The organism is Paenibacillus auburnensis, assembly GCF_927798115.1.
Lineage (GTDB): Bacteria > Bacillota > Bacilli > Paenibacillales > Paenibacillaceae > Paenibacillus_AQ > Paenibacillus_AQ auburnensis.
The window spans coordinates 461,372-518,833 of record NZ_CAKMMG010000002.1 but is presented as its reverse complement, the minus strand read 5'-3'; the positions used below and the strand labels follow the sequence as shown (position 1 = coordinate 518,833).

46 protein-coding genes (1 of these 46 running past the window's edge) are annotated in these 57,462 nt (G+C 50.4%); 39 read left to right on the top strand and 7 right to left on the bottom strand.

Annotated features, from left to right (window positions below):
- Positions 1-193 precede the first annotated feature (193 nt).
- The 12 genes from L6H70_RS14065 (at position 194) to L6H70_RS14010 (ending at position 15,746) form a co-directional block, all read left to right on the top strand.
- Complete coding sequence (locus L6H70_RS14065) at positions 194-1,438, top strand: extracellular solute-binding protein (protein ID WP_236334027.1); 1,245 nt, start codon at positions 194-196, stop codon at positions 1,436-1,438.
- Between the two features lie 79 nt (positions 1,439-1,517).
- A complete protein-coding gene (locus tag L6H70_RS14060; protein ID WP_236334025.1) occupies positions 1,518-2,396 on the top strand; it encodes a carbohydrate ABC transporter permease in 879 nt (292 codons plus the stop codon).
- Positions 2,397-2,450: 54 nt separating this feature from the next.
- Positions 2,451-3,365 (top strand): carbohydrate ABC transporter permease, encoded by a 915-nt coding sequence (locus tag L6H70_RS14055; protein ID WP_236334024.1) that lies wholly within the window; start codon positions 2,451-2,453, stop codon positions 3,363-3,365.
- A 502-nt stretch (positions 3,366-3,867) separates the two neighbouring features.
- Positions 3,868-5,385, top strand: coding sequence for an arabinosylfuranosidase ArfA (gene arfA / locus L6H70_RS14050; protein WP_423802822.1), 1,518 nt, complete (start codon positions 3,868-3,870; stop codon positions 5,383-5,385).
- A gap of 94 nt (positions 5,386-5,479) precedes the next feature.
- Positions 5,480-6,886 carry an ABC transporter substrate-binding protein gene (locus tag L6H70_RS14045; RefSeq protein WP_236334022.1) on the top strand — a complete coding sequence of 469 codons (1,407 nt, stop codon included), beginning with the start codon at positions 5,480-5,482 and terminating at the stop codon, positions 6,884-6,886.
- Between the two features lie 103 nt (positions 6,887-6,989).
- The gene (locus L6H70_RS14040) at positions 6,990-7,880 is read left to right on the top strand and encodes a carbohydrate ABC transporter permease (protein ID WP_236334021.1); all 891 of its coding nucleotides are present in this window, start codon (positions 6,990-6,992) and stop codon (positions 7,878-7,880) included.
- 24 nt (positions 7,881-7,904) lie between these two features.
- On the top strand, positions 7,905-8,741 hold the full coding sequence (locus tag L6H70_RS14035) for a carbohydrate ABC transporter permease (protein WP_423802821.1): 837 nt from the start codon (positions 7,905-7,907) through the stop codon (positions 8,739-8,741).
- Positions 8,741-10,117 (top strand): arabinan endo-1,5-alpha-L-arabinosidase, encoded by a 1,377-nt coding sequence (locus tag L6H70_RS14030; protein ID WP_236334019.1) that lies wholly within the window; start codon positions 8,741-8,743, stop codon positions 10,115-10,117. The genes L6H70_RS14035 and L6H70_RS14030 overlap by 1 nt, the downstream gene beginning before the upstream one ends.
- 43 nt (positions 10,118-10,160) lie before the next feature.
- Positions 10,161-11,636, top strand: a complete 1,476-nt coding sequence (locus L6H70_RS14025) for an alpha-N-arabinofuranosidase (protein WP_236334017.1) — start codon at positions 10,161-10,163, stop codon at positions 11,634-11,636.
- A 22-nt stretch (positions 11,637-11,658) separates the two neighbouring features.
- On the top strand, positions 11,659-12,621 hold the full coding sequence (locus L6H70_RS14020; RefSeq protein WP_236334015.1) for a glycoside hydrolase family 43 protein: 963 nt from the start codon (positions 11,659-11,661) through the stop codon (positions 12,619-12,621).
- 254 nt (positions 12,622-12,875) lie between these two features.
- Positions 12,876-14,978, top strand: a complete 2,103-nt coding sequence (locus tag L6H70_RS14015) for a phosphatidylinositol-specific phospholipase C domain-containing protein (protein ID WP_236334013.1) — start codon at positions 12,876-12,878, stop codon at positions 14,976-14,978.
- Positions 14,979-15,065: 87 nt separating this feature from the next.
- On the top strand, positions 15,066-15,746 hold the full coding sequence (locus L6H70_RS14010) for an SOS response-associated peptidase (RefSeq protein ID WP_236334011.1): 681 nt from the start codon (positions 15,066-15,068) through the stop codon (positions 15,744-15,746).
- A gap of 93 nt (positions 15,747-15,839) precedes the next feature.
- Here L6H70_RS14010 and L6H70_RS14005 read toward each other — a convergent pair whose 3' ends face one another.
- The gene (locus tag L6H70_RS14005) at positions 15,840-16,694 is read right to left on the bottom strand and encodes an AraC family transcriptional regulator (protein WP_236334009.1); all 855 of its coding nucleotides are present in this window, start codon (positions 16,692-16,694) and stop codon (positions 15,840-15,842) included.
- Between the two features lie 454 nt (positions 16,695-17,148).
- On the opposite strand from L6H70_RS14005, the gene L6H70_RS14000 reads away from it, so the two are divergent.
- The 3 genes from L6H70_RS14000 to L6H70_RS13990 all read left to right on the top strand — a co-directional run bounded on the left by L6H70_RS14000 (position 17,149) and on the right by L6H70_RS13990 (position 20,776).
- Positions 17,149-18,780, top strand: coding sequence for a type 2 periplasmic-binding domain-containing protein (locus L6H70_RS14000; RefSeq protein WP_236334007.1), 1,632 nt, complete (start codon positions 17,149-17,151; stop codon positions 18,778-18,780).
- Positions 18,781-18,985: 205 nt separating this feature from the next.
- Entirely contained in the window at positions 18,986-19,843 is an 858-nt protein-coding gene (locus L6H70_RS13995) for an ABC transporter permease (protein WP_236334064.1), read from the top strand.
- 30 nt (positions 19,844-19,873) lie between these two features.
- Positions 19,874-20,776, top strand: coding sequence for a carbohydrate ABC transporter permease (locus tag L6H70_RS13990; RefSeq protein ID WP_236334005.1), 903 nt, complete (start codon positions 19,874-19,876; stop codon positions 20,774-20,776).
- Positions 20,777-20,896: 120 nt separating this feature from the next.
- On the opposite strand, the gene L6H70_RS13985 is transcribed toward L6H70_RS13990, so the two are convergent.
- Positions 20,897-21,427, bottom strand: coding sequence for a hypothetical protein (locus L6H70_RS13985; protein WP_236334003.1), 531 nt, complete (start codon positions 21,425-21,427; stop codon positions 20,897-20,899).
- Positions 21,428-21,638: 211 nt separating this feature from the next.
- On the opposite strand from L6H70_RS13985, the gene L6H70_RS13980 reads away from it, so the two are divergent.
- On the top strand, positions 21,639-24,416 hold the full coding sequence (locus L6H70_RS13980; protein WP_236334001.1) for a YhgE/Pip domain-containing protein: 2,778 nt from the start codon (positions 21,639-21,641) through the stop codon (positions 24,414-24,416).
- A gap of 40 nt (positions 24,417-24,456) precedes the next feature.
- Entirely contained in the window at positions 24,457-24,714 is a 258-nt protein-coding gene (locus L6H70_RS13975; protein WP_236333999.1) for a hypothetical protein, read from the top strand.
- A 232-nt stretch (positions 24,715-24,946) separates the two neighbouring features.
- On the opposite strand, the gene L6H70_RS13970 is transcribed toward L6H70_RS13975, so the two are convergent.
- Entirely contained in the window at positions 24,947-25,921 is a 975-nt protein-coding gene (locus L6H70_RS13970; protein WP_236333997.1) for an aldo/keto reductase family protein, read from the bottom strand.
- A 180-nt stretch (positions 25,922-26,101) separates the two neighbouring features.
- Between L6H70_RS13970 and L6H70_RS13965 the strand changes: the two genes are divergently transcribed.
- The 8 genes from L6H70_RS13965 to L6H70_RS13930 all read left to right on the top strand — a co-directional run bounded on the left by L6H70_RS13965 (position 26,102) and on the right by L6H70_RS13930 (position 38,031).
- A complete protein-coding gene (locus L6H70_RS13965) occupies positions 26,102-26,770 on the top strand; it encodes an SGNH/GDSL hydrolase family protein (RefSeq protein WP_423802820.1) in 669 nt (222 codons plus the stop codon).
- A 208-nt stretch (positions 26,771-26,978) separates the two neighbouring features.
- Entirely contained in the window at positions 26,979-28,814 is a 1,836-nt protein-coding gene (locus L6H70_RS13960) for a cache domain-containing sensor histidine kinase (protein WP_236333993.1), read from the top strand.
- Complete coding sequence (locus L6H70_RS13955) at positions 28,795-30,423, top strand: response regulator (protein ID WP_236333991.1); 1,629 nt, start codon at positions 28,795-28,797, stop codon at positions 30,421-30,423. The genes L6H70_RS13960 and L6H70_RS13955 overlap by 20 nt, the downstream gene beginning before the upstream one ends.
- Positions 30,424-30,614: 191 nt before the next feature.
- Positions 30,615-31,994 carry an ABC transporter substrate-binding protein gene (locus L6H70_RS13950; RefSeq protein ID WP_236333990.1) on the top strand — a complete coding sequence of 460 codons (1,380 nt, stop codon included), beginning with the start codon at positions 30,615-30,617 and terminating at the stop codon, positions 31,992-31,994.
- Between the two features lie 97 nt (positions 31,995-32,091).
- Entirely contained in the window at positions 32,092-32,994 is a 903-nt protein-coding gene (locus L6H70_RS13945) for a carbohydrate ABC transporter permease (protein WP_236333989.1), read from the top strand.
- A gap of 13 nt (positions 32,995-33,007) precedes the next feature.
- Positions 33,008-33,844, top strand: a complete 837-nt coding sequence (locus tag L6H70_RS13940; protein WP_236333988.1) for a carbohydrate ABC transporter permease — start codon at positions 33,008-33,010, stop codon at positions 33,842-33,844.
- Between the two features lie 95 nt (positions 33,845-33,939).
- Positions 33,940-34,944, top strand: coding sequence for a glycoside hydrolase family 130 protein (locus tag L6H70_RS13935; protein WP_236333987.1), 1,005 nt, complete (start codon positions 33,940-33,942; stop codon positions 34,942-34,944).
- 6 nt (positions 34,945-34,950) lie between these two features.
- On the top strand, positions 34,951-38,031 hold the full coding sequence (locus tag L6H70_RS13930) for a glycosyl hydrolase (protein WP_236333985.1): 3,081 nt from the start codon (positions 34,951-34,953) through the stop codon (positions 38,029-38,031).
- Positions 38,032-38,063: 32 nt separating this feature from the next.
- Here L6H70_RS13930 and L6H70_RS13925 read toward each other — a convergent pair whose 3' ends face one another.
- Positions 38,064-38,894 carry a helix-turn-helix domain-containing protein gene (locus L6H70_RS13925; protein ID WP_341482744.1) on the bottom strand — a complete coding sequence of 277 codons (831 nt, stop codon included), beginning with the start codon at positions 38,892-38,894 and terminating at the stop codon, positions 38,064-38,066.
- Positions 38,895-39,035: 141 nt separating this feature from the next.
- Here L6H70_RS13925 and L6H70_RS13920 point away from each other — a divergent pair, with 141 nt between their 5' ends.
- Entirely contained in the window at positions 39,036-40,322 is a 1,287-nt protein-coding gene (locus L6H70_RS13920) for a Gfo/Idh/MocA family protein (protein ID WP_236333983.1), read from the top strand.
- Between the two features lie 261 nt (positions 40,323-40,583).
- A complete protein-coding gene (locus L6H70_RS13915; protein WP_236333980.1) occupies positions 40,584-44,750 on the top strand; it encodes an S-layer homology domain-containing protein in 4,167 nt (1,388 codons plus the stop codon).
- Between the two features lie 81 nt (positions 44,751-44,831).
- On the opposite strand, the gene L6H70_RS13910 is transcribed toward L6H70_RS13915, so the two are convergent.
- On the bottom strand, positions 44,832-45,644 hold the full coding sequence (locus L6H70_RS13910; protein ID WP_236333978.1) for an ABC transporter permease subunit: 813 nt from the start codon (positions 45,642-45,644) through the stop codon (positions 44,832-44,834).
- Complete coding sequence (locus tag L6H70_RS13905; protein WP_236333976.1) at positions 45,641-46,528, bottom strand: ABC transporter ATP-binding protein; 888 nt, start codon at positions 46,526-46,528, stop codon at positions 45,641-45,643. Before L6H70_RS13905 ends, L6H70_RS13910 begins: the two co-directional genes overlap by 4 nt.
- 189 nt (positions 46,529-46,717) lie before the next feature.
- Between L6H70_RS13905 and L6H70_RS13900 the strand changes: the two genes are divergently transcribed.
- Both L6H70_RS13900 and L6H70_RS13895 read left to right on the top strand, forming a co-directional pair.
- A complete protein-coding gene (locus L6H70_RS13900) occupies positions 46,718-47,296 on the top strand; it encodes a TetR/AcrR family transcriptional regulator (protein WP_236333974.1) in 579 nt (192 codons plus the stop codon).
- 3 nt (positions 47,297-47,299) lie between these two features.
- Positions 47,300-47,467, top strand: a complete 168-nt coding sequence (locus tag L6H70_RS13895; RefSeq protein ID WP_236333972.1) for a hypothetical protein — start codon at positions 47,300-47,302, stop codon at positions 47,465-47,467.
- Positions 47,468-47,517: 50 nt separating this feature from the next.
- Here the strand turns inward: L6H70_RS13895 and L6H70_RS13890 are convergent, their stop codons facing one another.
- On the bottom strand, positions 47,518-47,973 hold the full coding sequence (locus tag L6H70_RS13890; protein WP_236333969.1) for a CBS domain-containing protein: 456 nt from the start codon (positions 47,971-47,973) through the stop codon (positions 47,518-47,520).
- Positions 47,974-48,145: 172 nt separating this feature from the next.
- Here L6H70_RS13890 and L6H70_RS13885 point away from each other — a divergent pair, with 172 nt between their 5' ends.
- The 10 genes from L6H70_RS13885 to atzF all read left to right on the top strand — a co-directional run.
- Positions 48,146-48,577 carry a MarR family winged helix-turn-helix transcriptional regulator gene (locus L6H70_RS13885; RefSeq protein ID WP_236333967.1) on the top strand — a complete coding sequence of 144 codons (432 nt, stop codon included), beginning with the start codon at positions 48,146-48,148 and terminating at the stop codon, positions 48,575-48,577.
- A gap of 36 nt (positions 48,578-48,613) precedes the next feature.
- Entirely contained in the window at positions 48,614-49,135 is a 522-nt protein-coding gene (locus tag L6H70_RS13880) for a MarR family winged helix-turn-helix transcriptional regulator (protein ID WP_236333965.1), read from the top strand.
- 392 nt (positions 49,136-49,527) lie between these two features.
- A complete protein-coding gene (gene biuH / locus L6H70_RS13875) occupies positions 49,528-50,211 on the top strand; it encodes a biuret amidohydrolase (RefSeq protein ID WP_236333963.1) in 684 nt (227 codons plus the stop codon).
- A gap of 35 nt (positions 50,212-50,246) precedes the next feature.
- Complete coding sequence (locus L6H70_RS13870; protein WP_236333962.1) at positions 50,247-51,251, top strand: ABC transporter substrate-binding protein; 1,005 nt, start codon at positions 50,247-50,249, stop codon at positions 51,249-51,251.
- 11 nt (positions 51,252-51,262) lie between these two features.
- Positions 51,263-52,084 (top strand): ABC transporter ATP-binding protein, encoded by an 822-nt coding sequence (locus L6H70_RS13865; RefSeq protein ID WP_236333960.1) that lies wholly within the window; start codon positions 51,263-51,265, stop codon positions 52,082-52,084.
- Positions 52,081-52,833: an ABC transporter permease gene (locus L6H70_RS13860; RefSeq protein ID WP_236333958.1), complete on the top strand. Its 753-nt coding sequence runs from the start codon at positions 52,081-52,083 to the stop codon at positions 52,831-52,833. Before L6H70_RS13865 ends, L6H70_RS13860 begins: the two co-directional genes overlap by 4 nt.
- Positions 52,830-53,903: a cyanuric acid amidohydrolase gene (gene atzD / locus L6H70_RS13855; protein ID WP_236333956.1), complete on the top strand. Its 1,074-nt coding sequence runs from the start codon at positions 52,830-52,832 to the stop codon at positions 53,901-53,903. The genes L6H70_RS13860 and atzD overlap by 4 nt, the downstream gene beginning before the upstream one ends.
- 24 nt (positions 53,904-53,927) lie before the next feature.
- Complete coding sequence (locus L6H70_RS13850; protein ID WP_236333953.1) at positions 53,928-54,359, top strand: cupin domain-containing protein; 432 nt, start codon at positions 53,928-53,930, stop codon at positions 54,357-54,359.
- 15 nt (positions 54,360-54,374) lie between these two features.
- Complete coding sequence (locus L6H70_RS13845; protein ID WP_236333951.1) at positions 54,375-56,009, top strand: PucR family transcriptional regulator; 1,635 nt, start codon at positions 54,375-54,377, stop codon at positions 56,007-56,009.
- A 4-nt stretch (positions 56,010-56,013) separates the two neighbouring features.
- Positions 56,014-57,462: the 5' portion of an allophanate hydrolase gene (gene atzF / locus L6H70_RS13840; RefSeq protein ID WP_236333948.1), read on the top strand. It continues 351 nt past the right edge of the window; 1,449 of the gene's 1,800 nt are visible here — the first part of the coding sequence; the start codon lies at positions 56,014-56,016; its stop codon lies beyond the right edge, outside the window.

The following is a 57,462-nucleotide window of genomic DNA, read 5'->3' as shown; positions in this document are numbered from 1 at the left end:
GTTATAAATAGATTCATATTTATGTGTTTACAACTAAATTTATTTATGTTATTTTATGTATGAAAGCGAATACATGTAATGTTTTCTTGAATAGTAAGAAATTACATGCTTCGCACATGAAAGTGAGTTTATTGTTTGCAAAAGAAATTTTGTAGACGATATACTAATTTAAATTTTTTAGGAGGAGAAAGTATTGAATAAAAAGTGGGGTTTATCAGCATTAGCACTTGTTCTATCCTTATCTACAGTATTGGCGGGCTGCGGGAACGATGACAAAAAGACAATTACGTTCTGGACGCCGCTGACAGGTGATGACGGTGCTTATATGGATCAGTTGGTCAAAGACTACAATGCAACCAATCCGGAAATTAAAGTGAAGCATGTCATTACAGCAGATATGTATACAAAGGTTTCCACCGTACTCAACTCCGGTAAAGGCGTGCCTGACCTGGCAATTATCCACGCTGACCGTGTACCGGGCTTTGTAAAGCAGGGTCAATTGGAGCCTATGACTGCCGTAACTACAGCACAGCCTGAAATCAAGGAAGAAAACTACCTGCCGCAGGCATGGAATACAGGTAATATTGACGGAACCCAGTATACTGTACCGCTCGATATCCACAGTAACGTAATGTACTACAATAAAGATTTGCTCAAGAAGTATGGAGTAGAATCCTTCCTTGACGATAACGTGGTAACTATTGATGAAATGCTCTCCCTGCAGGGAAAATTGGATGAAGGCGATTATGTTGTCAATGATGCCTTGCTTGGCTGGGTTATTCTGGGACAAATTCAGAACCTTGGCGGAGATATCCAGGAAAACGGCAAACCTGCTGTAAATACACCGGTTATGAAGGAAGCCTTTGAAGATGTTAAAAAAATCAACGATGCCGGCCTGATGACACCGTTTGGTGAAGATGGCTACCTGATGTTCCAATCCGGGAACGTATTGTTCTCCACTGACGGTACTTGGAGCTCCACTGCACATGCCAAAGTAGAAGGCCTGAACTTCGGAGTTACCAACGTCTATTCCGCAACACCTGACAAGTTCACTAACCGGTCTTCTTCCCACTTGTTCGCTATGCTGAAGAACAAAAACAGATCTGAAGAAAAAGTAGCCGGAATCGGCGCCTTCCTTGAGTTCATCCGTGAGAATTCCATGGAATGGGCTAAAGCAGGACAGACTGTAGCAAGTAAACAGGTTATCGAGAACCCTGAATATAAGAACTACATGCAATCTTTCTTTACCTCCAATGAAAAAGAAATCCAATCCCTGTACATTTACACTTATGAATACTACCCGTACATTGCAGAAGCGGTTGATACCTACTGCGGAGACATCGTCCGCGGCAACGTTGATATCGATGAAACGCTTGCTACCATGCAGAAATTCGTAGAGGACAAAATCGCCGAAGGAACAAGCGGCGCAGCGAAGTAAAACGCAAGGGGAAATGATTGTATAAAGCAATGTGCCATTCATGGCACATTGCTTTATGCCAAAGGAGAAAAGATTGCCTATGAAAAAGAAACTAAATTTGGCGCCTGTTTTCTTTGTAGGTCCACATGTCATCTTATTCGTTGTATTTATTTTACTGCCGACAATATACGGGATTTATGCGTCGTTCACCAAATGGAATCTGATGAATGATCCAGTTTGGGTTGGCTTCGACAATTACAAAACCATCCTTTTTGATACGAAATCAACCTTTCATACACAATTTAATAACGGCCTGAAGAATACGCTGATATTCGTTGCGCTCAGTGTACCGCTTTTAATTGTGCTTCCGCTGCTGATTGCAGTTGCACTGGAACATAAGAAAGTGAAGGGGAAAAGCCTGATTCAGGCTATTCTGTATGTTCCGGGCCTGATTTCTATCTCGGCGGGAGCTTTGATTTGGCTGCTGCTTTTCAACAAGCAACTAGGGATGGTCGGCAATGTATTCGGTTCCGACATTTCCTGGCCGACCCACCAGCCTTATGCGTGGATCCTGATTATTATAATTACGATCTGGGGCGGAGTCGGGGGCAACCTGATTATTTACCGTGCTTCGATCAGCGGTGTAGCACAGGATCTTTATGAATCGGCAGAAATGGACGGAGCTGGGCCGATCCGCAGATTTGCGAGCATCACTTTGCCTTCCATTCGTTTCCCGCTCATCTATACCTTTGTTATGACTACTGCAGGGGCCTTTAACGTCTTCGGCCAACCGCTTATGATGACAGATGGCGGTCCGCGCCAAAGTACGCATGTACTGATGATGTATATCCGCCAGCTCGCATTTGGTAACGGCGAGTCTATTGCGGGGATGGCTTCGGCGATGGCGGTACTCTTGGGACTGGTTATTTTGCTTATTTCAGCCCTGCAATACTATGTGATGAACCGGAATGCAGCTTAGTCTTGGATAAGACAATGGATCAGGCAGCGAAATTGAAAAGGCAGGTGTACCCGCATGGCAAACCAAATAGCTGGACAATTGGATAAAGGTCCGCTTGTAAACGGACAGCGTGTAGATAAAAGAAAAGGATCAGGTATTAGTATTTCGAAATATATCTCGTATCTGTTCCTGATTATACTGTGTGTAATTTGGATCGTTCCTGTCGTCTTCGGTATCACAACTTCCTTCCGGTCACAGACCGAGGTCGTCAGCTCAGGGTTCAGAATGTTTCCGAAAGAATGGATCCTTGAAAACTATGTAGCGATTCTGGAGAACACTTCAACGGCCCCTATCCTGCGTTGGCTCATGAACTCATTGTTTATAGCAACAATGCACACCCTGCTCGTAGTTATTGTGATTTCCATAACCGGTTATGGCTATTCCCGCATGAAGTTCAAAGGAAGAGATACGCTCTTTTTCACCTTACTGGGTATTTCCTTTTTCCCGGGTGTTGTGAACCTGATTCCTTCCTACAAAATCATTGATGCTTTGGGTTGGGTTAATACCTCCTGGGCGATGGTTATCCCCGGACTGGCTGGTATGGGGAATCTTTTCCTGGTCCGGCAATTTATGAATGGTATTCCAAAGGAACTTGATGAATCGGCTCATGTGGATGGTGCAGGCCATTTCCGTATTTATGCCTCCATCATTGTGCCGCTAATGAAGCCGATTCTGATTGTATGCGGACTGTTCTCCTTCACCGGTTCATGGAATGACTTCCTCTGGCCGGTTATCGTATTTACAGATGTTGACAAAATGCCGGTGACAGCGGGACTCTTGCTGTTGCAGGATATTTATGGTAACTACCGGATGATCGGGCAATTGATGGGCTCGGCGATCCTGGCAATCATTCCTACACTGCTGCTGTTCTTGTTCGCGCAGAAATATTTTGTACAGTCCATAAACTTGAACTCAGGGATTAAGGGTTAACCGAGGATTTAAGGTTTAAATAGTATGCCTGACTAATTGGAACCGGTTGAAATTGTTGGGATCACTTTATAAGGATGAACTCATTACCCGTTCAGGGTAGAATGAAGATAGAGGATTTAATTTAAAAGTGTCCTGACTGCTCATAATTAGAGTAGTCAGGACACTTTTGTTTTATAATGCTTTAAGAAAGTTTGAATCTTTTAAGCAACTTAGCTGATTTTTTTTCTCTCTTTGTACTGAAAAATCGATATAAAACTATTATTTTTGTGGATAAACATTTTATTTTATATTTTTATAAACAAAAGAAAGGGACGTTTCGACAAAAAAAGTGCTATTATTTCATAAAATTTGCTTGAAAATAACTTTACTTCAAACATTCATAAATCATTTTATACTTTAATATTTACAACATGGTTTATATATGTTATTTTATATCTGTAAGCGAATACATTCAAATGTTTTTTAAATAATTAATAAATATGTGAAATGGATGGTGGTCCTATTGGCGTCAGACAAACTCAGAGCGACGCTTATCGCCGATAAATCATTTGTAATCGCCGAAGTGGACAAGCGTATCTACGGTTCATTCATTGAGCATTTGGGGCGTGCGGTGTACGGCGGTATTTACGAGCCTGGGCATGCTACCGCAGATTCACTCGGTTTCCGGGGCGATGTGAAAGCGCTGGTTAAGGAACTGGATGTACCAATTATACGTTATCCCGGCGGTAATTTTGTATCCGGATATAACTGGGAAGACGGAGTAGGACCCGTGGAACAGCGTCCGAGACGGCTGGAGCTGGCCTGGAGAACGATCGAACCGAATGAGGTAGGCACAAATGAATTCATGGAATGGGCCAAAGACGTTGGCTCAGAAGTGATGATGGCTGTGAACCTCGGAACACGGGGGGTGGATGCGGCCCGTAATCTGCTGGAATACTGTAATCATCCCGGTGGGACATACTGGAGTGATCTCCGGCGGCAGCACGGTGTAGCACAGCCGCATAAGATCAAGACCTGGTGTCTTGGCAACGAGATGGACGGGCCTTGGCAGATCGGACAGAAGACAGCTGCCGAATACGGACGGCTAGCTTACGAGACGGGCAAGGCGATGCGCCTGGTCGACCCGGATATCGAGCTTGTCTCCTGCGGAAGCTCCAGCTCGGCAATGCCGACTTTCCCGGAATGGGAAGCTGTAACCTTAGAGCACACCTATGACGTTGCCGATTATGTTTCCCTGCATCAATATTATGGAAACCGCGACAACGATTCCGCCAATTTCCTGGCACGCAGTATGGACCTGGAGCATTTCATCCGCACCGTAACGGCCACCTGCGATTATATCAAAGCAAAGAAACGCAGTAAGAAGACCATGTATCTCAGCTTTGACGAGTGGAATGTCTGGTACCACTCTAATGAATCCGATACCAAGATTGAGCCTTGGACCATAGGGCCGGCGCAGCTTGAGGATCATTACAATTTTGAGGACGCACTCCTGATTGGCAGCATGCTGATTACGTTTCTCCGGCATGCAGACCGAGTGAAGATGGCTTGTCTGGCCCAGCTGGTAAACGTCATCGCTCCGATTATGACGGAAGCAGGCGGAGCGGCATGGAAGCAGACGATCTTCTATCCTTATCTTCACGCTTCCACATACGGGAGAGGCCTTTCGCTTCAACCGATTGTCAATTCTCCTAAATATGATGCGCAGGATTATACGGATGTCCCTTACTTGGACAGCGCAATCGTATACAATCAGGAAAGTGACGAACTGACAATCTTCGCTATTAATCGACATCTGGAGGAAGCACTGGAACTGAAATGCGATGTGCGCGGATTTGAAGGGTACCGTCTGATTGAGCATATCGAACTCCATCACGACGACCTGAAAGCGGTTAATACTGCACAAGAGCAGCATGTGAAGCCAAGGCAAGCTTCCGGAACTGAATGCAAGGACGGGTTTGTGGAGACCTTGCTGTCCGAAGCTTCGTGGAATGTCATCCGGCTTGGCAAGAAAGCATAAACAAGGTAGCTTGAACTAACAAAACCGCAACAATCGGTTACTAGTTCTTCTATATAGCATGGCAATTGTTCACAACATTCTAGGAGGGGTTACATTGTTAAAGAAAAAGGGCTGGTTAACATCAATGTCTTTAGTCCTGGCAGCTTCAGTAGTACTTGCAGGATGCGGCGGTAACAACAATGCATCATCTAACGACACAGCAGCAACGAATGCTGGAAACACTGCAAAAAAAGAAGCAAGCAGTGATTCCAAAGAAACTAAAAATCTGACATTCATGTTCAGAGGCGGTACAGATGAGCAAAAGGCTTATGAAGGCGTAGTTAAACAATTCGAAGCTGATCATCCTAATGTGAAGGTAAAGATCATTGTTACCGCAGCTGACCAATATGCTACCAAACTCAAAGCATCGATCACAGGGAACAGTGTACCTGACGTATTCTATTTTGAATCCGGTGACCTTAAAGCTTATGTAAACAGTGGCGTGTTGTTGGATCTGACCAGCTACATTGAAGGTAACTCCAACATCAACCTCGACAATATTTGGAAATACGGCGTAGACTTGTACCGCTATGACGGTACAATGGCTGGTCAAGGCAACATTTATGGTATGCCTAAAGACGTTGGTCCTTTCGCGCTTGGTTATAACAAAACTATGTTTGAAGCAGCAGGCGTTCCGCTTCCTGACAAAGATAAACCATACACATGGGATGAATTCATTAAAGTTGCTAAGCAGCTGACCATTGACAAGGATGGGGACGGCAAGCTGGATCAATTCGGTGCCGGCTTCAACGTAAACTGGACTTTGCAATCGTTCGTATGGAGCAATGGAGCTGACTGGATCGACCCTACCAAAACTAAAGTAACTATTGATGATCCGAAATTTGCCGAAGCACTGCAATTCTTCGCGGATATGCAGAACAAATACGGAATCACGCCTTCCACTGAACAAGCTCAGACACTGGATACCTACCAACGTTGGATGAAAGGCGAAATGGCCTTCTTCCCTGTAGGTCCTTGGGATATGAGTACTTATGAAAAATTGCCTTTCGATTATGACCTGATTCCTTACCCAGCAGGTTCAACAGGTAAATCGGCTACATGGACCGGCTCTCTTGGTATCGGCGCATCGGCCAAAACTAAAAATCCGGAAGAAGCAGTTGAGCTGATCAACTACCTGACAGCCTCCAAGGAAGGTATGGACGCTCTTGTGAAAGCAAAGGTTCAGATTCCTAACCTTATAGACATGGCAACTGAATGGGCAGCTGACACAACTACTAAACCAGCCAATAAAGAAGAATTCCTGCAGATTGTTGAAGATTACGGCAGAGTGCTTCCAGGTCACTACACTTATAATGCTGAATGGTACAACCTGTTCTTCACCGATATTCAACCTGTTATCGACGGTAAGGTTACAGCAGCTGAATATGTGAAATCCGAACAGCCTAAAATGCAAAAATTGTTGGATAAAGCGAATGAGCAAGAAGCAAAATCCAAGAAATAATAACTATTAAACCTGCTTTATCCCAGAAAAAAGTGGTGTTGGCCCTTAAGAATTCCTTGGCTGGCATCACTTTTATCTGATATCCGAATTTGAGGTGATTGCTATGATAACCAAGTCGAACCTCTACCGGAAGGAGAAAATCTACGGATTTTTATTCATTCTTCCTCCGCTGCTGGGACTGCTGATCTTTACTTTGTATCCGATGATTTATTCCATCTATGGTTCGTTTACGGATTGGGATGGTCTCGGAGGAATGAGTTTCATCGGGTTGAGTAATTTTAAGGATTTGTGGACCGATGAACTGTTTCATAAAGCTCTGTTCAATACACTCTTCATGATGCTAGGAATTCCTATCGGGATCGTTCTTGCCCTTCTGCTGGCGCTTGGACTTAACCGTGGTGTACCTGGTACGACAGCATTCCGGGTTATTTATTACGTTCCTGTTATTTCATCTCTGGCTGCTGTATCTATCATGTGGAACTGGGCGTATAACGGAGATTACGGACTTGTCAATCAATTTCTTGACCTGTTTGGCATAACCGGGCCCAACTGGATGGCGAACAAATTCACCGTCAAGCCGGCACTAATTATTATGGCGGTCTGGAAGGGTGTCGGTTACACGATGCTGCTCTATTTGGCGGCATTGCAGAGCGTATCAAGATCCTATTATGAAGCCGCTGAGCTCGATGGCGCAAACGGCTTCAAGGCTTTCTGGCATATTACCTGGCCGATGGTGCGTCCGGTTACCTTCTTTATCATTGTTACCAATATCATCGGAGGATCGCAAATCTTTACCGAAATGAACATTATGACCCCTACCGGCGGACCGGAATATGCTTCGGCTTCTGTCGTGTTCTATATCTGGCAAAAGGCTTTCGGCAACTTCCAGATGGGTTATGCTTCCGCAATGGCGGTTGTTCTAGGCGTGTTTATATTTGTCGTGACTCTTATCCAATTCAGAATGAACGAGAAGCAATCGTTCGATGTTGATTGATATGAGAGGGAGGAGCGAATAAATATGAAGAGCAGAAGAAGAGTTACGAATACAATCATATTCATTTTGTTATTAATCGGTGCGGTATTCATGATCGGACCGCTGTTATGGATGCTGTCCACATCACTGAAGGACAAGCAGGACGTCTTCGCCCTGCCGCCAGTATGGATTCCGAATCCGTTTCAATTCGGTAAATACAAGGAGATCTGGGAAGCTGGACCGTTGCTTAGTGGTATCAAGAACAGTGTAATTATCGCTGTTTCTGTAACCGTAGTAGGGACGTTCACCTCATCTCTGGCTGCATTCGCTTTTGCCAAACTCAAGTTTCCGGCCAAAAATAAAATTTTCCTGTTGATGCTGTCTTCTTTGATGATTCCTTATCCGGCGGTTATGATTCCCCAATTCTTCATGTTCTCCAAGCTGGGCTGGGTAGATACCCTGCTTCCGCTGATTGTACCGGGATTGTTCGGAAACATCGTTATGATCTTTTTCCTGCGGCAATACCTCAGCAGTGTACCAAATGCTATTATCGAGGCCGCTAAAATCGACGGAAGTTCCTACTTCCGGCTGTATAGCTCTATCACCTTCCCGCTGATCAAACCGGCAGTAGCTGCACAGCTGATTCTGTGGTTCATGGGCATCTGGAATGACTATCTGTCACCGATAATCTATCTGAATTCACCGGAGAAGCAGACCCTGCAGCTGGTCATTGCCAACTTTAACGCGACCTATGCGATCCAGACGGATTATCCGCTGATCATGGCAGCCTCTATTATTGCCCTGTTGCCAATGCTGATTATCTTCCTGGTCTTCCAAAAGCAGATTATCGAATCTGTAGCCATTTCGGGGGTTAAAGGCTGATGAGTAAGGCACCGGTTCATTCTGAAGGAGAAGGAAATGTACTGATTTTCCCGCAAGCTCCAGGGGAATTGAAGCTATATGATACCTCTATTCTTGATGTGGAAGCGGAGTGGGGGGTTCATAATTCTCATGACCCGGGAATAGTGAAGACCCCTGAAGGATATTACGTTTTCTCTACGGATGTAAAAGTCGGAGGAGACCTGGTACCTGGAGTGATGGTCCGCAAATCTAAGGATCTGATTCACTGGAACTGGGTACATTATGCGCTTCCGGGAATCCCGCAGATTGCGCAGGACTGGGCAAATGCTATGAATCTTTGGGCACCTGATGTGGTTGAGTACCAGGGTAAATACCGGATGTATTATTCTGCTTCTTCATTCGGCAGCCGCCAGTCACTGATTGGGCTGCAGACTTCAGACTCTATTGAGGGCCCCTGGACAGATGAAGGGGTGGTCATCAAGACCCGTGAAGAGGATCCTCTGAATGCGATTGATGCGAACGTAGTTAATGATGCGGAAGGCCGGATGTGGATGGTTTACGGTTCTTTTTTCGGCGGAATACATATTATTCAGCTGGATAAGGAGTCGGGCAAACCGATTTCCGGGGGATTTGGCCAATTGCTGGCCGTCCGCGATAAGGCGACTGAAGACGGAGCGGTTGAAGGACCATACATTGTTTATAATGAGCAGTTTAAGAAGTATTATCTGTTCGTTTCCTATGACTCCCTCTTCGAGGATTACAATGTCCGCGTCGCCCGTTCCGACTCGATCACCGGTCCTTACGTGGATATTTATGGCCGTGACATGAAGGATAGTTCCTATACACCTCAATATGAGGTTGGGCTCAAAATCCTTGGCGGATACCATTTTGGCGAAGATCCGGGATGGATTGCTCCTGGCCACAACTCCGTCTTAAACGATGAGGGAACCTACTTTATGGTACACCATGCACGGGGCGGGGCTGATAAATACTGGCCTTATCTGCATGTACGCAAAATCCTGTGGACTGAGGACGGATGGCCTGTTGTTTCACCGGAGCGTTATGCCGGTGAGAAGGAACAGGATATCCCAGCACATCATATCGCCGGGTCCTGGGAACGGATTATCCATGACCCTGCCGTTGACGGACAGATTGGGTCTGAAGCCCTGACCCTTCTGGCAAACGGGGAACTGTTCAGCAAGCAGGGGGCAGGACAATGGTATTTTGACGGACAACGATCATTGACACTGCTCTGGAACGATATCGCTGAAGGTGAAGGGCGCACTGAGAAGGTGCTGCTTCTTCCGTCGTGGGATTGGGAACAGCATAAACCGACCCTTGTATTTACGGGGCTGAATGAAAAGGGCCTGGCAATCTGGGGAAAAAGAAACTCCTAAAGCTAAATATACAGGGAGTGAAGAAAGGATGGAGGAGAGAACGATGACTGAGGCTCAGTTGAATGTTGAAGTGAGCAAAAGCAAGATCAGCCGACATATATACGGGCATTTCGCCGAGCATTTGGGCAGATGCATCTATGAGGGCTTATGGGTAGGCGAAGATTCGCTGATCCCTAACACGGACGGCATTCGTAATGATGTTGTCGATGCGCTAAAAAAGCTGAACATACCGGTGCTGCGCTGGCCGGGCGGCTGTTTTGCCGATGAATATCACTGGAAAGACGGGATTGGTCCCAAGGAAAACCGCAAGCGGATGGTAAACACCCACTGGGGCGGTGTAGTCGAGAACAACCATTTCGGAACGCATGAATTTTTCCGCCTGTGCGAGCTGCTGGAATGCGAGCCTTATATTTGCGGCAACGTCGGCAGCGGCACGGTTCAGGAGATGTCGGAGTGGGTCGAGTATATGACCTTTGACGGCGAATCCCCGATGGCTGCCTGGCGGCAGGAGAACGGGCAGGAGAAGCCATGGACGCTGAAATATTTCGGAGTCGGTAATGAGAACTGGGGCTGCGGCGGCAATATGCGCCCGGAATATTATGCTGACCTGTACCGGCGTTATCAGACCTATGTCAGAAACTATGGCGACAACCGGCTCTATAAGATTGCCGGGGGAGCGAATGTGGATGATTACAACTGGACGGAAGTAGTGATGCGGGAAGCGGGCAAAATGATGGATGGCCTCAGTCTGCATTCCTATACGATTCCAGGCAGTTGGGAAGAGAAACGTCGGGCGCTCGGGTTCGATGAAGCCGAATGGATCGAAACGATGCAGAAATCACTTCATATGGACGAACTTATTACCCGCCACTCGGAGATTATGGATAAATATGACCCGGAGAAGCGGGTAGGATTGATTATAGATGAGTGGGGAACCTGGTTCCTGAGCGAGCCGGGGACAAATCCGGGCTTCCTCTACCAGCAGAACACACTTAGAGATGCGCTGGTTGCAGGTATTCATTTGAATATTTTCCACAATCACAGCGACCGCGTATACATGGCGAACATTGCCCAGATGGTCAATGTGCTGCAGGCGCTGATTTTGACGGAAGGCGACAAACTGCTACTAACACCCACCTATCATGTATTTGAGATGTACAAGGTACATCAGGATAATGAACTGCTGGAAGTAGCGTTCGAAAGCCCGCTCTACACTTACGGCGGGGTAACAATACCACAGCTTAGCATTTCTGCTTCCCGTGATAATCATGGAAAAGTTTATGTCTCGATTTGTAACCTTAGCCATGAAGCAGATGCCAGCCTCAGCTTTACTATCAACGGACTTCAAGCCGGCAGTGTATCTGGACAGATCCTGACCCACACAGACTTAGGTGCACATAATACGTTCGAATCGCCTGAGACTGTAGTTCCGTCAGCCTACGAGGATGCGGAGCTGGCAGATGGCGTACTGAGCTGTGCTCTTCCACCAGCGTCTGTTGTTGTACTTACACTAGAATAGTTAGACCAAAGGAGCTACTAATATGAGCACGAACAAAGAATACAGCAATCCGCTTGTGGAGCAGCGCGCGGATCCTTGGGTATATAAACACACGGACGGTTATTACTACTTCACCGCTTCCGTACCGGAATACGACCGGATTGAGGTTCGCAGAGCGGAGACGATTGAAGGACTCAGAGATGCAGCACCGGTTGTTGCCTGGCGCAAATATGAAACAGGGCCGCTTAGTGCTAATATATGGGCTCCCGAAATTCATTATATTGCCGGCAAATGGTATATCTATTTCGCTGCAGCCCGGACCACAGAAACCAATGACGGACTATTCGACCACCGGATGTTTGTGCTGGAGAATGAATCGCCGAACCCGCTGGAAGGCAGCTGGACCGAGAAGGGCCAGCTAAAGACAGCCTGGGAATCTTTTGCCCTGGATGCAACCACCTTCGAGCATAACGGTGTCCTCTATTATGTATGGGCACAGAAGGATCCGGAGATTCCGGGGAATTCCAACCTGTACATTTCTGAAATGAGCAATCCGTGGACCCTGACCGGCCCGCAGACTATGATTGCTACGCCGGAGTATGAATGGGAAAAGATCGGCTTCAGCGTGAATGAAGGAGCAGCCGTCCTGAAAAGAAATGGCCGGATATTCATTAGCTTCTCGGCCAGTGCCACCGATTACAATTACTGCATGGGTCTGCTGACCGCAGATGAGAACAGTGATCTGCTGGATGCCGCCTCCTGGAGCAAACATCCGGAGCCACTATTCAAGACGAATGAGGCAAACGGGCAATACGGCCCCGGGCATAACAGCTTTACTGTCAATGAGCTAGGCGAAGATGTACTGATCTATCATGCCCGCAATTATAAGGAAATTACCGGAGACCCGCTGTATGATCCGAACCGCCACACCCGTGCCCAGGTACTGGGCTGGAACGAAGACGGCACACCAGATTTCGGTGTACCGGTGAAGGACAGCAGAAACTAGGTTTTAGGAAAACAGGACTAATGTATTCAGGAACAGCGGCAGTCATGGACTAGGAAGTCCTTGGCTGCCGCTGTTTTGTTATAATTAGTTGGATTTCGTCGATGAAATTATGTTGAGGTATTCCCACTGGATTACACCGCCATCCCAAATAATATAATTAAGTTATTCTCTAAAAATTTTAACTTTAAAGACAACATAATAGGTTAATATTGGAATTGTCTATAATAAATATTTAATAAAATGGAGGGATGATATTGGACTACAAGAATTGGATGTATGTTACAGAGGGAATTCACAATCGTAAACTTCGAAATATTTGTCTGCCTGCATCGCATGATTCCGGTACCTATAATTTGAGCGATACATTAACCCCTGATCCGAACCCCGACCTGAAAAAAGCACTCGACATTGTCCAGAAAATAGCAAAAGATATGGATAGAATACCGGGAATCGGGAAAATCATTAACCCCTTCGCTTGGGTACAGGATGCTATCGTTCCAGCGATCAAGGGGGTATCCACCGCTACTACCCGAAGTATTGGACAGCAATTGTCTGAAGGGATCCGAAGTTTGGATCTGAGAGTATATTACAATGCCGGCGATAAACAATTTTATACCTATCATGGGCTTATGGGCACCAGAATAACCGACATCCTGAATGATATCTTGGCCTTTTTACAATCTACGTCCGGAGAGATTATCTTCGTGACAATGGGACATTTCAAATGCTTTGAGGATAAGCAGTATACCGATTTTTCGAACTTGGTCAAGCAGACATTAGGAGACTACGCCTATACAAGAAAGCTCGATCTTTCGAACCGGATCATAAATGATCCGTTCGATAATACCTACACCGAAATTATTAATCAATCCGGTATCGCAAAATCGAGGGTTATCCTGGTGAATGATAAATCGAAAGATCCTGTGTTCTGGCCTAAAACCTACAGTCCTCCTGATAACAATAAAAATAATAATACGCTTTACGGTTATTACACCGATACTGATAAATTAGACAACATGTTAAACGAACAGTACTCCAACCTCCAAAATGCATACCGTGACAAGCCGTTCGCGCTCTATATGACATTGACACCAAGTGAATCGGACGTAATGCACATTATCATTTCCAGTCTTGCATCCGCCATTGCCAAACTTGCTGCCGGTTTACTACTTAACCCGATCACATTCTCAGTGGGAACGGCCTTGGAGGGCGTTGCCGCTGGTCTTGCAATCTATAATGCTACGCTGGACTGGAAGACTTTGAAAATGTTGAGCTGGAAAGTCGACTCGGATATCGAAAAACTAATGGTAAACCATTTTTTAGCTTCTTTTCAAGGAAACAATCCGATCTCTTTTATCTACCTGGATTATTACGAAACGACAGACATCGTCCATTTTGCCATCAACCTCAGCCTGAACAAGTACTACAAGTGGCATGGAAACGAGCGTATATCCGCAATTTCTGGGATTTCTCCGGAGTCCAATTTGTCACCAGCCTTAGCATCTTATAACAATCAAATGTACATGGTGTATAAGGGAGCGCATTCCAATGACCTTTGCCAAGCCGTATACAATGGTAGCCAGTGGACCGGAAATGTCAAAGTTTCCTCCATCTCAGGCATTTCTCCGGAGTCAGGTGTAAGCCCTGCTTTAGCCGTATTCGGAGATAAACTATATATGGTTTTTAAAGGAGCACATTCTAACGATTTATGCCAAGCTGTTTTTGACGGTAGCCAGTGGACCGGAAACGTCAAAATCTCCTCGTTCTCTGGCATCTCCCCGAATTCGAACGTTAGCCCGGCCTTAGTCACTTTCAGAGACAAGCTATATATGGTTTTTAAAGGAGCACATTCTAACGATCTATGCCAAGCTGTTTTTGACGGTAATCAGTGGGCTGGTAATGTAAAAATTTCTTCGATTTCAAGAATTACTCCAGAATCTACCTGTACACCAGCTTTGGCGGTATTCGGAGATAAACTGTACATGATTTATAAGGGAGCGCATTCTAACGACCTGTGCCAGGCTGTTTTCGATGGTAGCGAATGGATCGGGAATGTGAGTATATCCTCCATCTCTGGTATTTCTCCACAATCGGACAGCTGTCCAGCCTTGACTTCTTTCAGCGATAACCTGTACTTGGTCTACAAAGGAGCCAATTCCAGCGATATTTATCAAGCCGTCTTTGACGGCAGCGGGTGGAGGGGGGACATAAAACTTTCAGATATATCGGATATATCTCCGGCGTCTGACCACAGCCCTTCCCTGTCTGCCTTAGACGAAAAGCTGTTGATGGTCTACAAGGGTTCCGGGTCCAACGATATTTACGAGAGCATGATGGAAGCTGTTAAATTTGGATAGAAAATGATTTTTGCTGCCGACATCGTTATTCATGAATAATTTCCCTCCCCATACAAACACTAGGTGAAAAGGGGAGGCTGATGCTTCATGTGTCAACGTTTTTCTATGGCTGCGGAGCTGCCGGAGGTTCAGGAGCATTTTCAGATCGATCGTGTGATGTACTACTATAAAAACCGCTATAACATTAGTCCCACGCAGCATACGCCAGTCGTGCTACAGCAGAACGGGGTGCGGATACTTGATGAATTCCGCTGGGGCTTCATTCCCTACTGGGGGAAAGACGCAATCAATGCGGACCTCAGGAACGTGCATCAGAATTCGAGCTACCGCAAAATGGTGGACAAGCAGCGGTGTGTGATCCCGTGCAATGGGTTTTACTATTGGAAAAAAGAAGGCAAGAAAGAATATCCGGTGCGGGTGGTCATGAAGAACGGCAGCATGTTCGGGGTGGCCGGTCTGTACGAAATTTGGCGGGATACACGCGGGGAACCGCTCCGCACTTGTACCCTGGTCATGACGGATGCCAACCCGCTCATTGGGGAATTTGAGAGCCGGATGCCGGCGATTCTATCCCGGGAGAACATGGCCCGGTGGCTCGACGAGAATACAAACGATCTGGATGCCCTCGATCCGATTCTGCGTCCCCATGTGACTGAAGAGATGCATGCGTATGCGGTGACGCCATTGATTGATAATGATGAGCATGACACCGATGAATGCATCCGGGAGATGGATCTGAAGCGGCCGCTTGTAAAACGCTTATATTGAACAGCCCAAATCATGAAGAGGTAAAAAATTAAAATGTCCCTGCTACCCTTGAAGAGGCGGCCGGGACATTTTTTGGTTGCAGCAGTTTGCTCCTTACTCATAGAACAGCAGCCGCTTGGCGTAAGCGTTGCGGAAGTCGGTGGGCGTCAGGCCGACGATTTTTTTGAATGATTTCATGAAATTATGGCAGTCCTTATAGCCAAGCTGCAGCGAGACCTCGCTGACATTCTGGTTGGTGTCGGACAGCAGGAACTTCGCCAGCTCCATCTTCTGCTGGAGAATGTACTGCTTGAGCGAGATCCCGGAGATCGTGGTGAACAGATGGGATAGATACTTCTCGTTATAGCCGAAATAAGCAGCGATCTGCGACACCTTGATATGCTCGCTGCGGCTCCATTTAATGTAGTCCACAATATCGTTATAGAGCTGCTCCTGTTTCGTTTTCTTGACCGGGTTATGTTCGCTCTGGAACACCTGGTTGTACAGCTCGCACAGAATGACTGTCGCCATATAATTGTTCAGTGTTTTCTGGTTATAGCCCCTGACCGAATCCTGCAGCTGCTTCATCATGACAATGATCTTCTCCAGGCTTTTCAGGCTTCCATATTGCGGCAGCAGCAGCTTGTTGTCTTCCCTGTTCTGCGTGTGGCCATTGATATCGGTAATTTTGATTCCGTCCGGGGATTTGAAATGGAGCCAGTAAAAACTGCAATTCGAAGATTGATATCCATATTGCTTGGTGTAGGGAGGGAGCAGCAGATACTCGCCCTTGGAGACGGTAAAATGCGTTTTGTCACCCGCCAGGTAAAGCACGCCTTCGGTCATGACGATCAGCTCATAATCCTGCAGAATCCGGCTCAAGTGAATCCAATCGGAAGACGGGGCTACGAATTTGCCTGTGATCTCCAAATCGACCGGCGTATCAACGATCAGCTCAAAAGCAATCATACGCATGTCCCCTTTTTTCTGACTTTAATACACTTCTGGCTACTCCTATTATTAAGGAAAAAACATTTGAAGTAAAGCGCTTACGATAGAAAAAAGTTTAGATCACTGCTAACCTTTTTACACATATTCGAACATTAGGCTATTTGCTCAAATTTAATTTAAGTATAAGCTGTAGATAGAAAAGGTACTTCAAATTTTTCCTAAAGAGGGAGGCGGAGGACAAAAGAGCGGGGTCGAAATACTTGTTACTGTGCCGGCAGACGGATATTTTTTTAAGAATTAATTGTAAGCGGATACATTTAAGGATCCTGCGGTTATTTAGGCATTTCAATAGTGAAAGCTTTATGAAAAGATTCGGAAATTTTCAAAGTTTATTTGCTTATTTTAGAAAATCATGAAGGTTATCATTATTTACCATAGACACAGGCGCGTATAGAAAAAGGGAGGAAAAACATTGAAAAAATTTCTGGTGGGTCTGTTCGTACTCGTATTCAGCGCAGCAACAATATCAGGATGTTCGGGAGGCAACAATAATACTGAGACAAATGCAGGGACTGCTGACAGCGGAAATACAGGCAAAAAGGTTAAGCTCACGGCCATTATGACCAAGCATCCGCTCACTCAGGAATTTGCCAAAATGAAATGGCTGCAGGAAGCGGAAGAACGCGCCGGTGTGGAGATCGAATGGCAGGAGGTCACGGCAGACTGGGATCAGAAGAAAGGCACGCTGCTGGCCAGCGGCGATATCCCGGATCTCATCGTAGGGGTTAATTCCATTACCGATGCCGACTTCTCGCAGTTCCCGGGACTGTTCCAGGATATGACCGAGCTGATCAAGGAATACGGCCCTAACGTGCAGGCCATGTTCGATGCCAAGCCGGAAACCAAGGTGATCGCCACCCAGCTGGACGGCAAAATCTACGGTCTGCCGAAATATCAGCGCTTCTGGCCGGAAACGACCACTAGACAATTCATCAACCAGCAGTGGCTGGATAAACTGGGACTTCAGGTGCCTACCACCTGGGATGAGCTTTATGACGTGTTGAAAGCGTTTAAAGACCAGGATGCCAACGGAAACGGTGATCCGAACGATGAGATCCCGATGGATTTTGCACCGACTGGAACCGTAGCCTTTGGAGCTTTCATGCCGACAGTACTGCTGGGCAGTGAAGGTATTACACTTACCGACAACAGCGGGCTCGGCTATTTCGTTGAGGACGGCCAAGTGAAGAACTTCTTTACGGATGAACGTTATAAGAAGCTGGTAGAGTTCCTGAACAAAGCTTACAGCGCCGGCCTGATCAACCCGGAAGTGTTCACCCAGGATTACACCAAATTTCAATCGGTTGCCCGCGGCAACGGCGAGACTGCAGCAGTCGGCTTCACCTGGGGCTGGGAGGTTACGGACCGCGTAGGTAACGCCCTGGCTCCGCAGTATACGTCGATGGCACCGCTGAAGGTAACCGCAGATTCCAACGTGCAGAACTCCTGGAGTTACGATTATAACTCCCTGAACTACGGCGTGAATGCGGTGCAGATGTCAGCCGCCTCCAAACATAAGGAAGCTGCGATGAAATTCATCAATGAGCTGTATGATCAGGAAGTGAGCATGCAGGTGCTGTTCGGTTCCCTGGGCACTAATATTGGCGACAATGGTGATGGTTCCTACAGCATCCTGCCTCCTGCAGATCCGGCCATGGACCCGGGTACCTGGAAATGGACGTCCTCCTGGGCGGACAACGGTGCAATGTACATTGCTGACTCCCTCAAGCTGACCCTGGGAACGGATATGCAGTCGGTGGGCAAACAGACCGAGCCGCTGAAAGCAGCGCTGGATTCCATCGATAAGGATAAAGACGTACTGCCAAGCATGTTCATCAAATACAGTGCGGCGGACAACAACACCATGAGCCTTAACAATACCAGCATGATGTCCCTGGCGCTCTCCAAATGGTCGCAATGGATCACTAAGGGGGGGATTGATTCCGAGTGGGATGAGTATGTGAAGAACATCGAAAAAACCGGCGTTTCCAAAAATATTGAGATCATTCAGAAATACTACGACGACTATAAGAAAAATCAATAAGAGCGGCAATAAGCGAAATCCATAAGAGAAACTGAGTCCGGGGGAAGCGGTGCTGCCAAGCAGAGGGCGCGCTTGCTCCGGCTCCTTAATAGGAGTGATGATTCCAGTGATTTCAAAGAATCTGCATGAGAGCCCGGTTCAGCTTAGAGCCCACAAGAAGCCTACTGTCATCAATACCTTCCGGCGGGATGTTCAGCTGTGGATTATGATTTTTCCGGCCATTGTCGTCATCTTTATCTTTAACTATATCCCGATGTACGGCATCCAGCTGGCCTTCCGCGACTATGATTTCAGCAAAGGGCTGACCGGCGGCGCCTGGCGGGGGCTGTTTTATTTCCGGCAGTTTTTTGAGAGCTATCAGTTTATGGATTTGATGAAGAATACGATTGCCATCAGTCTGGCTACGGTGATTTTAAGCTTTCCGGCTCCGATTATCCTGGCGCTCCTGATTAACCAGGTCCGCTGGAAACGGGCGAAGAAGACGCTGCAGACAACGGTCTATCTGCCCCATTTCATCTCCATCGTCGTTATGGTCGGACTGCTCAATGTACTCCTGTCTCCCAATTCGGGTGTGATCGGGCATCTCCTGACATCGGTTGGCCTCGGTGATGTCAATCTGCTGGGCTCAACCAAAACCTTCGTGCCGGTCTATGTGTTGTCCGAGATCTGGCAGCATTGCGGCTGGAACAGTATTATCTATCTGGCTGCGCTGTCCACGGTGGACCCGCAACTCTATGATTCCTCCAAAATCGACGGGGCCAGCCGCTGGCAAACGATTAAGCATGTCGACATTCCGGCGCTGATCCCGACAATCATCATCCTTTTCGTGCTCAGTATGGGGAGTGTGCTTAGTACAGGGTTTGAAAAAGTATTCCTGATGCAGAATGCCCTCAACCTGCCGGTATCGGAGGTTATTGCTACTTACGTCTACAAGATCGGGATTATCAGCAATCAGTTCAGCTATTCTGCAGCGATCGGGCTGTTTAATACGGTGATCAACTTTATTTTCCTGTATGCGATGAATATGATTGCCCGCAAATCATCCGATATCAGCCTGTGGTAAGGGAGAAATTCCGGAAGGAGTGGAGGAACCATGCAGCTCATTCATAAAAAAGACAAGAATATAACTGACATCCTCTTTGACGGGGCAGTCTACCTTTTATGCCTGCTGATCTTTTTAAGCATCGTCTACCCGCTGTATTTTGTCATCATTGCCTCGATAAGTGACTCCACGCTCGTATCGACCGGCCAGGTGACGATTTTTCCGAAAAATATCAGCTTCTTCGGTTATAACGAAATCTTCAAGGATTCGCGGATCTGGACCGGCTACGGCAATACAGTTCTGTATACGGTGCTCGGCACGGCCGTCAATCTGCTGTTCACTCTGCCTGCAGCTTATGTGCTGTCACGGCAGGAATTCCGGGCCCGGCGCTTTCTGATGCTGACTTTTGTGATCACACTGTTCTTCAATGGCGGGCTAATTCCGACGTATCTGCTGATGAAGGATCTCCATATGACCAACACCATGTGGGTGTTTATATTCCCGTTCTGTGTCAATGTCTACAATCTGATTATCGCACGGTCATTCTTTGAGAGCTCGCTGCCAAAAGAGTTGTTCGAAGCGGCATCGATGGACGGGTGCAGCCACTTCAAGTTCTTCATGAAAGTCGCTCTGCCGCTATCCAAAGCGGTGGTCTCCGTAATCGGCCTGTATTATCTGGTGGCCCACTGGAATGACTTCTTCACCGGACTGATCTATATCCGCAGCAATGACCTGCAGCCGCTGCAGATCGTGCTCCGGGATATTTTGCTCTCCAACCAGGTGTTCTCGCAGGGTGCGGGAGCAGGCGGGTCGGCAGGCGGTTATGCCCAGCAATATGCGGATCAGGTGAAGTACGGAGTGATCATTGTCTCTACCTTGCCGATTCTGCTTGTGTATCCGTTCATCCAGAAATATTTTGACAAAGGGGTCATGATTGGTTCGGTTAAGGGGTAAAGGGGGCTTACTTCATAAACCTTAGGTTCAGACTTTTCTAAAAAAATAGTCAGGGGCTATCGCGTAAGTAGATTACTCTACTACGCGATAGCCCCTGTTCGCTGATTAGCAAGGTTAAATTTACGGAGTATATTGCTGCACAATTGAAGTGATTTCGCCGTTCTCAATCGTCAGGTGGTAAGGCGACTGGCTGAGATCGAATACACCGGTTTTGGCGAACTCTGCAGCGAACTTCTGTAAGCTAATGCTTTCGTTCCAGTTGATGTCGAGATCCTCAATTTTGCCGGTGTGGTCGTAGATTTGCATGGTCACTGCGGCGTTGTCCGCTACCTGATAAGTAGTCAGCTGATTGCTGTCATTCACGATATAGTAATCATCCAGCGCCCCGCCGATTTCTGCAGCGGCTTCCGGCTCCCGCTCGGCAAAGACGCGGTCGGCATCGGCACCTTCATACCATTCAATAGGATCGGCTGTTAGCGTTAGCTTGCCGTCAGCAGCCGGCTGAAGCGCATGAATGTACACGGTAAGGTGTTCGATCTTTGCACCGCCCTGTGCTTCTGCACGCGTTCCTGCTGTGCTTGCCGTAGTGACGAGGGAAAGGAACAGCAGAACCAGCACAGGCAGTAAATACATGGATTTTTTAGTAAACATCTTTCGTTTTCCCCCTTGGCATGATTTGACACGGAAATTCGCCGATACTCTTTCTTACCCTCCGTCATATTTCTCAAACGGGGGATGTACCCTTATTAACGTTGATTTGCCGGAAATGTTGCAAAAAGTTTTGCGTTTAGGCCGGTTTGTAAAAAGAAATCTTCCAGGGCATATTAAAATATCCAAATAACAGCTCTGAGGTGACTGGCAGATGGCAAACCTATGGCGGATTTATATGAACGACTGGCGAAATCTATTCAAGGTTCCTGTAGCGGTGCTGCTGATTATTGCCCTTATCCTGCTGCCTTCTGTCTACGATTGGGTGAATGTTGCTGCAGTCTGGAACCCTTACAGCAATACCTCCGGCATCCGGATTGCCGTATCCAGTCTGGATGAAGGAGCGGAGGTTCAGGGCAAGAGCCTCAATATCGGCGAAGAAGTGCTGGCCAGCCTGCGGAACAATCATTCGCTGGGCTGGACTTTTACGGATTCCGCAGCAGCAGTGGCCGGTGTCGAGCGCGGGGATTATTATGCAAGTATTGTCATCCCTGCCAACTTTTCGGGGCGGATGGCGGGAATACTGGAAGGGAAGCTGGTCAAGCCGGAAGTGGAGTATACCGTCAATGAGAAAATAAACGCAATCGCTCCCAAAATTACCGATAAAGGCGCATCGGCGGTCACATCGCAGATCAGTGAGAAATTCACGGAGACGATCAGCAGTACAGTGCTCACCGCCTTGAGCGCGATCGATCAGGAATTCCAGTCTGAGCTGCCGGTTATCCGCAGGGTGGAGCAGGGTTTGTTCAAGCTGGAGGCCAGCCTGCCGGAGATAGAAAAGGCGGGCAAGCTGGTGTTGAAGCTGCAGCAGCATTGGCCGGAAATCGCTTCGTCTGCTGAGCGGATTGCCTCCCTTCAGGACAAGCTGCCGGCTGTAGAACAGGCTGGTGCGGCGGCGGAGATGCTCGACGCCCATTGGGGGCAGATCAGTGAAGCCGCCACCCGCCTGCAGAACTTGGAGAGCAAGCTGCCGGAGCTGGAGCGCGCCGCCCGGCTTGTCACGGAGCTGGACAGTCATTTCGGCCAGGTGGAGGATGTGCTGGACCGGGCTTCCGTAAGACTGGCTGAAGCCGGTTCGGTGGTAAAGGCGGCGGCGGATGCACTGCCGCAGGCGGACCGGCTGGCTGCCGCAGGAAGCAGCTTCGGCCAGGAACTGGAGCAGTTCCTGGAGCGCAGCAGCATAGCCTTTGCGGCCGTCCCGGAAGCCGTGCAGCAGAATCTCTATCTGCTGCAGCAGACCGGGGACGCCGCAGCACAGCTTGCGGCGCAGCTGGAGGCCGGCACGGAGCAGCAAGGCGCAAGCCAGCTGCAGTCCGGCACAGGGCAGCAACGTATAAGCCAGCTGGATGCCGGCACGGGGCAGCAAAACGTAAGCCAGCTACAGGCCGGCACGAGGCAGCAAAGCGCAAGCCAGTTACAGCTGGCGTCAGCACGGCTGGCTGCCGGCCGCGATGCGCTTGCGCACACCGCTGCGCTGCTCGGCGCCGTGAATATGCTGGCGCCCGGGACCGTGGGCGCCAGTGATCTCAGCGCGCTGGATGAAGCCCGCGCGCAGTTTGCCGCCGCCGCTTCGCAGGCCGGCGGGTTAGCGGCCGCGCTGCAAGGCGGCGCCCGGCCGGATAGCGCCGGGCTGTCGCAGTTCAGCCTTGCCGCCGGGCAGGGCAAGAGCATGGCGGGCGGGCTGATCACGCGCTTCAGCGCGGAGACATTGCCCGCCGTGACGGACAAGCTGCAGCGGCTGACTACAGCTGCCAGCACTGCCGCCACTGCGCTGCAGCAGGCTCCGCAGCGCCTTGCCGCGCTGGACACGATGCTGGCTGAAGCGGGGCATATCATCCAGTCGGGGCAAAACGGCCTTGCTGCGCTCCGGCAGAACCTGCCGGCCATCCGCCAAGAGGTGCATGCGGCGGCAACTGGGATCACGGACAATATGGAGACGTTCAGTACCTTCGTTACCGATGTGCTGCCGCGGATCCAGAGCGGGCTTCCTGCCGCAGGAACTGCGGTGCATGAGGCAGCCGAATTTGCCCGCAACGATCTGCCGGCGGCGGAGGAGAAGTTCCGCACGGCTGCGGATCTGATCAGCACGGGCCTGCCGCGTGCCGGAGAGGGAGTCGAACGAGCAGCAGCGCTGGTGCGTGAGGATCTCCCCACGCTGGAGGCAGCGGTCCGTAAAGCGGCGGATACCCTGCGTCAGATCAAGGAGGAAGTGAATCTGGAGGAAATCGGGCAGCTGCTTGGCGGGGACATTAAGAGCAAAAGTGATTTTTTGGCCAATCCGGTTGTACTCACGGAAAATAAACTGTATCCGATTCCGAACTACGGCTCGGCGATGACACCTTTTTATGTTGTGCTTTCTCTCTGGGTGGGAGGAACACTGCTGATTTCGCTGCTGCGTACCGGAGTGGATGCCGGGGGAAAGCAATACCGGGGCTATCAGCTGTATTTCGGCCGTCTGTTGACCTTTCTGACTGTAGGCGTTCTACAGGCGCTGGTGGCGGTTCTGGGGAATATCTTTATCCTGAAATGTTATGTGGCGGATAAAGTGTGGTTCGTTCTCTTCGCGGTGCTGATCAGCATCGTATTCGTGACTATCGTATTCACGCTGGTGTCTGTATTCGGCAACATCGGCAAGGGAATTGCCATTGTTTTTATGGTGCTGCAATTCTCCAGCTCCGGGGGGACGTTCCCGGTCAGCACGACCGGGCACTTCTTTCAGGCGCTGAATCCGTTCATGCCGTTCACCTATGCCATCAGTCTGCTGCGGGAGGCGGTGGGCGGCATCGTGCCAGAGGTGGCAATCCGCGATGCGCTGCTGCTGATCCTCTTTGGCCTGCTAGCCCTGCTGCTGGCGCTTACCCTGCAGAAGCCGCTGGCACCGTTTATCCGCAAATCCGCGGAGCAGGCCGAGAAGTCGAAGCTGATTTCGTGAGGGAGAATAGTAGGCGCAAGAATCAAAGGTAAAAATCCCCTTGATTTCGCTGAAACGGCTGCAGGCGCAAGAATCAAAGGTAAAAATCCCTTTGATTTCGCCGAAACGACTGCAGGTGCAAGAATCAAAGGTAAAAATCCCTTTGATTTCGCCGAAACGGCCGTTGGTGCAAGAATCAAAGGTAAAAATCCCTTTGATTTCGTCGAAACGGCCGTTGGCGCAAGAATCAAAGGTAAAAATCCCATTGATTTCGCCGAAATGGCCGTTGGTGCAAGAATCAAAGGTAAAAATCCCTTGATTTCGCCGGAACGGCCGTTGGCGCAAGAATCAAAGGTAAAAATCCCTTTGATTCCACCGACACCCGCCTCCCGTACAACCGGCGGGTGAACCCGGCTGCAAATGAACCTACATAAAACAGGGAGTCCCGAATGACCCGGGACTCCCTGTTTTATTGCCAATATGTGCAGGCAAAAAATCCTGCTTATCCGGTAGCCTCACAAGCGAGAGAGTTCCTTACTTCCACCGTCCGTTTATCTCGCCGGAGCAAAGTCTGCCACCTGTGCGAGGAGGCTGTCAATGGTCTCCAGCGTTTCCGGCTGGAGCACGATTTCCACCGCCCGGGCATTTTCTTCGACCTGACCGGGCTTGCTCGCCCCGATCAGCGCTGAGCTGACACCGGGCTGGCGGAGGATCCAGGCCAGGGCCAGCTGCGACAGCTTCACGCCGAGGCCTTCTGCGACTTCATCCAGCTGCGCGACGACGCCCAGCACATCGTCGCGCAGGTAGCTGCGGATGACGCCGTTGACCGAGTCGTCTGCACCGCGGGTGCCTGCCGGAGCCTGCTGGCCCGGCTTGTATTTGCCGGTCAGGATGCCCTGCGCCAGCGGCGAGAAGACCACCTGTCCAAGTCCGGCCTGCTTGGATACTTCGAGCACTTCCTGTTCGATGTAGCGCTCGAACATGTTATAGATTGGCTGATTCGCTGCCAGCGGACGCAGATTCAGCCTGCTGCTGATGCCGCTGGCGCTAACGATCTGCGCTGCGGTCCACTCGCTGACAGCCGAGTAGAGAATTTTCCCCTGAGACGTAAGGTCATCCAGTGCGCGCAGCGTTTCTTCCAGCGGAGTCTCATGATCAAAGCGGTGGCAGAAATAGATGTCGATGTAATCGGTGCCGAGACGCCGCAGACTGGCTTCGCATTGCTCCATGATGTGCTTGCGTGACAGGCCGCGGTCATTCACACCGTCCCCCATAGGGAAGAACACTTTGGTGCTCAGCACGTAATCCGAGCGCTTATAAGGACGGAGCGCGGCTCCGATCGCTTTTTCTCCTTCTCCGCGGTTGTATGCGTTGGCAGTGTCAAAGAAATTGATACCGCATTCAAAAGCTTTGGCCACACATGCGTCGGCTGCCTGCTGCTCTGCCGCCGTTCCATAAGTCAGCCAGCTGCCCAGGCCGATCTCGCTGACCTTCAGGCCTGTATTACCAAGTCGTCTATACTTCACTTAGCTTCATTCCCTTCTTTTTCGTATGATTGGTGTTTCGAAACATTCAAGTTAATACTATCATAACTTCATAGTTTATCGGGAGGCAGACTTGATATAATAGGGGGAATTCATGGTGACAATCCGGGAATGTGTGCAAATGGTGAAAGTTACCAAATTATAGTTAAAGGGTGAGCAATGATGTCTATTTCATGGTCCAAACCGAACAAAATTATTCTGTTTCAAGGAGATTCGATTACCGACGGCAACCGCGGGCGTGATGAGGACCCGAACCATATTCATGGACACGGCTACGCTTATCTTATCGCGTCCAAGCTGGGCAGTGAGCTGGCAGAGACGAAGCCGGTATTCTACAACCGCGGAATCAGCGGAGACCGGATCTCAGATCTTTATGCGCGCTGGAACGAGGATGCCATCTATCTGCAGCCGGATGTGCTCAGCATTCTGATCGGGGTCAATGATATCTGGAGAGCTCTGAAGGGGGAGCCGGGCGGAATCACAGACCGTTATGAACGCGCTTACCGCCATGTGCTGGAGGAAACGCGTGAGGTGCTGCCGCAGACGAAGCTCGTGCTGATGGAACCGTTCATTCTGAATACAGGCGCACCAGCGGAGGACTGGCCGGAGTGGCAGGAACGGATAACCCGTTACCAGCAGGTTGTGCGTAAGCTGGCAGAGGCGTTTGATGCGGTGTTTGTTCCGCTGCAGGAAGTGTTTGAGGCTGCTGCACAGCGGGCGGATAACGCTTACTGGCTGTGGGACGGTGTACATCCGACAACAGCCGGACATGATCTGATTGCTAAGCAGTGGCTGAGTGTGGTAGAGAAAAGCGGTATACTGAACGATTAAGGCACTAGTGGCAATGGATGCAGCAGCCTTCCTGTAACGGAGGGCTGCTTGTTTTAGTTTCAACAGTTTATTTTCATACAGCTGGCTAAGCTATGCTGTTGACACCGGCCCGGAATCAGTCGTATGGTACAGGAAGTACAGCCTGGTTATCTGACGGGCATATGAAGCAGCCGGTTCTTTTCAGCTGCAGCTAGGAGGGAAGGCATCGATGAGTACCCTGAAACAATGGGGAAGTCTGAACTGGGGAAAGCTTAGCGACGTCTTTTACCGGGTGTCTATCAAACAGCGGGTGCTGCTGTCTTTTATATTGTTGATAACGCTGTCAATTAGTTCGATGGGTATCCTGACGTATCGAATTGCCGGTAAGGAGATCCAAAATAATGCTTTTGCGGCCAGCAGGGAAACGGTGGACAAGACGATGCAGCTGCTGGATTACCGGCTGAATGATGTGGCCATATCCGTTCAGTCGCTAATGCTGAGTGATGCTTACAGGCAGATGATGCTGGATGTGCAGGCTCATGATGTGACCAATTACTATGTACGCTTATCAGAGCTGCAATATGTTCTTTCCCAGACCACCTTTAATGAGCCGATAATTGAGAATGTTCTCATAGCTACGCCGATCGGTGATTTTTATTCAACGACTCAGGTCCGGGTCCAGGATCATTCCTTTTACGGCTCGGAGCTGTATGACAATAGTAAAAGGAACCCTGGCGGATACTGGGCAAAAGGCCATTACGACCGGCTGTTCACAGGCAATCAGCGGGTTGTATCTTTTGTGGTGCGGGGGATCTATGATTATACACCCATTACGAATGTGTTCATTGTTGTCAACATCCGGGAGAACAGGCTCGCCTCGCTGCTGGGTCAGAACAATTCCCGGAATGAGCGGCAATACCTGCTTCTGGATAAGGAGGGGGAGGAGGTTGTGCAGAGCAGCTGGAATCCGCAGCAGGACCCGATGAAGGATCCGAAGTTTCTGCAGGACAGCTCAAAGGGAAGTGAAGGCAATTTCTTTTACACCTCTGATGGCGAGGAATATTTAATTAATTACAAGCAGTCAGCCGTGGCGCCGAACTGGACGCTGGCCGGAGTGCAGTCCAAGGATCAGCTGCTGGGGCAGCTCAAAGGAATTCAGCGGACGATTATCCTCGTAATCCTGATATTTCTGCTGACTACCTGGTTTTTCTCGAATAAGCTTACGGCCGCGCTCCTTAGGCCCTTGTTTAAACTGAGCAGGCTGATGCGCAGGGTGGAGGAGAACCAGCTCAGTGTTTCGTTTGAGAGTAAATACCAGGATGAGATTGCCCAGGTGGGCTTTCAGTTTAACCGGATGATGTCGGAGATCAAAACCCTAATCGTGGATGTGCGCAAGAATGAAGAGGGGAAACGCCAGGCAGAGATCCGGGCGCTGACCGCGCAGATGGAGCCCCATTTTCTATATAACACGCTTAATACGATTTACTGCAAATCGGTTATGGGTGAAAACGATGATGTCAATGAGATGATTCTGTCCTTGTCGCAGATGTTCCAGCTGGGGCTCAGCGGCGGCAAGGATCTGATTCCGCTGGAGGATGAGCTATCGCATGTGCAGCAGTACTGTGCTATCCAGCAAAAATGCTACGAGGATCTGTTCGAGTATCAGGTGCTCATTGAAGAGGAGGAACTGCTGTCTGTTCCCATTCCGAAAATACTGCTGCAGCCGATTGTCGAGAACAGCATTCAACACGGGTTTGCCGACCGCCGGAGAGGTGGTGTGATCCGTGTGCGGATACTATTGGAGGATTCCTTGCTGCATATTGTCGTGGAGGACAACGGCAGGGGAATGGATGCTGCCAAGGTAGAGCAGGGGATGCTCAGGAAGGAGCTTTCCAAAAAAGGCTACGCTCTGGTCAATATCAGGCATAGGCTTCAGCTCTATTACGGCACCAACGCCCGGATGGAATTGTCCGGTGAGGCGGGTACAGGTTCCCGCACCGATCTATGGATACCGCTCAGTCCGCTTGGGGGAGAGGAAGAGAATTATGGAATATCCGCAGGTTAAGACAATAAAACTATGCATTATCGATGATATCAAAAGTGTGGTTGAGATGATTGCCCGCAAGCCGGATTGGCAGGATCACGGCATCGAGGTGGCCGGCACGGCGCTGGACGGCGAAGAAGGATTGGAGATGATCCGCAGGGAGAAGCCGGATATCGTGCTCACTGACATCCGTATGCCGCGCATGGACGGGCTGGAGATGACCAAGGCGATTCTGGGGTTCGCCCCTGAGTGTAAAATCATTATACTTAGCGCCTACTCGGAGTTCTCTTATGCACAACAGGCGATTCGTCTCGGCGCGATGGATTTTGTGAAAAAGCCCTTTTCGCTTGATGAGATCGTGAACGTAGTCCTGAAAGCTAAAGCACTGTGTCTGCAGGAGCAGCAGGAGCAGGACAGAATCCATGCGATGGAACTCAAAATCAAGGAAAGTCTCCCGGTGCTGCGCCAGGAGTACTTAGCCTTCCTGATGCAGCATCAGATTGCGGAGCACAGCGCTAAATCGAGATGGGAGTATCTCGGCATCCCGCTTGCGCAGCACAATTTCGTGGTGTTTATTGCAGAGATTGACCATTTTGCCGAGAAGTACTTCCGCCAGCCAGTGCAGGAGATTGAGCTTATCCGGTTCAGTCTGCAGAATATACTGGAGGAGACGGTGGCAGAGTGGACACGGGGGATTATTTTCCGGGAAGCGGCGAATCGTTATGTCTGCATGATGAATACGGATGATTCCGGGGTTGCCGCACAGATTGCCGAAGCCTGCTGCGCCAACGTCAGCCGCTATTCCCGCTGTACCATTTCGGTTGGCATGGGGCTCTGTGTCGCTGGGATCGACGAGCTGGCGGATTCCTACGGGCAGGCGCTCAGCGCGCTGGCCTATCATTTTTATACAGACGGGAACGCGGTCTACAGCTATGCCAACATTGTTCATAAGCCGCAGGCTGTGAACAGCTATTCCCTCACTGCTGAACAGGACTTTCTATTTGCTCTGCGTTCCGGAAACCGGGATAAAACCGGGCTTATCCTGAACCATATTTTCGGGGAGCTGCTGCAGCTAAATCCGCTTCCCGCACCACAATATGTAGAGAACATCGGATACGAGCTGGCGTTTAAAATCTGCCGGGTGATGCTGGAGCTGTTTCCGCCTGAGAAGGTGCAGGTATTGGCGCAGCGGGTGAACCAGCTCAGGAGCCGGCCGCATCCGTCGCTGCAGGAAATCCGTTCGCTGCTGGAGGGCTTATGCGCAGAGGGCTGCCGCTGGATTGAAGAGGAGCGCTCGTTCGAATCCAACCGGATTATCCACCAGGCCAAAGCCTATATATGCGCCAATCTGCATACCAGCCTGACGCTGGAGCAGGTGGCGAAGCAAATCAACCTGAGCCAGGGCTATTTTTCCAACCTGTTCAAGAAAGTGCTGGGTATCTCCTTTCAGCAATTCGTCATGCATGAGAAGATGGAGAAGGCCAAAACGATGCTGATTGAAGGGCTGCAAGTGCAGGAAATCGCCATGGAGCTTGGCTATGAACACCGGCGGTACTTCAGCGAGGTATTCAAGAAATACACCGACATGACACCCTCAGAGTTCAAAATCTCTTATCTGGGTAGGTTATAGCATTTATATTGTTAGGATTCCCACGGGGATGAACGATCCGCTTCAGGTGCGGGGGTTCATCCCCGTTTGATATTAGTTCAGCAGAAATCTGCCCTTAATGTGGGTTTACCCGCATTATGCGGCGGAATGGCCTGATCTATAATCATGGTGTAAGGCAATCATCGCTTTGAACATATAAGGGGGTAACTGAAATGAAGAAACAACTGCTTCTTGCTTCGCTCAGCACAGTGCTGGCATTCGGTCTGGCTGCTTGCGGTAACTCTAATACCGCTGAAAATTCCGGGGAGGCCTCAGGATCGGGAAATGCGCCGGGCGAAAAGACGAAAATCAGCTATTGGACGGGTGACCGCCATGATGCAGACTTTGTGAAGGAGAAGGTTGCCGAGTTCAACAAAACGAACACCGACGGTATTGAGGTTGAACTGGTCGTGAAGGGCGATGATTTCGATACCGCGCTGGATCTGTCCTTCCAGACCGCAGATGCTCCGGACGTGATCCGCGTGAAGGAGAATACGATCGGTACTTTTTATAAAAAAGAATATCTCGCTCCGATCGACGAATATTTGTCAGATGAAATGAAAGCGAAATTTCCGGAGATGGCTAATCTGAACACCTTTGACGGCAAACGCTACAGCTTGCCAAACTACGGAACGACCATGCGCCTGGTTTACAACAAGGACCTGTTCGCTAAAGCAGGGATAACCAATCCGCCGACAACCTTGCAGGAACTGGTGGACACTGCCAAAAAGCTGACCGAAGCAGGTAAAGCGGACGGTGCCTATGGTTTCGCCCAGAACTTCAAAAACCCGCCCAGTGCACTCGGCCGTTCGGCCCGGGTCATTGCTGAGATGAGCGGCTTCGGCGGCTTTGGTTATGACTTCAAAACGGCACGCTTCGATTTCAGCGGCTTCAAGCCGATTATCGAGGCGTTCAAGCAGATCAAAGATGACGGCAGCATGCTGCCGGGTGTGGAATCGCTGGACATCGATCCGCTGCGGGCACAGTTTGCTGAAGGCAAAATCGGGATGTATCTGAGCTTCTCCTCGGAGCCCGGGGTATACAGCACCCAATTCCCGGCCAAAATCGACTGGGCCGCAGCTCCTGCCCCGACAATTGACGGCAAAGCTAAGGGGGCTTCCGGTTTCCTCGGCGGTCAATGGCTGGCCCTGAGCTCCAAGTCCAAGCACAAGGACGCTGCCTGGAAGTTCATGGAATACATGTACAGTGATTCGATACTGACGGCTTATCAGGAAAACGGCTATGGTATCTCGATGGTTCCTTCCATTAGCGCCGCAGCCAAAACTCCTGAAGTTAACGGAATCGAAGGCTTCCTGCCGAACCAGTATGACGGGGTATGGCCTGTATATCCGACAGTGGCGCCTGAGGGCATGAAATCAGATGATGCCTTCTTCAAATACATGCTGAACGGCGGGGATCTGGATGCCACTATTGCCGATCTGAACAAACGCTACAACGCGGCACTGGATGATGCGATTAAGAACGACGGATTGAAGGCGGAGCCGGATCCTGGCTTTGATCCTGCAGCGCTTGCCGGAAAATTTGCCAAATAATTCTTTCTGAAGCACTTAAAGAGAAATATAAGGAGGGGGAGTCATCCCCCATCCTTATTCATTGTCAGTCAACAGGAAAGGAGCTGCTAAAGAACCCATGAACAAAACCAAGAATGCCGCCTTTGCCTACAGCTATTTACTGCCGAGCGCAATTCTTACGCTGGTACTGGGAATTTACCCGATTGCCTGGGCATTCCGCTATATGTTCTACAACTATAAGGGCTATGGAACGGCCCGGTTCATAGGCCTCGATAATTTTACCCGGATTATGCACGATTCTCAGTTTTGGGACTCTGTCGTCAACACCTTCGTTTATGCCGGAGGCAAACTGCTGCTCTCCATCCCGCTGTCACTGCTGCTGGCAGCGATTCTGAACCGCAAAATCAGGGGAAGACAGCTTCTCCGCGCCGTCTTTTTTATGCCGACGGTAATCAGTACTGCCGTTATGGCTGTGGTTTTTTTCACGATCTTCAATTCATATAACGGAATTCTGAACCAGTTCCTGATCAAATTTAACATGTCATCCTCCGGCATCGACTGGCTGGGTCCGAAGCACGCCATGCTTACCGTGATTCTTGTGGCGGTATGGGGAGCGGTCGGCAACTATATGCTGCTGTTTCTGGCCGGACTGCAGAATATTCCCGAGGATGTTTACGAGAGCTCCTCTCTGGATGGGGCCAATAAAATACAGCAGTTCCGCTTCATCACGCTCCCCATGCTGGGTCCTGTGCTGCAAATGGTTATCATGCTGGCGATCATCAATGCATTGAAGGGGTATGAGAGCATTATGGTTCTAACGGAAGGCGGTCCTGCCGGCAAAACGGAAGTCATGTTCCTCTATTTGTATAAGTTATTCTTTCCTGTCGGCGGCAGTTCTGCCTCAACCCAGGTGCAGGAGTTTGGATATGGCAGTGCGGTCGCGTTCGTTTCTGCGCTTATCGTGGGGATGATTTCCGTGATCTATTTCTATGCCTCCAGACGGATGAATCGGATCGATTGAGGAGAGATGTGACATGAGAACCAAAGAGATAACGGGAAAGACCGTATTATGGATCTTTTTGCTGGTGTTTGCCTTCATTACCATAATTCCAGTAGTGATTACCATTCTGGGATCCTTCAAAACCAATATCGAACTGACAAGTGGCGCAACCTTTTTGCCAGGCAAATGGCAATTTTCCAACTATGCTGAAGCCTGGGAGAAAGCCAACTTCTCCACGTACACCCTTAACAGCCTGATTGTCTCATTGTCCACGGTAGCCGGCACGCTGCTGGTAGCCTCAATGGCTGCCTATGTGGTAGACCGGATGGACTTTATCGGCAAAAAAGTTTATGTCGGCCTTCAGTCCTTCACTATGTTTGTAGCTGTGGGGGCGGTGGTGCTGCGTCCGCAGTTCGATCTGATGGTCAAGCTGCATCTGCACAGCTCGTTATGGGGCGTCATTCTGATTCTGATCTCCGCACACGCTTCGATCTTCTTTATCCTGCTGAGCTTCATGAAGGGCATCCCGCGGGAGCTGGATGAAGCCGCAAGGATCGACGGAAGCTCACTGGGCCGCACCTTTTGGATGATCATCCTGCCGCTGCTGGGCCCCGGCCTTGGCGTTGGAGCACTGTTCACCTTCCGCGGCGCTTGGAATGAATATCTGCTGCCGCTCGTATTCACCATGACCAAGCCGGAGCTGCAGACGCTCACGGTGGGCCTTGCGAATCTGAAATACGGCATTTCCGCAGCCTCGCAGACCCACTATATGATGGCGGGGGCCTGCTTGTCGATTCTTCCGATTCTCGTAGCGTATGTATTTGCCAATAAATCCTTTATGCAGATGACGGCAGGCTCCCTAAAGGGATAGGCCCCTGCTGAAATTGGCTGTGGCATGACTAAACTGCGTGTAACAATGATAATACGAATATTTATACTACTAGCGACAACCAGGAGGTTTTCACAATGACAGTTCAGGTTCCCGCCATTCTTACATCCAGTCCGCTGATTCACCGCTATCCCGGCAATCCGGTGCTGGATGCATCCAAGGTTCCTTATCCAACAGCGCTTGTGTTCAATGCGGGTGTGACTAAATTTCGCGGCAAATATGTGATGGTATTCCGCAACGACTACGGCTCCCTTGCTGAACAGACGATTGAGCCTCATCATACGACTGACCTGGGAATTGCTTTCAGCGATGACGGTATCCACTGGGAGGCCAGTCCGAAGAAATGCTTCAAGCTGCATGACGAAGAGATTATTCGCGCCTACGACCCGCGCTTGACGGTAATCGGGGATCGCTGTTATATGTGCTTTGCTGTAGATACCAAGCATGGCATCCGGGGCGGGATTGCGGTGACCGATGATTTTGAGGATTTTGAAATTCTCAGCCTGTCGTCGCCTGATCTTCGCAACATGGTGCTGTTTCCGGAGAAAATAGGCGGCAACTACGTCCGCCTGGAACGCCCGTTTACCGTGTACAGCCGGGGCGGAAAGGACCGTTTTGACACCTGGATTTCCGAATCCCCGGACTTAAAATATTGGGGGAACTCCGATTTGCTGTTTGCTGTGGAGCATGTCCCGTTCGCCAATGACAAGGTGGGACCGGCGGCGCCCCCGGTGAAGACGGATCAGGGCTGGCTGACCACCTTCCATGCGGTGGATATTGACCCGGCACGCGGAAAGCACGGCTGGGAGCCTTCATGGAAAAAGCGGTATACCGCCGGCATTATGCTGCTGGATCTGGAGAACCCGAAGAAGATTATCGGGATGTGCAGGGAGCCGCTGCTTGCGCCAGAGGCCAACTATGAGATTGACGGCGGCTTCCGCAACAATGTCATTTTCCCGGGCGGTATGATTCTTGAGGATGATGGCGAGGTCAAAATCTACTACGGCTCCGCCGATACGATCGAATGTCTGGCGACCGCACATGTGGATGACCTGATTTCCCTGTGTCTGAAAGGCAGATGAATCCAGATGACAACGCTATGGAATAAGCTTGGCAGCCCGCCAGCCGAATACCGCTCTGTTCCGCTCTGGTCCTGGAATGACAGGCTGGAGAAAGAGGAGCTGGAGCGGCAAATTGAAGAGATGCATCAGGCGGGCATCGGGGGATTCTTCATGCATGCCCGCGGCGGGCTGCAGACACCGTATATGGGCGAGGAATGGATGGAAGCGATCCGTATTTCGATTGAGAAAAGCCGCGAGCTGGGAATGAACGCGTGGTTCTATGACGAGAACGGCTGGCCCAGCGGCTTCGGGGGCGGGGAGGTTCCGGCCAAAGGGCTGGCTTACCAGCAGAAGCGGCTGGTCTGTGAAGAGGCTCCCTTTCAGGGTACGCCGGAACGGACCATTGGCTGGTATGTCTTTGAAGCGAGTAACCGGAGCTACCGCCTGCTGCCTCCAGACAAGGAAGCGGAAGCCTCCTTGAGAATCTGCTACGAAGTCAATCCGTTCTATACGGATACGCTCAGCCGGATGGCAGTAAAGGAATTCATTCAAACCACCTACGAGCGTTATTGGGAACAGTTCGGTGAAGATTATGGAGCTGAGCTTCATGGTGTGTTCACGGATGAGCCGCAGTTCGCACGCGGCGGTCTTCCATGGTCCTTCGAGCTGGAGGAGGTGTTTATCTCCCGCAATGGCTATGATGTGAAGGAAGTGCTTCCTGCTTTGTTTTTGGAAACAGAAGGCTGCCATAAAGCCAGATATGATTACTGGGAGACGGTGACCTTCATGTTTACCCACGCTTATGCCAAGCAGATCGGGGACTGGTGCGCCGGCAAAGGCTGGTCCTTGACCGGGCATGTCGTCGATGAACAGGAGCTGATGCATCAGGTGACCTCCGTCGGCGATCCGATGGCCTTCTATGAGCATTTGCAGATTCCCGGCTGCGACTGGCTCGGCCGGTTGGTCGGTAGCGATCCGCTGGTGCCGAAGCAGGTCAGCTCGGTCGCCCGCCAGCTTGGCAAGAAGCGGACAATTACCGAGAGCTTTGGCTGCTCCGGGTGGAACGTCAGCTTTGCCGATCTGAAAAGAATCGGTGAATGGCAGTTTGTACATGGCATCAATCTGATGTGCCAGCATCTGCAGGGCTATTCACTGCAGGGACTGCGCAAGCGTGATTATCCGCCTTCCCTGTTCTATCAACAGCCCTGGTGGCAAGATTATAAGGGCTTCAATGACTACTTCGCAAGGCTCTCTATGCTGCTCTCCGAAGGTGTCAGCCTGGCGGAGGTTTTGCTGATCCATCCGGTGCGGACCGCCTGGACCCTGCAATGCGGCGGGGATATGTCTGCGGTTGTTCCTTATCATGAGTCCTTCGCCCAGCTGACCAGATGGCTGTGCCAAGGCCTGATCGAGCATGATTATGGCAGTGAGAGTGTTATCGCCGGGCATGGGCGGGTCAGCGGGGGAAGCTTTATTATCGGTGAAGCGAAGTACCGTGTGGTTATTGTCCCGCCATGTCTGACGCTGGATCAAGATACAGTACAGCTTCTGGCCCAGTTCACTGCGGAGGGCGGTACGCTGATCGCTTTCGAGAACTATCCCGTGCTCGTAAGCGGTAAGGAGGACAAAAGGTTAACGGATATGATGGCTGATGCAATCCTGCCGGATTGGAGCTGCGGGGCGGTGGTGCAGGCGGTATCAGCAGCCTCCGCACCATTCATCCAAATCACGGATAGGAACGGGGTGCGGGTTGCTGCGGATACCCTCAATGTGCGGACTATGGAGCTGGAGGGCTCACTTCTTTATTATGTGGTGAATTCAGGGACGGATCACTATCCGCAGCTGCACATTGAACTGTCCAGCCAGGGGGTGGTCTCCCTGATCAATCTGGAAACCGGAGAGATCTGCCCGGTTCCGCAGGAAACGCATCAGAAGGGCGTACTTCTGCGCCTGCCGCTGTATCCCGGGCAATCCCTGATGCTCAAACTTGATCCGCCGGCAGCTTCAACGGCAGAAGCTGTGAATGAACATAAGGCACTGGCGGATAAAAAAGATGAAAATAGACAGGAGGAGGTATATACCGTTGCAGGGCTTGGCCCTCTGTGGGAAGTCTCTAGTGTCGACCTTAACAGCATAACCCTGGACAATGCCCGCCTGCGGATAGAGGGCGGGGAGTGGTCAGCGCCTCAGCCCGTGATTTTCATCCAGGAGCAGCTGCTGGCTTATGGACGGCCCGTAGAGCTGGAGCTGGAATTTGATTTTGAGGTATCCTTTGATCCGCTGCGTCAGCGGGAGCTGTATCTGGTGCTGGAGCAGCCGGAGGGATACGGAATCTTCTTGAACGGTATACCTGTATCCCCTAAGCACTGCGGCTGGTGGAGAGATATCTCCATGCGCAAGATTGACATTCAAGGAAGGGTTGTAACCGGCCGGAATACAATTATGTTGAAAACGGAATTCCGCCCTTCGCCTGAGCTTTATGCAAGGCTGGAGCGGGCCAGACAGTTTGAAGCGGAAGGCAACAAGCTTACCTTGGAACAGGAGATCGAAAGCATCTATGTGCTCGGTTCCTTCGGAGTTGAATCTGCTGCGGACTTTGAAGAAGCTGAGCGCCGGGCTGTCTGGATTTCAGGACCTTTTACCCTGACTGAAGTCCCCGGGCAGGTAACTTCAGGCGATCTCACGCGGCAGGGCTTTCCGTTTTTCGCCGGAAGCATCCATTTGCGCCAGTCACTTGAAATCGCGGCAGAGTCTATCTCTGAGGTTAAATGGTCATTTCAGGCTCCGCCGGATTCAATCGTCAGCAAGCTGCTCATTAACGGCATCTGTGTACGAACCTTCCTGTGGGAGCCTTATGAAGCGGATATTACACCATATCTGCAATCCGGCTGTAATGACATAGAACTGATACTGACAGGCAGCTGCCGCAATCTGCTGGGGCCCCATCACCATATCAAAGGCGAAGTGTATAAAGTGGGGCCGGACAGCTACAAGGACAAACCGGGCTGGACGGATAAGGATTTAGCGCCGGACACACATGTATATCAGGACCGTTATGCCTTTGTCCGTTTTGGACTGGCGGCTGTCCCACAGATATTCATAAGATGATTACAGAAGGATCTCCTGGCGGGGATCCTTCTTCAGCGGTTCTGCTTGCGGTATTGCAGGGGAGAACGTTTGGCAATGCCTTTGAAGACACGGCCGAAATGGGCAATGCTGTCAAACCCGGTATCCTCTGCGATCCGTGTGACTGAATCACTGCCCTCCCGCAGCCGCCGCTGCGCTTCCTGGACGCGGATCGTGTTCAGATATTCCACGATGGTGAAGCCGGTTGTCTGTTTGAACAGGCGGCAGAGATAAGGAATGCTGAGATAAAATCGTTCTGAAAGTTCCTCCAGCTTCACTGTTTCGTGGTAATGGGCCCGCAGATATTCAAGAATGTCATAGACTTTCCGCTGCTTCTCATTATTGGCCGGAGCGATGGCTGCCCGGGCACTCTCGCGGATTCTGTTCATTTGAATTAACATTTGCATCAGCAGGCTCTGCAAGTAGGGAAGCTGCTGGGTACACTGCTCCTGCTGCTCTTTCAGCATGGCAAACAGGATATTCTCGATTCTGCCCTGTTCATGAACATCCGGGCGGAGCAGCAGGCATTGTTCACTGAAGAAGGGGAAAGTCAGCTCGATGCCGCCGGGCATCCCCTGAAGGAATTCCTGGCGGAAATTGATCAGGATACGCTCATGCCGGACAGTGCCTTTAGCCATTGTTCGGTGCAGCTCATTGCGGTTTATGAAGATCAGATCACCTTGGCGCAGGGAGTAGACCAGATTATTAATATAGTAGTTTCGTTCTCCGGCCAGCAGATAATAAATTTCATAGGTATCGTGAAAATGGTCGGTGTCCATGCTGAAGGCGCCGGCTCTTTTGATTTGCTCCACATAAAACTGGAATTCCTGCTTCTCCTCCTGCACACTCTTTCGCTCCTTCAGTTAGGATAATATATGCATAATTCGGCTTGTTTTCAGCAAAAATCGTTTAGAAAAGGATGTATTTTATACTATACAATATACCTAGTAAACGCATTCAAAACAATAAGCGATGGAGTGATTGAAATGAGCAAGCGTAAATATGCATTTGTCGGCACCGGCGGCCGTGCCGAGTTTTTTTATGGAGAGATTACACGCCATTATCTTGAAACCTCGGAGATCGTCGGCTTCTGCGATGTCAACGGTGCGAGAATGGCCTATGCCAATACGCTGCTGGAAGAGAAATACGGCTATCATGCGGTTCCGGTCTACAAGGCGCATGAGTTTGACACTATGATCGCTGAGACCCAGCCGGATACGGTCATCGTCACCAGTATTGACCGTACGCATCACCGCTATATTATCCGGGCGATGGAGCTGGGCTGCGACGTGATCTCCGAGAAGCCGATGACTACAGACGAAGAGAAGTGTAAGGAGATTCTTGATGCCGTAGAGCGCACCGGGAAGAAGCTGCGGGTGACCTTCAACTACCGCTATGCACCGCACAACACCAAAATCCGCGAGCTCCTGATGGAGGGGGCGATCGGCGAGGTGCTCTCCGTCAACTTCGAATGGCTGCTCAATACGCAGCACGGGGCAGACTATTTCCGCAGATGGCACCGGGATAAGCGCAACAGCGGGGGGCTGCTCGTCCACAAATCGACGCATCACTTTGACCTGATGAATTTCTGGCTGGGCTCGCAGCCGGACACGGTTTTTGCGATGGGGGATTTACGCTTTTACGGCCGGGAGAATGCCGAGATGCGCGGTGTTACTGAATTTTATCAGCGTGTACACGGAAGTGCTGCGGCAGAGAATGATCCGTTTGCGCTGCATCTGAAGGATAATGAGCAGTTGAAGCGGATGTATCTGGACACCGAGCATGAGGACGGATACTTACGCGACCAGAGCGTATTCGGGGACAATATCAGCATCGAGGACACGATGGGCGTCATGGTCAAATACAAGAACAAAGCAATTATGAACTATTCACTCAATGCTTATCTGCCTTGGGAGGGCTTTAATGTTGTGTTTAACGGCACCAAGGGACGTATGGAAGTAAAGGTCATAGAGCAGTCCTATGTCAATGCCGGGGGCGGCAAGGAGCAGGAGGGTGCGGTAAAAGACAAACAGATTACGGTGTATCCGCAGTTTGCTGCGCCGTATGAGGTGGAGATTGAAGAAGGCGCCGGCGGACATGGAGGCGGTGATCCTGTGATGCTGCGGGATATTTTTGAGCGCCCGGCAGATGACCGTTTCCACCGGGCTGCTTCCCATATTGACGGTGCTTGGTCGATTATGACCGGCATCGCCGCCAACCGTTCGATCGCGACCGGCCTGCCGGTGAAGGTTGACCAGCTGATTAAGCTGTAGAATTGAAGCTGTCGCAACTAAAGCTTCCACCTGCGAATGAACCTAAGTCATTCATACTCTAAATATTAAGGGCCGTACCGTGCAGTCATTTTATGACTATGTCGGACGGCTCTTATTGTTTAGCTATTTTTTGTCGAAATAGGACCTATTACATAACAATTTGTCGAGATTTGTTAAGAGATTGTTTAGAGCTACCTGTTATTATGATTTTCAGGCATAAAGATAGGTAATTAGTATTAATTGATCAGGAGGAAAAGTAGGATGAAGAAAAAGCGTCTTTTTTCAGCGGTCTTATCACTTGTCACAACCGTCAGCCTGAGTCTTGGCTCTTTCGCAGGTGCCGGAATAGTCAGCGCACAGTCGGACTCGAGTGCGTACGGTGAGGTTCTGGTCAGTGATACCAGTAATTTTGACTGGACGATAGCTCCAGGCAACACCTCAAGAAATCTGGCGGTTTCGCCGGACGGATCAATCTATACCGTGTATAACGGCGGTACGGAAATCCGTGTTGCCAAGAGCACAGACAACGGCAAGACGTTCCAGCCCAGCGTTCTGGCTGCCACAGGCAGCTTTGAGCCGGAAATCGCCGTATCCTCTTCAGGAACGGTATATGTAGTAGGCATAAATGAAGGTTCTGGTGTGCTGGTTAAAAGCACCGATGGCGGTAAAACCTTCAGCACTCCGATCACGGTTGGCGCATTTCCCGGTACTTCTGCACATATGGCCGTGGATGGAAGCTATGTTTATGTAACGGACCCTTCAGGCCGCACTCTTTATTACAGCAGCAATGAAGGTACAACATTCAATAGTTATGATTTTAATGAATCCTATGTGTTTACCGATCTTCACGTTGATCCGCAGACCGGGTATCTGATTGTTCAGAAGGATAAACCCGATCTGAAATATTATGTAAGCAAAAATCATGGGCAAAGCTTTGAATCCCCAGTAATTCCGGGAAAAAGTGTATTCTATTCTGTTGGGGCATTATCCGCCGGCAGCAAGGGCCAGTATCTGTTTGTAGCGGGTTCTGGTACCAATATGGTCCGCATGAATATCGGGGACGGAACCGTGACTGATCTAGTGGGCGGAAATAATATGAACTCGCAGGGACGTTCGCTGAGTGCGGACAGCTACGGCAATGTCGTGACCGGATTTAGCAACGGCTCCTCCGTGTTCTTCAGCGTCAGCCAGGATCTGGGTGCAAACCTGTCCTCACCTGTTGAAGTCGCTGCCACAAGCATTGCCAATGCGGCAATTAACACCACAAACGGTGATATTCTGTACCTGTATGAACAAAGTGGAAAAATTTATTTGAAAGTATATCAGGGGCTGCTGAGCGGATACAAATTGTATCTGTCCAACACAAATCTGTACTTCAACTATCCAACGCAGAAGAAAGTATCCGTTACCGTAACCAATACCTCGGATGCTCCGCTCAAGATTGGTGAAGTGCTGATTAACGGTGATTTTAAAATCACAGACAATACGGTTCCTCCCGAGCTTGCTCCAGGGGAGAGCGGAATTATTGAAGTCCAGTACTCCCCGCAGGGAGCAGGCACCTCTAACGGAGCACTGACGCTGAAAGTAGAAGGCGAACCTGACCGGGTAGTTTTGCTGAGCGGGATCAGCGAAGCAGCGGCTGGAAGCTCCGCACCACAGGCAGAGGATGTAACAGCCAATGCTACAACGGACACTGTGACTGTGAAGAAGGTACCAGCCGGTGCCGAGGTTACTGTCTATGCAGCCGATGGCGTTACAGTGTTGGGAACGGCTACGAATGAAACGGGAACAGCAGGGGAAGTGAAAGTAGCAATTCCTGTAGGGTTAACAGCTGAGGATGTCGTTAAAGTCAGCCTTACTGAGCCGGAATTGTCGGAAAGTCCGCTGACGGACATTACTGCGCATAATGAAGTAACAAGTGCACCCGCAGCGGTGGATGTTACCGCCAATGCAACTTCATCTACTGTCACTGTGAAGAATGTTCCGGCAAGCGCTACAGTTGCAGTATACGGCGAAGACGGAATTAGTGTACTGGGATCTGCAGTGAATGAGAGCGGAAGCCCGGCTGAATTGACAATTGCCATAGCTGCCGGACTAACTGATGGTCAGATTCTAAAGGTCGGCACATGGGAGCTTGGCAAGGATCCAAGCCCGCTCACGGAGATTCCAGCAGCCTACGAGCCTACTCAGGCGCCTGCTGCCGAAAATTTGAGCGCTAATGCTACAACTGGTGTTGTTACAGTAAGCAACGTTCCAGCAAGTGTTACGGTTTCGGTCTATGCGCAGGATGGCACTACGCTGCTGGGTACAAGCTTCAATGATACCGGAGCTCCAGCCGAATTCCATTTTGAAGTGAACGGTCTAGAGCTGGGGCAGATTGTGAAGGTCAGCTTCACGGAAACGAATAAAGCACAAAGTGCCAAGGTAGAAGCTGCCGCTGTCTATGAGCAGTCTGCTCAGCCACAGGCAGGCAACATTGTAATCAGTGCTGCACAAGGCAAGTTCACTGTGAATCAGGTGCCAGCCGGAGCTGTCGTATCCATCTACAGCAAGGAAGGCAAGCTGCTTGCCAGCGCAACCAATACCGGGACAGTGGTTGGGCCACTGACCATTACAGGAATAGCGCTTACTGAAGGAGATACTCTGGATGTAACTCTGACTGAAAAGCTGAAAACAGAAAGTAAACCAACACGTGTAATCGTAACAATCAACGATGCGGACGCTGTAAATGAAGCCTCCAAGACAATTCAAATCGGCTACGCTGAAGGCGAAACCTGGGAGAATGTTCTGACTTCGCTGTCCCTTCCAACCAATGGAGGCTATGGTACACAGGTCAGCTGGACTTCCAGTAAGCCGCAGGTTATTGAGATTCCGGCAGCAACGGACGGCAGCATCAATGCCGTTGTACACCGCAGTGCCCAGGATGAGGCAGTGATTCTCAGTGCGACGGTCAGCCGCGGCGGTGAAGAGAAGACCCGTACCTTCCTGGTTGTTGTAACAGCCAGCGGAGCAATCAAGGTCGAGGACACGAGCAATATCCGTAATGTCCAAGTGAAGAATCAGTCGGACAACACAGCACTTGTACCGGTCAAACGAATCAACGTTACCGCCGCAGACGGTACCACCTCGAAGATTGACAAGGTTGTGTTTGATTCCGCTAAGGCACAGGAGATTATCACGGCTTCCGTGCCTGGCTACAACAATTCATCTACGATCTACATTGATGAGTTGCCGGGCGATGCTGCTAACGAAATCGCAGTTGAAATTCCGGCAACAACGCTTGCACTACTTGGTGCGAATAGCTTCAACATGAATATCCAGAGTGATTATTCGACCATTTCCCTGGATGCAGCTACTCTGCAGTCCATGATGGCTGACAATCTGGATCTGTATTTCCGGATCGTGCCTGCCCGCAATGCAGAAGACTCGAAGAACCAGGTTCCTTCGTCCTATAATAGCCAGAACCTGAAGGCGCTCAGCCCGCCGCTTGATATTGAGACTAATTATACCGGCTACAATACACAGCTGATGCTTCCATTTGCCAAAAACGGTGTGGATGTAAGGACCATGAATGCCAGTAGTCTTGCTGTATATATTGTACACAGCGACGGTACCATCGAGCTGTCCAAAGGCACTGTCGTTTACAACGATAAGAACGAACCGTTTGGCATCTCGTTTGACATCTCCAAATTCAGCAGCTTTAGCATTGTAGAGACCAGTTCCTCCCTTCCTGGAAGTATCGTCACTGGTCCTGCTACTCCTGCTGTACCTGTAGTTGTCCCTAAAGATACAGGAACAGTTACAGTAACAGAAGCAGTCTATTCCCATGCTGCTTATATCAAGGGCTATGGGGATGGTACCTTCAAGCCAAGCCGTGCACTGACACGGGCTGAGCTTGCAGCGCTGCTTGCCCGCAATTTGGGCAATGTGGCTTCAACATCAATAACAGGCTTTGCTGATGTTAACGCGAGCCACTGGGCAACTGCTGATATTGCCAAAGTTACCGCAGCCGGCCTGATGAAGGGTGATCCAGACGGCAGCTTCAATCCCGAACGTGCGGTAACCCGTGCGGAGATGGCAATACTGAGCGCACGGCTGAAGCAATTATCCTTTGATGACAGCAGCGCAGCGGTATCAGCAATTTCCGATGTGAATAAGCATTGGGCGGCAGGAGCTATCGATGCAGTAAAAGCAGCGGGAATAATGACAGGCTTCGCGGACGGCAGCTTTGCTCCGGCCAAGTCGCTGAGCCGTGCAGAAGCGGTTACTGTGATTAACCGCCTGTTCGGCAGAGGTCCACTTAGCGGCGTGACCCGCTCCAGCTTCTCTGATGTTCCGGTTACCCACTGGGCATTTGCCGATATCGAAGAAGCCAGCCTGAACCACAAATACACTGTGCAGAACGGTAAGGAAGTTATCGCCGACTAAGCACAAGCAATAACAGCAGAAGCCTGTTTGAATTCCGGGTAGCCCCCGGCTTCAAACAGGCTTCTTTGTGTAGGAATGAAATTACAGCGGCAAATCGCGCCGTCGGAAAATCTGAATGCCTGCGGAGAAGCACAGCAGCCCGGTCAGCAGCAGCCAGAAGGAAATCCAGCCGATATCCGCTGTGCCCTGCACGATCTCGCCGGGGCGGTAGAAGCTGAACAGCGTGAAGTAGCGCAGTACATCGAGCTTATCGGTGATTTTGGCAAGGATATCGATCGTGAAGAAGGCGAAGGTGATGCCTCCGGAGATCCCGAGCGCTTTTTTCTCGTCATTGCAGACACAGGAGACCAAAAAGGAAAGGCCGCCAATGGCAAAGAACAGCAGGAAGGCGGCGGTGTTCAACTGGCTGAACCGGGCCATACCGAATTCATATTCACTGTCAAGAAACCAGACCTTGCCGGCGAACCCGGCCAGCGTAGTTACAGCCATAATAATGAACAGTGAGGTAACCAGCACGAGCGCCTGCGTAAAAGCGACCTTGCGGCGTGTGGTCGGCGTGGCCAGCAGATAGGCCATCGAGCCGCGGTCGACCAGGCGGGCGATCAGCTGTGTAGACATTTGCACGCAGACAATGGAAAGGATCAGCACCAGAATGAGTCCGTAATACTCTCCGGAAATAAAGCCCTCTGCACTGGAGAAACCATTATTCAGTCCAAAGGCATTGCCAACCCCCTCGGGCATGGCTTTGACCAGATCGTTAAGTGCTTGCGTATTGTCCGCCAGTCCCGGATACAGCCAGATCATAAATACAATATAGAAGGCGGAGCCAAAGGCATAATTCATTATCCCCTTCAGATTGACCCGCATCATTTCTTTATAGAGTGGAAGATTCACTTCACAGCACCCCCGCGGTCATAATAATTCATGAAGATATCCTCCAGGTTCTGTGTCGTTACATCCAGACTTCGGATCCGGTAACCTGCGATCTCCCGGGTGAACTCATTGTAGTTGCCCTGTATCGCAATCCGCACCAGGTTTCCTTCGCGGCTGACTACCTGCAGGCCGGAGGCGGTGAAGCGCTCGGCTTCCTCAGCAGTCTCGAATATAATCTCAAACAGCTTGCGCTGCATCGATTGAAGCTCATGAATATTGTTGATTGCGATAATCTTCCCGTCTTTGATAATGGCTGCCCGGTCACAGGTACGTTCGATCTCCTGAAAGCTGTGGGACGACATCAGGAAGGTGGTGCCTGCGGCTTTTTCCTCCAGCACGAGTTCAATGAAGATCTTCTGCATCAGCGGGTCCAGGCCTGAGGTAGGTTCATCCAGAATGATCACGTCGGGGCTGTGCATGAACGCGGCTACAATGCCGACCTTCTGCTTCATGCCCTTTGACATTTTGCGAATTGGAGTGGCGGCATCAAACTGCAGCCGGTCAATTAGCGCATCACGTTTAGCAGAATCCTTCACACCCTGCATGGAGGCCATAAAATCAAGAAAGCCCTTGCCGGTCATGCCGTCAATGAAGTTAATCTCCCCTGGGAGGTATCCGGTGTGCTTCTGCACGGTTCCCTGGCCGCTCCAGGCATCCAGCCCGTTAATCGTGACCGAGCCCCGGTCCGGCTTCATGAACCCCATAATATGCCGGATGGTGGTCGATTTTCCCGCCCCGTTGGGCCCCAGGAAACCGAACACCTCGCCCCTCGCTACTGTAAATGATACATCTTCGATCCCCCGGCCGTTTGAAAACCGTTTGGTTAAACCCTCTACCTTCAGCATGCTGCACCCCCGTGCGAATAATGAAATATTATTGGTTGTATATTTCATATGTTATAATAGTCCCGGGATTATTCGAAGTCAATATAATTATGAACTCGTATATATAGTATATTTCATTATTTTCGTAGCAGTACACTAGACCGTCAAGTTAGGGTGAAGAATATGAACGGCTTTGAGAAGAGAAGGGCAATGATCAAGGGGCAAATTATGAAGACAACCATGGACATGCTGCAGACCTGGGAACCGAAGCGGCTGCGGATTGCCGACATTGCCAAGACAGCCGGGGTGTCGCAGGTGACGATTTATAATTACTTCGGCAGTAAGGAGGAGCTGATCAAGGAATCGTTCAAGGATTTTGTACAGCGCTCGATTACGGAATTTGAGGCGGAAATGCTTAAGCAGCAATCGCTGAAGGAGCTGATCGGCTACATGGTTTTCAAGGAGAAGGAGACGTACCGCGGACTGGCCCCGGCTGTGATCAAGGAGCTGATGGTGGATGATCCGCAGATGTCTGCCTACATTCAGGAGCAGTATGACAAAAGAATCGTTCCGCTGATGGTTAAAATGGTGGAGGACGGCAAGGCGCATGGTGAAATTTCAGGTAAGGTGTCGGTGGAGGCTGTGCTGCTGCTGATTCAGGTGTATATGAAGAGTTCCGGGGAGATGCTGGATGCGGTGGGGAAACATGAAGACAGGGAACAGATTCTGGAGGAGCTGCTGCATCTGTTCTTTTACGGGCTTTGCGGGCAGGAGCTTCCGAGCAGATAGCTAATGGATTTAATTGAGAAAAATACAAATAAAGCAAAAGTGGCGGAGGGGGATTTTGGAACTGGAGGAGCGCTAGCGTCCGCCTTTGTCTTCAGATTTCTACCGCTTATAGCGGACATAATCAAGAAATCTGAAGACAACAGCGGCTGGAAGTCCAAACATTCTCTGTAGTCACGGCCATGCTAAATATAACCATCGCAATTTTTATATAAAAACAACAACTATAGCAGCGATTTAAACGAATGGCGGATGACATCGCCCCGGCTGATAATGCCCATGAGGACCCGGTTGCGTTCAACAGGTACTTTTTTGATCTGCTTCTTGCCCAGAATGGCGGCAATCCGTTCGATATCCTCGTCCCAGGGAACCGTGATGACTTTCTTTTTGGCAATGGCCATTACATTAAGATTCAGCAGCCGCCGGGTCCGTTCCTCGAATTTATCCTCATCGCCTTTGATTACATTTACTTGAAAAAAAGAGTCGACAATGAGGTCATCATGTTTGCCGATATAGCGCATAATGTCCCCATCGCTTAAATAAGCGACAATTTCATTTCGGTCGTTGATAACCGGCATGCCGCTAATCCGGTGCTCGATGCATTTTTCTATAAAGGTCCGCACGGTGTCATATTCCTTAACCTTATAGACCTGTCTAATCATGAATTCATGCGCTTTCATAAGGTTCCCCCAAGTAAGAATAGACTAGCTTTTGTAAAAATAACTTGTATAATGAAAGTATATACTTGTATTATACAAGTTGCATGTGCGAAGTCAATGACCGCTGCATCTTACAACTAGTTTAAGCTGTTATTCATAGAGAAAAGAGTGGAAAGAAAGGTTGCTGCACATCATGGACAAACGCCCGTTAGAAACGATTGAACTGGAGATGGCCATTCTCAGCCGCCGGCTGACTTCGATCAGCACCTACAAAAAATACGGCATCCTGGACCACTCTGCCTATCTGCTGCTGCATCAGATTGCCTCGAACGGCTCCGCCGGGGTGAAGGCGCTGGCCGATGAGTTTCACCTAGATATTTCTACGATCAGCAGGCAGGCTTCGGCACTTGAGCAGAAAGGGTATGTGACCCGTATACCAGATCCTTTGGACGGCAGAGCCTATACGCTGCAGATCACTGAGTTAGGCGCGGACATGCTGAAGAAGGACACAGACATCCGCCAGGACAAAATCGGACAGCTGCTCGAGGACTGGAGCGAAGAGGAACGTGAACATTTCGGCCAGCTGCTGCAGAAACTGAATGAAGCAATTTTCCGGGTGATGTAAACGTAATAGTCAGACTTTTATAACCGGAGGTGTCTTATGAATACCCAGGATCTTCAAGAAGAAAAGCTGCTTATCGCATTCGAGAATATCAAACGCCTGGCCACACGCACCAAATGGAATGATTCTATTCCCCACGGGGAATTTCTCATGATGTTCGTCATCCATATCATGATGAAGAAAGAACGGTTAGAACCGGTTGCACCGGAATACCCGGGGGTAATGGTATCCAAATTAAGCGAGCTGCTGCAAATCAGCAGACCGACCGCTTCGCAGGCTGTCAGCTCTCTGGAAGAGAAAGGCTATGTCGCGCGCGTCATGTCCGAAACAGACCGGCGGGTGATCTATATCAGCTTGACGGAGCAGGGGCGGCTGGTTTTCGAACAAAAAATGGAACGGTATTCCTGCATTCTAAGCGAGATTGTTGACAAGGTGGGCCGGGAAGAGGTCGACCAGCTGATTGTCACCTGTGAGCGACTGCGGACTGTGGTGGATGAGGTAAGGCAGCGGTTCACGGCCGAGCAGTCGGCCGGAGAATTGCAGGCGGCAGAAATAGGTTAACGACACACGAAGCCTTGTAGGGGATTTTCTCCGCAAGGCTTTTTTGTTATGGAAATTTGCCTGCCTGCATGATGGCGGCTGTGCAGCCGGAGTAAGGGGTACAACAATCCGGAATATCCGGAGACTTCGTACAAAGTGCTGGTCCAAGGGCAATTTGCTCATATCCAATATCCATCTAAAAAACTGCGATAAAGAGCTATTTTGTGTAATATAATATAACCTAAAATGATATGTTTGTGAAATAAAACGAATATATATAGTTTAATATTGTAATAAAAACGAAGACATACGAAATTTGTTGTAATATAATCTAACTCATAAGAAGGAGATAGGTGATAATGTTATATAAATTAACGTAAATAAAGTATCTAATGCAGGGAGGAAACGATAGTATGCAGATCACAGCATCGCCTTATGTGTGGCCTTACGACGGAGCCATGATTCCCCGGAAGACGGCGCTTATGATTATCGATATGCAAACGGACTTTTGCGGTAAGGGAGGGTACGTAGAGCAGATGGGTTACGATCTTTCCCTGACAGCTAAGGCCATTAAACCGATTCAACGGTTGCTGGAGCGTATCCGATGTGTTGAAGGATTTACTATTATTCATACGAGGGAAGGACATAAACCGGATTTATCGGACCTGCCAGCCAACAAGCGGTGGCGCAGCAGGCAGATTGGGGCAGAGATCGGGTCGGAAGGCCCTGCAGGACGTATTTTAGTCCGGGGCGAACCCGGCTGGCAGATAATTGAGGATCTTGCACCCGAGCCAGGGGAATTTATTATCGATAAGCCCGGAAAGGGAAGCTTTTATGCAACTGATCTTGATTTGATATTGAAGAACAGGGGAATCACCCACCTGATTCTTACAGGAATCACTACGGATGTATGTGTTCACACCACTATGCGGGAAGCGAATGACAGGGGGTACGAATGTCTAATCTTAGAGGACTGCACTGGAGCAACTGATCCCCGCAATCATCAGGCCGCGCTTGAAATGGTGAAGATGCAGGGAGGCGTATTCGGGAGTGTAAGCCATTCCGGAGAGGTTCTCAAAGCACTGGAGCAGTATTAGGCCAACACAATTACAACCTAATGGGGGGATATCATATGTGGAAAATGTCCAGAAAAGCAATGCTCGTCCTGTTATCGTCACTTATGCTGCTGCTTACCGCCTGCGGCTCCGGAGAAACCCTCAAAGCTGATGGTCAGGGGGATTCGGGGAAGCTAAAGAAGGTTGTACTGAGACTAAAATGGATTCATCAGGCGCAATTCGCCGGTTTTTATACCGCTGTTGAGAAAGGTTTTTACAAGGATGCAGGACTGGATGTGGAGATTCGGCCGGGGGGATCGGATTTTCCGTCGGTACAGATGGTGGCTTCCGGCAGTGAGCAGTTTGGGGTAACCGGGGCGGATCAGATTATTATTGCCAGAGAAAAGGGAGTACCTGTCAAGGCAGTATCGACGATTTACCGCAAAACACCCTTTGTGATGTTCGCGCTGAAAGAGTCGGGTATTTCCACAATGGAGGATCTTGTCGGCCAGAAGGTAGGCATTAAGCTGGGCGGCAATGAAGAGCTGACGTTCCGGGCTATGGAGAAAAGCGCAGGCATCAAAACCTCAGAAATTGAGGAAATGCCGATTAAATATGATCTTAGTCCGCTGTTGACCGGGCAGGTGAAGGCGTGGCCGGGGTACGTAATCAATGAAGTACTGGCTGTGCAGGAGCAGGGCAAAGAGGTAAACATTATTGATCCGAATGACTACGGCATCAATTTCTATGCGGATACGCTGTTTACTACTGAATCTGTCATTGAAAAAGATCCTGAGATGGTCAAGAGCTTTGTGCAGGCTTCCATGAAAGGCTGGGATTATGCACTGAAAAACCCGGAGGAAGCGGCGGAATTCGGTTTGAAATTTGGGGACAAGCTGGATCTGGATCATGAGGTAGCAATGATGAAGGCCAGCATTCCGCTGCTGGAGCCGGAGCAGTTGCCGCTCGGTTCGACGGAGGAGGAGGCATGGGGTACCCTGCAGAAGAGTCTGATTGAGCTTGGTTTTGTGAAGAAAGAGCAGGATCTGAAGTCACTGTTTACGAACGAATACCTGGAGTAGGAGGCGGTCTTATGACGGCGGTAATTAAGGAACAGAAGAACTTCATTGCAGAACATCGTCCCTTACAGGAATCCAAAGAGCGTGAAGTGATGCTCTCGTTATCAGACTGCTCTCTGTCCTTTGGAGAGGTGCAGGTGCTTAACCAGGTAAATCTGGATGTATACCGGAATGAATTCATTTCCATCTTGGGGCCGAGCGGTTGCGGAAAATCGACCATGCTGAGGCTGATGCTTCAGCTGCTCGGTCCCGACAAGGGAGGGCAGGTCACTTATACTTCTTCCGATCTGTCACTGGGAATGGTTTTTCAGAAGCCGGTGCTCATGCCTTGGCTGACGGCAGTTCAGAATGTCACTCTTCCGCTCGAACTCGGGAACAAGAAGAAGTTCACAAAGCAAGAAGCGCGGGAAAAGGCGGAAAGTGCACTGCGGCTGGTAGGGCTGCAGGATTTTATGAATCATTTTCCGCACCAACTGAGCGGCGGCATGCAGCAGCGGGCGGCGATTGCCAGGGCGCTTGCAGCCGATCCGACGGTGCTCTTGATGGATGAGCCCTTTGGTGCGCTTGATGAGTTGACCCGGGAGAAGCTGAATTTCGAGCTGCTCCGCTTATGGGAGAGCCCCGAAACCAGCCTAAGCAGCATTGTTATGGTTACACATTCGATTCAGGAGTCGGTGCTGCTGTCTGACCGGGTGGTGATGATGTCGCCCCGGCCAGCTGGAGTTACGGATGTTATCCAGGTTCCGTTACCCTCGCCACGGGAGGCCGGGATGGAAGAGCTGCCGGAATTCCACTATACGGTCAAGGAACTGAGAAAGAGGGTGAAGCATTTATGACAGCCAAGTTTAAAGACAGCCTGTATCCGCTCGGATTCGGCCTGGGGTTTCTGGTGCTCTGGGAACTGGCCGTACGCCTCTTCTCCATTCCTGTATATCTGCTGCCTGCCCCCACTGCGGTCTTATCAGCGGTTGAAGCCTCATTAGGCTCACATATGCTTGTTACCCTGATGGAGTCTCTGGCCGGATTTATGCTGGCCAACATTCTGGGATTTATTACAGCCGTTATCTTCGTGCATTCCAAACCGATCGAGAAGGGGGCTTTTCCGCTGGCGATTGCCCTCAAGACAACACCGCTTGTGGCTCTGGCTCCTCTGCTGGTGGTGTGGCTTGGTACCGGGTATTCCTCCAAGGTAGTAGCGTCTACGCTTATCTGCTTTTTCCCGATACTGGTGAACAGTGTTAAGGGACTCAAGGCGATTGAATATGAGGCCTGGGAGCTATTTGCTACTTATAAAGGGACGAAATGGGAAATTTTCTGGAAGCTGCGCCTGCCGACAAGTCTGCCGTATATTTTCTCAGCACTCAAAATCTCGACCTCCCTGGCGATCGTGGGAGCTATTGTCGGCGAATTCGTCGGCGCGAATAAGGGACTTGGATACGTTGTTCTGGTCTCGTCCTATCATATGGATACACCGGTGATGTTTTCGGCGATTATAGCTTCGGCGGCCTGCGGGCTGCTGCTGTTCTGGTGTATCGGACTGCTGGAGAAGAAAGTCATCTTTTGGACAAGGAGCGATGATCTATGATGAAATGCTCAGTGATTAAAGTGCCTGCCGCTTCACCGCATGATACGTCAGGCCTTAGGGCTTCTATTGAAGCCGGGAGCATTGATCCTGCTCAGGTGGTTGCCGTCTTGGGTAAGACCGAAGGTAACGGCTGTGTAAATGATTTTACCCGGGGGTATGCGGTGATGGCTTTGAAGCAGTTTTTTGCTCCGTATTCCGCTGACAGCCAGTCGGCTGTGTCCTATATCATGTCAGGAGGCACGGAAGGTATACTGAGCCCGCATTTCACCATCATGAGCCGCAGCGGTTTGACTGAGGCGGGAGAAGCCGGGCTTGGGCTGAAATCACTCGCGATTGGCGTCTCCAGGACGAGGGATTTCCTGCCGGAGGAGCTGGGGCGTCTGAGTCAGGTGGATGCAGTGGCTGAAGCGGTGTCCCGTGCGGTCCGTGATGCCGGTATTTCGACTGCGGAGGATGTGCATTTTGTACAGATCAAATGCCCGCTTCTGACGGCAGAACAAATTCATGGAGCCCATAGCAGAAATGCTGTACTTGTGACAGAGGATACCTATAAATCCATGGGGTATTCCAGAGGCGCTTCGGCCCTTGGCGTTGCTGTGGCGCTCGGCGAAGTCTGCCGGGAGGGGATCCGGGATGAAGAAATCTGCGTGAATTGGGAGCTTTACAGCGCGGTTGCTTCGACGTCTGCCGGGAGTGAGCTTTCGTGCTGTGAGATCATTGTATTCGGCAATTCTTCCGCAGCGGAGGGGCCTTATCATATTGACCATGATGTCATGAAGGACTCCATTGACGGAGCGGCACTACAGCGCATGATCGACCGGCATGCCGGAGATGAGCTGATTCAGGTGCTGGCCAAAGCGGAGGCTGACCCAACAGGCTATGTAAGGGAGCGGCGCCACACGATGCTCGATGATTCAGATATCAACCATACCCGTCATGCGCGTGCTGTTGTTGGCGGTGTTCTGGCTTATGTATGCGGAGATCCAATGATCTATGTATCCGGCGGCGGAGAGCACCAGGGACCTGCAGGCGGAGGACCGGTAGCGGCCGTATTCCGCAGAAATCAATAAATTATTCTTATGGAGGAATGACATATGCTTACACAGGAAACCGAGGTTCTGACGGCAGAGGAAATGACATGGGAGCTAATGCCTAACCATATTGAGCTGTATCACCGGGAGATTGTCTCTGCGGCGCAAGCGGATAAGCTGGGAATACGGATGAGCTCAATTTTATGGGAAAAGCTCGGTGTTGGCGGGCAGGTGGTTCCCCATTATCACGACGTGGTCGAGATTATTCATATAACTGTAGGCGAGGTTAAGCTGCTAAGTGGCGGCGAGTGGAGCAGCTACAGGGCTGGAGATACCTTTCATGTGCCGGCAGGCGTTGTCCATTCGGTAGCCAATGCCGGGGATTCTCCGTCTGAGCAGATTAGTATTTTTCTGCCGGCAGAAGCGCAGGTAACTCCAAACTCCTTTTTCGGCACAACAATTATTGAAGATATCTATTCCTCAAAGCTAAAGTAAAGGCGGCGGAGCTCCATGGCGAACAATGTAATCACAGGCCTGACCTGCAGCGACATTCTGTTGATTCCCGATCTCAAGGAAGCAGTTGTGCTTGCCGGAGCGGGCGGTTTGCACCGTTACATAAATCGCGTAAATGTGATGGAGGTCCCGGATGTAATTGATTGGGTCCGGCCGGGGGAATTCCTGATTACCAGCGGGTTCCCTTTCCGTGACCAGCCTGATTTAATTTCAGACATGATTCCGCAGCTGAACCAGAAGGGTGTCTCCGCACTGGGCATCAAGACCAAGCGTTTTATTGATGAGGTTCCCGCCAGGGCGCTTGAGCTTGCCGACCAGCTGGATTTCCCGATTTTCGAATTGCCTTCGTCCACATCGTTCTCTGATGTGGTCAGAGATATTATGGAACGGGTGCTGGTTCAGGAAGCCAGGGAACTCTCCCAGCTCCAGAGTAGGTTTCAGAAGCTGTCGAAGCAATTGCTGCACGGCGACGGCATCGAGGACTTTCTGCGCTCACTAGACGGGATGCTGCACAATCCGATTGTGCTCCTGGATGATATGGACCATGTGTTCTGCTCTCCGCAGGCTGAGGAGCTCGGGCTTCACCGCCAGTCTCCGATTTGGATTCAGCTTAGGGATGAGGCAAGTCTCGGCATCTGTTTCATTACCCTTGGAGAGCGGCGGATCAGGGCTTATATCTCTGCAGTCAACGACAAGCAGATGAATCAGTGCCTGCTCATATTACTTGAATGGAACCAGGAACTGACCGTGGTCGATCAGCTGACTATAGACCGTGTAGGTGTTCTGGTCGGACTGGAAATGATCAATGCGAACGCCCGCAGAGAAGTCGAACTGAAGTATGTGGACCAGTTCCTGCAGGATTGGATCAGTGGCAGGATTGTTGCCAGTGAGGATCTGAAGCTGAGAGCTGAGGCCTGCGGTTGTCCGTTGCCTGATCAGGCAATGACTGCAGCGGTGGTAGGCTGGCTGGACATGAAGCCCGAGGTTAAGCAGATGCAGCAGGCGGTGAAGAGGATCAGGGCAAGGTCAGATTTACAGCATGTGAAGATGACGATCATGGAAGGCGAACTGGCAGTAACGATAGCTGATAACGGGGACAGCCCGCTCGCCGGCACTCTGCAGCGCCTGCTTACGGAGCTGAATAACGTATGTGCCAAAGATACATTTGTCTTCTGTATCGGAGAGAAGGTGAGCCGCCCTGATCTGGTTCATTTCAGCTACGAGTCTGCCAAGAAGATTTATCATATCCGCGAGATTTGCGATTTCCGGGAACCGTTTATAGATTATAGAAAACTGGGTGTCTTCAGGCTGCTATACCATTTGCCGGAGCTTGAAGAAATCCGGGATTACCGGGATCAGTATCTGATTCCCCTGCTTGATTACGACAGCAAGCACAACGTATCCCTGCTTCAGACGCTAACCCAGTACTTCAAGAACAGCCGCAATGTAAAAAAAACCTCAGCCGCATTGTTCACTCATTATAATACCGTGACCTACAGGATTGAACGTGCTTGCGAGCTGCTGAACTTAAACTCAGATGACGGGGACGATATGCTTGAGCTTCAATTAGCCCTTAAGCTGCATGAGATGAGGCCTTATGACAGGCAGCGTAACCTACAGAATAGGAGATGACAACATGGAAATGGCCGAATTTCCGCTCAAGCTGTCTGCAGGATGGCTGCGGGACCAATACAGAAGTGGAGTGCTCACGCCGGAAGCGGTTATCCGTGAAATTATCCGGCGTTCACAGCAGGATCAGGAGCTGAATATTTGGATTGAGCCGCCGGACTACGGGCGGATACAGCCCTATCTGGAGGCTATAAGCCATTTGGACAGGGAGAATTATCCGCTCTGGGGAATTCCGTTTGCGGTCAAGGATAATATTGATGTACTGGGTTTCCCCACAACAGCAGCTTGTCCGGATTTCAGCTATATACCGGACAGACACTCTTCTGTGGTGGAGCGTTTAGTCGGTGCAGGGGCGGTTCCGGTAGGCAAAAGCAATCTGGATCAATTTGCCACCGGACTAGTCGGCACAAGAAGTCCCCATGGGGCTGTGCATAACGCGCTCAGACCGGAATATATCAGCGGCGGCTCCAGCTCCGGCTCGGCAGTTGCTGTTGCTCGCGGCCAGGCTGTCTTCTCGCTGGGCACGGATACTGCCGGCTCAGGGCGTGTGCCTGCGGCACTGAACGGTCTGGTAGGGTATAAGCCCAGCCTGGGAGCCTGGCCCACCTTGGGAGTAGTCCCGGCTTGCGCCAGCCTGGATTGTGTCACGGTGTTCGCGAATGAACTGGAGGATGCCCTGCTGGTTGACCGGCAGGTGCGCGGCCGGGATGCCTCCGATCCCTGGTCCCGCAGTATCCCGCGGGAAGCAGACCGTCTTCCTGCCAGGCTGCTGTTCCCGGCAGATCCGCTTGGCTTCTATGGGCCCCATGAGGAGGATTACCGGCGGGCCTGGCAAGCGGCGGGCGACTCGCTGAAGGGGCTGGGGATTCCGGTAGAATACGTGGACTGTACGATGTTCTTCGAAGCGGCGTCCATCCTGTATGATGGTCCTTGGGTAGCCGAGCGTTGGGCCGCTTTGGGAGAATATGTAGAGAATAACCGCGCATCCGTTCTTCCAGTAACTGAACGGATTTTATCATCGGGAAACGGGGAGCAGCATACGGCCTCTGGTCTGTTTCAGGCAATGCACCGGCTGCAGCGGTACAAGGGCGAGTGCCGGGAGCTGCTACGGGATGCGGTCCTGGTCATGCCAACCTGTGGAGGAACCTGGACCAGAGAGCAGGTGGAGCTGAATCCGGTCGGCGCGAATTCGGATATGGGCCGGTACACCAATCATTGTAATTTGCTTGATCTGTCTGCGGTAGCTATTCCTGCCGGGGAAGCGGCGCAGGATTTGCCTTTTGGAGTCACCTTGTTCGCGCTGGCGGACAACGAGCATCTGCTGGCGGGAACAGCAAGCCTATACTTCTCCGGAGCATCAGCTGAAGAAGTGGAAGCAGAAGAGACAGCAGGAATAGTAGAAAAAGCAGGGAGCGTGACATTCTGTCCTGTACAGCAATGGACAACGATTGCCGTC

Bases quoted from the DNA above. Each gene is read 5' to 3' on its own strand.
- L6H70_RS14060 (WP_236334025.1), top strand. From the start codon at position 1,518: ATGAAAAAGAAACTAAATTTGGCGCCTGTTTTCTTTGTAGGTCCACAT.
- L6H70_RS14055 (WP_236334024.1), top strand. From the start codon at position 2,451: ATGGCAAACCAAATAGCTGGACAATTGGATAAAGGTCCGCTTGTAAAC.
- L6H70_RS14040 (WP_236334021.1), top strand. From the start codon at position 6,990: ATGATAACCAAGTCGAACCTCTACCGGAAGGAGAAAATCTACGGATTT.
- L6H70_RS14035 (WP_423802821.1), top strand. From the start codon at position 7,905: ATGAAGAGCAGAAGAAGAGTTACGAATACAATCATATTCATTTTGTTA.
- L6H70_RS14030 (WP_236334019.1), top strand. From the start codon at position 8,741: ATGAGTAAGGCACCGGTTCATTCTGAAGGAGAAGGAAATGTACTGATT.
- L6H70_RS14025 (WP_236334017.1), top strand. From the start codon at position 10,161: ATGACTGAGGCTCAGTTGAATGTTGAAGTGAGCAAAAGCAAGATCAGC.
- L6H70_RS14020 (WP_236334015.1), top strand. From the start codon at position 11,659: ATGAGCACGAACAAAGAATACAGCAATCCGCTTGTGGAGCAGCGCGCG.
- L6H70_RS14010 (WP_236334011.1), top strand. From the start codon at position 15,066: ATGTGTCAACGTTTTTCTATGGCTGCGGAGCTGCCGGAGGTTCAGGAG.
- L6H70_RS14005 (WP_236334009.1), bottom strand. From the start codon at position 16,694: ATGATTGCTTTTGAGCTGATCGTTGATACGCCGGTCGATTTGGAGATC.
- L6H70_RS13995 (WP_236334064.1), top strand. From the start codon at position 18,986: ATGATTTTTCCGGCCATTGTCGTCATCTTTATCTTTAACTATATCCCG.
- L6H70_RS13990 (WP_236334005.1), top strand. From the start codon at position 19,874: ATGCAGCTCATTCATAAAAAAGACAAGAATATAACTGACATCCTCTTT.
- L6H70_RS13985 (WP_236334003.1), bottom strand. From the start codon at position 21,427: ATGTTTACTAAAAAATCCATGTATTTACTGCCTGTGCTGGTTCTGCTG.
- L6H70_RS13980 (WP_236334001.1), top strand. From the start codon at position 21,639: ATGGCAAACCTATGGCGGATTTATATGAACGACTGGCGAAATCTATTC.
- L6H70_RS13965 (WP_423802820.1), top strand. From the start codon at position 26,102: ATGTCTATTTCATGGTCCAAACCGAACAAAATTATTCTGTTTCAAGGA.
- L6H70_RS13960 (WP_236333993.1), top strand. From the start codon at position 26,979: ATGAGTACCCTGAAACAATGGGGAAGTCTGAACTGGGGAAAGCTTAGC.
- L6H70_RS13955 (WP_236333991.1), top strand. From the start codon at position 28,795: ATGGAATATCCGCAGGTTAAGACAATAAAACTATGCATTATCGATGAT.
- L6H70_RS13950 (WP_236333990.1), top strand. From the start codon at position 30,615: ATGAAGAAACAACTGCTTCTTGCTTCGCTCAGCACAGTGCTGGCATTC.
- L6H70_RS13945 (WP_236333989.1), top strand. From the start codon at position 32,092: ATGAACAAAACCAAGAATGCCGCCTTTGCCTACAGCTATTTACTGCCG.
- L6H70_RS13940 (WP_236333988.1), top strand. From the start codon at position 33,008: ATGAGAACCAAAGAGATAACGGGAAAGACCGTATTATGGATCTTTTTG.
- L6H70_RS13935 (WP_236333987.1), top strand. From the start codon at position 33,940: ATGACAGTTCAGGTTCCCGCCATTCTTACATCCAGTCCGCTGATTCAC.
- L6H70_RS13930 (WP_236333985.1), top strand. From the start codon at position 34,951: ATGACAACGCTATGGAATAAGCTTGGCAGCCCGCCAGCCGAATACCGC.
- L6H70_RS13920 (WP_236333983.1), top strand. From the start codon at position 39,036: ATGAGCAAGCGTAAATATGCATTTGTCGGCACCGGCGGCCGTGCCGAG.
- L6H70_RS13915 (WP_236333980.1), top strand. From the start codon at position 40,584: ATGAAGAAAAAGCGTCTTTTTTCAGCGGTCTTATCACTTGTCACAACC.
- L6H70_RS13905 (WP_236333976.1), bottom strand. From the start codon at position 46,528: ATGCTGAAGGTAGAGGGTTTAACCAAACGGTTTTCAAACGGCCGGGGG.
- L6H70_RS13900 (WP_236333974.1), top strand. From the start codon at position 46,718: ATGATCAAGGGGCAAATTATGAAGACAACCATGGACATGCTGCAGACC.
- L6H70_RS13895 (WP_236333972.1), top strand. From the start codon at position 47,300: ATGGATTTAATTGAGAAAAATACAAATAAAGCAAAAGTGGCGGAGGGG.
- L6H70_RS13890 (WP_236333969.1), bottom strand. From the start codon at position 47,973: ATGAAAGCGCATGAATTCATGATTAGACAGGTCTATAAGGTTAAGGAA.
- L6H70_RS13885 (WP_236333967.1), top strand. From the start codon at position 48,146: ATGGACAAACGCCCGTTAGAAACGATTGAACTGGAGATGGCCATTCTC.
- L6H70_RS13880 (WP_236333965.1), top strand. From the start codon at position 48,614: ATGAATACCCAGGATCTTCAAGAAGAAAAGCTGCTTATCGCATTCGAG.
- biuH (WP_236333963.1), top strand. From the start codon at position 49,528: ATGCAGATCACAGCATCGCCTTATGTGTGGCCTTACGACGGAGCCATG.
- L6H70_RS13870 (WP_236333962.1), top strand. From the start codon at position 50,247: ATGTGGAAAATGTCCAGAAAAGCAATGCTCGTCCTGTTATCGTCACTT.
- L6H70_RS13865 (WP_236333960.1), top strand. From the start codon at position 51,263: ATGACGGCGGTAATTAAGGAACAGAAGAACTTCATTGCAGAACATCGT.
- L6H70_RS13860 (WP_236333958.1), top strand. From the start codon at position 52,081: ATGACAGCCAAGTTTAAAGACAGCCTGTATCCGCTCGGATTCGGCCTG.
- atzD (WP_236333956.1), top strand. From the start codon at position 52,830: ATGATGAAATGCTCAGTGATTAAAGTGCCTGCCGCTTCACCGCATGAT.
- L6H70_RS13850 (WP_236333953.1), top strand. From the start codon at position 53,928: ATGCTTACACAGGAAACCGAGGTTCTGACGGCAGAGGAAATGACATGG.
- L6H70_RS13845 (WP_236333951.1), top strand. From the start codon at position 54,375: ATGGCGAACAATGTAATCACAGGCCTGACCTGCAGCGACATTCTGTTG.